Genomic DNA, 55,753 nt, shown 5'->3' on the forward strand with positions numbered 1-55,753 from the left:
GACGGCGCGCTCACGACGTCGGCGTCATTGTGCAGGAGATGGCGTTCCATCTCGTCGAGCAGACGTTGCTCCTGTTCGGAGAGTGGCATCTCATCCCCCTCGGGTATCGTGCCCTCCAGTCTACGCGCGAGCGGCGTCCGGGGCTAGCAGTTCAGGCGTCTCATCCTTTACGTATGCTGGGAGTCGTGTCGTCCCCCTCCCCCTCCGTCCCTGACGCCGTGGCCGCGCGACTGGACCTCTTCCTCGACCGCATGCGAACGGAGTCGGCGGAGTACGGCGACGACGCCGTCGCCTTCCTCGACGCGGCGTCCGATACCCTCTCCGGAGGCAAGAGGCTGCGCGCCCGCTTCTGCCACGCAGGGTGGCGCGCCGTCTCCCGCTTCCGCGACCGCCTCGCCGCCGAGGACGACGCCCTGTGGGACCTCTGCGCGGCGCTGGAGATCTTCCAGTCGGCCGCACTCGTGCACGACGACCTGATCGACAACTCCGATACACGCCGAGGTCGCCCCGCCGCTCACCGAGCTCTCGAGGCGTCCCACCGCTCCGCCGGCTGGTGGGGAGACGCCGCCGCCTTCGGCCGAGCCGGCTCCGTGCTGCTCGGCGATCTCCTCGTCGCGTGGAGCGATGACCTCCTGGAGTCTGCGCTCGATGGGCACAGGGAGGCACGGACCGTGCGCGCCGAGTACGCGCGCATGCGGCGCGACGTCACGATCGGACAGTTCCTCGACATCGCCGAGGAGTCGGCGTGGAGCGTCAGCGACGACCGCGAGCATGCGGAACGGGCGCTCCGCGTGGCCTCGCTGAAGTCCGCGCGGTACAGCATCGAGCAGCCCCTCATCCTGGGTGCGAGCCTCGCCGGCGCGGATGCGGAGCAGACCTCGGCGCTGCGGCGCTTCGGGCACCCGCTCGGCCTCGCCTTCCAGTTGCGTGACGACGTGCTCGGCGTCTTCGGCGATGCCGCCGTCACCGGCAAGCCCGCGGGCGATGACCTGCGCGAGGGCAAGCGCACCGTGCTCATCGCCCTCACCAGGGAGAATCTGGACACCCCTGCGCGGCGGCTGCTCGATGAGATGCTCGGCGATCCCGATCTGACCGCAGCGCAGGTGTCGTTCCTGCAGGAGACGATCGCCGGGACCGGGGCCCTCGAACGGGTCGAGACGATGATCGCGGACTACGCCAGAGAGGCCGATCGCGCGCTTTCCGGAGCCCGGCTCGACGACGCCGCTGTCGGGGAGCTCCGCGACCTCGGCAGAGCAGCGACCGTGCGCTCCTCCTGAACGGAGCTCTCAGGCGAGGGTGCGCGCGAGCCGACGGACTTCGCTCTTGTGTCCGGCGAGCAGGGAGGCGATCGGGGAACGCCCGAGGGTCTCCTCCTCGGCGAGCAGCCAGTCGATCAGCTCGTCGTCGGAGAAGCCGGCATCCTGCAGGACGATGATCGTCCCGCGCAGAGAGCTCAGCGGCTGCCCGTCCACGACGAACACCGACGGCACCGCGAAGACGCCGCTGCGCCGCGAGCCGACGAGGTAGTGCTCGTCGATCAGACGACGCACGCGCCCGAGCGGCTCGCCGAGAACCTCGACGAGGTCGGGCATGGTCAGCCATTCGAGGGCGGAATCACGGGTTGCAGCGACGTTCTCAGACACGTTGCCACTATCTCACCTCGGCAGCCGGAGCGCATGTTCAGCACTTCCGTCACATTCGTCACACCCGTCACTTCTGTTGACATCTCTATACATCCGTGTCAGCGTGAAGTGCTCGAAAAGGGGGCTGACGTGATCTTCCAGACAGCCGTGGCCGGCGCTCTCGCCGCCACTCTGACGGCGACGCCCGCCGCCGCGCCCGCACCGCCGGTCGCGCCGCACGAGCGGCATCGTATCGCTCCGGTGCGCGTCGCGCCGACGCAGAACATCCCGCCCTCGCACATCGTGCAGCCGGGCGACACGGTCGCCGGCATCGCCGGTCGCTACGGACTCCGAACGACCGACGTCCTCGGCTGGAACGGCCTCACCTGGAGATCGGTCATCTATCCGGGGCAGAGCCTGCAGCTGCGCGCCGCCGCCGGGGCTCCCGCGCCGGCACCCACGCCGACTCCCGCGGCGACGAAGAGCCACACGGTCGTGGCAGGCGACACCGTCTTCGGCATCGCCCGGAAATACGCCACCTCGGTCAGCGCGATCCTCGCCGCCAACGCCCTTCCCGCCGGCGCCATCATCTACCCCGGGCAGAAGCTCGAGGTGTCCGGAACTGCTGCGCCCGCAGCCGCGCCCGCGGCGGCGCCGGCACCGGCACCGCACCCGCAGCCGAGCGGCGCGACACACACCGTGACTGCGGGCGAGACGCTGTTCTCGATCGCCCAGCGGTACGGGACCACCACGCAATCCCTCTTCGCCTGGAACGGCCTCGGCGCGTCGTCGATCATCTACCCGGGTCAGCGCCTCGCCGTGCAGGCACCTGCTCCGAAGCCCGCCGCCGCACCCACCGGACAGCGCAGTGCCACCCTGACAGCCGAGCAGGCGGCCAACGCCGCGCTCATCATCCGCGTGGGCCGCGAGCTCGGAGTCTCCGACCGCGGGATCGCCATCGCCCTCGCCACCGGGATGGTGGAGTCGGATCTCCGCAACCTCGACTGGGGGGATCGCGACTCGCTCGGGATCTTCCAGCAGCGCCCGAGCACCGGCTGGGGCACCCCGGCACAGATCATGGACGCGGAGCGGAGCACCCGCGTCTTCTACGGGGGCGCCGGCGACCCGAACGGGCATCTGACCCGCGGGCTGCTCGACATTCCCGGCTGGGAGTCGCTGGCCTTCACCGATGCGGCACAGGCCGTGCAGATCTCCGCCTACCCGGATCGCTACGGGCAGTGGGAGGCCCAGGCATACGCATGGCTCGCCCAACACGGGTGACGCCTGCGGAAATCCGGATGCCTCGAGGGGTGAGGCGTTCCCGGGGCTTTCAGCCAATCGTCCATAGACTTCTGTCGTGACGACCAATCATCAGGCCGACCCCCTCATCGGGCGGCTTGTCGACGGTCGGTACCGGGTGCGTGCCCGGATCGCCCGCGGCGGCATGGCCACGGTGTACGTCGCCACCGACCTCCGCCTGGAACGCCGCATCGCCTTGAAGGTCATGCACGCCCACCTCAGCGACGACTCCGCGTTCCAGAGCCGGTTCATCCAGGAGGCCCGCGCCGCGGCTCGCCTTGCCGACCCGCACGTGGTCAACGTCTTCGATCAGGGCCAGGACGGCGAGCTCGCCTACCTCGTCATGGAGTATCTGCCCGGCATCACCCTGCGGGAGCTGCTCCGCGAGCAGAAGCGCCTCACCGTCGCTCAGACGATCACCATCATGGACGCCGTTCTCGCCGGGCTCTCCGCCGCGCATCGGGCGGGCATCGTCCATCGCGACGTGAAGCCCGAGAACGTCCTGCTCGCGGAGGACGGCCGCATCAAGATCGGCGACTTCGGACTCGCCAGAGCGACGACCGCGAACACTGCGACCGGGCAGCAGCTGCTCGGGACGATCGCGTACCTCGCGCCCGAGCTCGTCACCCGCGGCACCGCCGACGCCCGCAGCGACATCTATGCGCTCGGCATCATGCTCTACGAGATGCTCGTCGGCGAGCAGCCCTACAAGGGCGAGCAGCCGATGCAGATCGCGTTCCAGCACGCCACGGAGTCGGTTCCCCGACCCAGCGTCCGCAATCCCGCGGTGCCGGAGCAGCTCGACGAGCTCGTGCTGTGGGCGACCGAGAAGTCTCCGGACGAGCGTCCGGACGATGCCCAGCAGATGCTCGAGCGCCTGCGCGAGATCGAGCGCGAGATCGGGGTCGCCCCCGCCGTGACCCGGACCACCGGCGCTTCCCGCGACCAGGCGGATTCCGGAGACCTCACCAAGGTCATGCCGGGCACCATGGTCCTCCCCGAGCCGGCGACGCCCACCTCCCCGGGGATCGACAACGCCACGATCCTCCGCCGGCGAGCCGCCAAGCGCCGCGCCCGAGGTACCTTCCTCCTCTCCCTCGTGCTGCTGCTCGCCGTCCTCGCCGGCGGCGTCGGATGGTGGTTCGGCTCCGGTCCCGGATCGCTGATCGCGGTGCCCGACGTGGCGGGCCAGACCTACGACGAGGCCGCCGCAGACCTCACCGAAGCCGGCTTCGAACCCGCCCAGCGCGACGAGTTCTCCGTGGATGTCGAGAAGGGGATCGTCATCGAGACGGACCCCGGCACGGGCACCCGGGTCGACAAGGGCACCACGGTCGCCGTGGTCGTATCGGCCGGCCCGGCCTCGCACGACCTCGCCCCCGTCGCCGGGGAGCCGGCCGACGATGTGCGGGCCGCATTGCAGGCGGCGAATCTGGAGATCACCGACGACGAGGAGTACTTCACCGACACCGCGGACGGGGCGGTCATCAATGTCCGCATCACCCCGCGGGACGGCGGAGATGCCTTCGCCTGCGACCAGGGCTGCACGGTCCACGAGAAGGACACGGCGACCATCCAGGTGTCGCGCGGCCCGGTCCCGGATGTCACGGACATGACGGTCAAGCAGGCCACCGAGACGCTCACCGGCAAGGGACTGAAGGTGGCGGAGGAGAACATCTACCGCCCGAGCGACTCCATCGGCAAGGACCGCGTCATCGGCTACGCGGACCGCGCCGAGGAAGGATCGTGGCGCCCGGGCGAGACGATCCAGTTGATCGTCTCCCAGGGGCCGCCGCTGTTCGACGTGCCCGATGTCTCCGGGATGACGCGCGACGAGGCAACCGGCGCGTTGCGCGACGCCGGTTTCACCTGGAGCTACACGAGCAGCACCGGTCTGCCCGACTCCGTGTGGGATCTCCTCGCGAACGAGAACACCCGCGTGGAGTCGTACAGCCCATCCGAACCGCAGCGGAAGGGCGCGAGCATCACGCTCACCATGAGCTTCGCCGGCTGACGCCGACACGACGAAGGGGCCGGAACATCATTCCGGCCCCTTCGTGCATCCGCACGTGTTTCCCTGTCAGCGCTTCTCGAGCTCCTCGGCCACGAGGAAGGCCAGCTCCAGGGACTGCATGTGGTTCAGGCGCGGGTCGCACAGGCTCTCGTAGCGAGTCGCGAGGGCCGCCTCGTCGATCTGCTCCGACCCGCCCAGGCACTCGGTGACGTCGTCGCCGGTCAGCTCGACGTGGATGCCACCGGGGAACGTACCCACGGCACGATGGGCCTCGAAGAAGCCGCGGACCTCGTCGACGACGTCGTCGAAACGACGCGTCTTGTACCCGGTGGGCGTCGTGATGCCGTTGCCGTGCATGGGGTCGGTGACCCACAGCGGCTGCGCACCGGACTCGCGGACCGCCTCCAGCAGAGGGGGCAGCGCGTCGCGGATGCGGCCGGCACCCATGCGCGTGATGAACGTCAGGCGGCCGGGCTCGCGCTCCGGGTCGAGCTTGTCGATGAGCGCCAGTGCCGTCTCCGGCGTCGTGGTGGGGCCCAGCTTCACGCCGATCGGGTTCCGGATCTTCGAGAAGTAGTCGACGTGCGCACCGTCGAGCTCGCGCGTGCGCTCCCCGATCCACAGGAAGTGGGCCGAGGTGTTGTACGGCGTGTCCGTCCGGGAGTCGATCCGCGTCATCGGGCGCTCGTAGTCCATGAGCAGACCCTCGTGGCCGGTGAAGAACTCGACCCGCTTCAGCTCGTCGAAGTCCGCGCCGGCGGCCTCCATGAACTTGATCGCACGATCGATCTCGGCGGCCATGCGCTCGTAGCGCTGGTTGGCGGGGTTCTGGGCGAAGCCCTTGTTCCAGGAGTGCACCTCCCGGAGGTCGGCGAATCCACCCTGCGTGAAGGCCCGGATGAGATTCAGCGTCGAGGCCGCGGTGTGGTAGCCCTGCAGCAGACGACCGGGGTCGGCCTGACGCGAGCCCTCCGTGAAGTCGTAGCCGTTGACGATGTCGCCGCGGTACGCCGGGAGCGTGACGTCGCCACGCGTCTCCGTGTCGCTCGAGCGCGGCTTGGCGAACTGCCCGGCCATGCGCCCCATCTTGACGACCGGCATGGAGGCGCCGTATGTGAGCACCACGGCCATCTGCAGCACCGTCTTGATGCGGTTGCGGATCTGCTCGGCCGTCGCGCCTGCGAACGTCTCGGCGCAGTCGCCGCCCTGCAGCAGGAAGGCCTGTCCGGAGGCTGCCCGGGCGAGACGCTCGCGGAGGTTGTCGACCTCACCCGCGAAGACCAGCGGCGGAAGGCTCGAGATCTGCCGGGAGACGTCGGCGACGCGGTCGGCGTCTGGCCACTGCGGCTGCTGCTTGATGGGAAGCGAGCGCCAGGCATCAAGGGCTTCGATGTGGTGCGGGAGCATGCGTCCAGCCTAGTGGGCGGCGACACCGCCGAGACGCGCCCCGGAGCCTATGTGACGCGCGCCGGGAGGCGGTCCTTGACGGTCGATGCGTAGACGTCCTCGTACTGCTGCTGACCGAGTCGCTGTAGCGCCACCATGATCTCGTCCGTGACGGAGCGGAGGATGTAGCGGTCGTTCTCCATGCCGGCGTAGCGGGAGAAGTCGAGCGGCTCGCCGATGACGATCCCGACCCGCATGACGCGCGGGATCCGGCGGCCGATGGGCATGGCCGTGTCGGTGTCGACCATGATGACCGGGATGACGGGGACCTTCGCTTCGAGCGCCATCCGGGCGATGCCGGTGCGGCCGCGGTAGAGCTTGCCGTCGGGGCTTCGGGTGCCCTCCGGATAGATGCCGAGCAGGTCACCCCCACCGAGGACCTGGAGGCCGGTGTTCAGGGAGGCCTCCGAGGCCTTGCCACCGGAGCGATCGATGGGGATCTGGCCCGTCGCCTTCATGAAAAAGCGGGTGGACCATCCCTTCAGGCCCCGTCCGGTGAAGTAGTCACTCTTCGCGAGGAACGACATCGACCGATCGATCACGAGGGGCAGGAAGATCGAGTCCGCGAAGGAGAGATGGTTGCTGGCGAGGATCGCCGCCCCGGTCGCGGGCACGTTCTTCCGCCCCACGATCCAGGGGCGGAACACGGCCTTGACCACGGGGCCGATCACGACGTACTTCATCAGCCAGTAGAACATCGAGGTGAAGTCTAGCGCCGTGATGCACATCACCCCACGTTTCTCATCTCTCGACCCCGGAAGCGACTGAGTTTCACCCTGACCGCGACCGGGTGCCATGCCCTAGACTCGGACCAACGCCCGTGCCCGACCGGTACCGAAGGAGCTGCCGTGGTCCAGTTTGAAGTCCCCGCGATCGTCCCCGCCGATCCCGACGCGAACGTCGCCGACCTGCTTGCGAAGCGCGTCGAGGCGACTCCCGACCGGGCGTTGTTCTCCGTCCCGCAGGGCGACGGATGGCGCGACATCTCCGCCGCCGATTTCGAGACCGCCGTGATCGCGCTCGCGAAGGGCTTCGCCGCCGCCGGCATCCAGCCCGGCGAGAAGGTGGGCTTCCTCGCCCGCACGACGTACGAGTGGAGCCTCGTCGACTTCGCACTGTTCTACGCCGGCGCCGTGATGGTGCCGATCTACGAGACGAGCTCCCCGTCGCAGATCCAGTGGATCCTCGAGGACTCGGGCGCGATCGCGCTCCTCGTCGAGTCGCCGGAGCACTTCGCCCGCGTCGACGAGGTGCGCGGCGACCTGCCGCTGCTCCGGGAGGTCTGGCAGCTGCATCTGGGCGCCATCGACACGCTCACCGCGCAGGGGGCCTCGGTCTCCGACGACGAGATCCAGCGTCGCCGGAACCTCGCCGTCGGCTCGGACATCGCGACCCTCATCTACACCTCGGGCTCCACGGGACGACCCAAGGGCTGCGTGCTCACGCACAGCAACTTCGTCGAGCTGTCCCGCAACTCCGCGAAGGCCCTCGACGAGGTGGTGCAGACCCCTGGCTCCTCCACCCTGCTCTTCATCACGACGGCGCACGTCTTCGCGCGCTTCATCTCCATCCTCAACGTGCACGCCGGGGTGCGCACCGGCCACCAGCCCGACACGCGTCAACTGCTGCCGGCCCTCGGCTCGTTCAAGCCCACCTTCCTCCTCGCGGTCCCCCGCGTGTTCGAGAAGGTCTACAACTCCGCCGAGCAGAAGGCCGAGGCGGGTGGCAAGGGCAAGATCTTCCGCGCCGCGGCCGACGTCGCGATCGAGCACTCCCGGCTGCTGGAGGAGGGCAAGAAGATTCCGTTCGGCACGAAGCTGAAGTTCGCGCTCTTCAACAAGCTCGTCTACTCCAAGCTCCGTGAGGCCATGGGCGGCAACGTCGTCTACGCGGTGTCGGGCTCCGCTCCCCTGGGCGCGCGCCTCGGCCACTTCTTCCACAGCCTCGGCGTGGTGATCCTCGAGGGCTACGGTCTGACCGAGACGACGGCGCCCGCGACGGTGAACCTCGCATCGAAGTCGAAGATCGGCACGGTCGGGCCCGCCCTTCCCGGCGTCGGGGTGCGTCTCGCCGACGACGGCGAGATCGAGGTGCGCGGCATCAACGTGTTCAAGGAGTACTGGAACAACCCCGAGGCCACCGCCGAGGCGTTCAGCGAGGGCGGCTGGTTCCACACCGGTGACATCGGCAGCTTCGACGCCGACGGATTCCTCACGATCACCGGGCGCAAGAAGGAGATCATCGTCACGGCGGGCGGCAAGAACGTCGCTCCGGCCGCCCTCGAGGACCCGATCCGCGCGAACCCGATCGTCGGGCAGGTCGTCGTCGTCGGCGACCAGCGTCCGTTCATCTCGGCCCTCGTCACCCTCGACCCTGAGATGCTGCCGACCTGGCTCGCGAACAACGGCCTCGACGAGAAGATGACGCTGGCAGAGGCCTCGACCAACGCGCAGGTCCGCGCCGAGGTGCAGCGCGCCGTGGACGCGGCGAACGAGCGGGTGTCGCGCGCGGAGTCCATCCGCAAGTTCACGATCCTGGACTCGGAGTGGACGGAGGCCTCGGGCCACCTCACCCCGAAGCTGTCGATCAAGCGGAACATCATCATGAACGACTTCGCCGACGAGATCTCCGCGATCTACGACGAGCCCGTCGCCACCACCAACGTCGCGATCGGCGGCTGACACCCTCGTCGACCCACCCCCTTCTGACCGAACCGGCCCCTTGCGCTCGCGCGCAAGGGGCCGGTTCGTACGTAAGGGGGTGGGTCGGGGCTAGAACCAGGAGCTCTCGCGCACCTCGCGCATCGCGATCTTCCGCGTCTCGGGGTCGAGCCGGGAGAGGAAGAGCTTGCCGTCGAGGTGGTCGGTCTCGTGCTGGAGCGCCTGCGCGAGCAAGCCCTCCCCCTCGAGCACCACCGGCTGCCCGTCGAGGTCGATCCCCTCGACCCGGGCCCAGGGGTGGCGCTGCGCGTCGTGCCAGAGTCCGGGCACCGAGAGGCACCCCTCCCCTGTCGGCTCGGGCTCGCCACGCACCTCCGTGAGCACGGGGTTGAGGACGTACCCGATCTCGCCGTCGACGTTGTAGCTGAAGGCGCGGAGCGCGACGCCAATCTGCGGGGCCGCCACACCGGCGCGACCGGGGAGCTCGACGGTCTCCAGAAGGTCGGCGACCAGGGCGCGCACGCCGTCGTCGATCTCCTCGATGGGCGCGCACACCGTCCGCAGGACCGGGTCGCCGAAGATGCGGATCTCTCGGACCGTCATCAGGCGGCCTTCGCCCGGAGACCCTCGACGAGGTGCGCCGCGAGTTCCCGCGCCGCCTTCCGCGTCTCGGGAAGGAGGTTCGCGAAGACGATCGTCCCGCCCGCGGCGATCTGCGGGTCGTACGGCACGCGCACGACACTGCGGGCCCGCGACGCGAAGTGCGCCTGGAGCTCTCCGAGACGCACGAGCGGCGTGCCGGGCGTGGACTGGTTGAGCACCACGATCGCATCCCGCGCCTGCTGCGCGTACCCGTTGGTCTCCAGCCACGTGAGCGTCTCGGAGGCCAGTCGCGCCTCGTCGACGCTGAGACCGGAGACGATGACGATCTGGTCGGCGAGGTCGAGGGTGGCCGACATCACGGAATGGACGATTCCGGTGCCGGTGTCCGTGAGGACGAGCGAGTAGTAGTGCGCGGCGACGTCGGCCACATCGCGGTAGTCGCTGTCGCTGAAGGCCTCGGCGACGCGGGGATCGGCGTCGGACGCGAGCACGTCGAGGCGCGTCGCATCCCGAGCGACGATGGCGGAGACGTCGTGGTAGCCCCGCACGTCGTCGCGGATGCGCACGAGGTCGCGCACGGACTTGCCGTGCGGCGCGCGCTGGACCCGGTCGGCGAGCGTGCCGCGGTCGGGGTTCGCGTCCACGGCGATGACGCGGTCCTCACGCGCGTCCGCAAGGGCCATGCCCAGGAGCGCCGTGACCGTGGTCTTGCCCACGCCGCCCTTGCGGGAGAGCACCGGCACGAATCGGGCACCGCCGGCGAGCGGGGCCGCGATGCGCGCAGTCAGCTCCTTGCGTTCGCGGGCGCGACGACCGTCGCCGATGTTCAGCCGGCGACCGGACAGCGTGTAGAGCAGGTGGCTCCACCCGCCTTCGGGTTCCGGCTTGGCCACGCGGTGCGGGTCGAGGAGGCGATCGGTGGTAAGGAGGTCCGCGGACTCGCGAGCGGACTCCCCCAGCTCCCCCAGACGCTTCGCGGTGAGCTTCACATCCGTCCGGGGCGCCGGACGTGCGGGCTCGGAGGCGGCGGGCTTGTCGTCGGATGCGGGCATCGTGGTCTCCTTCTGCACGGGCACCTGCGGGGCACGCGCCGGTTTCGCGGCCGGGACCTCCGCACGGTCGGCATCAGCCTTCGCGAGGAAGAGGGCGGCCGCCTTCTCCTCGGCGCCCCGATCCGGTGCGGCAACCGCCGTCCGCGCGGGCTCCTCCACCACGACCGCATCGATCACGTCGTCGATGCGCGGCGGATCCAGGACGGGCGTCGGCGTGGCGGGGAGCGTGAGGTCGTCGACGACGAGGTCGATGCCGACCTCTCCCTCCACCACACCGTCGTCGGCGAGGTCCTCGTCCTCTTCCGCCGGCAGGGTCACCCGCACCTGCGCGGTCCCGCCGAGGATGCCGATGCCGGCGGTGTCGACGGACGCAGCGTCGTCGAGCACCCCCAGCGGACTGTCCTCGGGATCGGCGTTGTTCTTCGCGGTCACGTGTCACTCCAACCTGTGCGGGCCTCGGGATGCGCCCAGGGTGCGCGGCCTCGCCCGGACAAGATTAGTGCGCCGGTCGGATCACGACCAAAAGATCACCCGCGTCCACCTGCTGCGTCTCGGCGATGGCATGCCGCTCGACGACGCCGTCCACGGGGGCGGTGATGGCGGCCTCCATCTTCATCGCCTCGATCGACGCGACCGGCTCACCGGCCCGCACCGTCGCCCCCACCTCGGCCTTGAGGGTGACCACTCCGGAGAACGGCGCCGCCACCTGGCCGGGGACGGACGTGTCCGCCTTCTCCACCTCGTGTGCATCCACGGAGATGGAGCGATCCCGCACGAACACGGGCCGGAGTTGACCGTTCAGGGTCGTCATCACGGTCCGCATCCCCTTGTCGTCCGCTTCGCCGATGGCTTCGAGACCCACGTAGAGCTGCACCCCGCGGTCGATCTCGATGAGGTGCTCCTGGCCGGGGACCAGCCCGTAGAGGTAGTCGCTCGTGTCGAGCACGGACAGATCGCCGTACTGCTCCCGTCGCTCCGTGAACTCCGCCGTGGGGGCGGGGAAGAGCAGCGTGTTCAGGCGAGAACGGCGCTGGGCGCTCGTCCCCGCCAGCTCCGCCTCGTCATGCTCCGTCAACGCCGTGAGCCCCGTACGCACGGAACGCCCGGCGAGCACCTTGGAGCGGAAGGGCTCGGGCCAGCCACCGGGGAGGTCGCCGAGCTCTCCTGCCATGAACCCGACCACGGAGTCCGGCACGTCGTACTTCTCGGGGTTCGCCTCGAAGTCTGCGGGATCGGCCTTCACCGCGGCGAGGTGCAGAGCGAGGTCGCCCACGACCTTCGACGACGGGGTGACCTTCGGCACGCGTCCGAGGATGCGGTCCGCGGCGGCGTACATGTCCTCGATGAGCTCGAAGTCGTCCGCGAGGCCGAGAGCCTTCGCCTGCTGCCGGAGGTTCGACAGCTGTCCGCCGGGGATCTCGTGGTGGTACACGCGCCCCGTGGGCCCCGGCAGCCCGGACTCGAACGGCGCGTACTGGCGACGCACCGCCTCCCAGTAGGGCTCCAGATCCGAGACGGCCGCGAGCGAGATGCCACTGTCCCGCTCCGTGTGGGCGAGGGCGGCGACGAGAGACGACAACGACGGCTGACTGGTCGTGCCGGACAGCGGGGCCGACGCGGCGTCCACCGCATCGACGCCGGCGGCGCTGGCCGCGAGCAGGGTGGCGAGCTGTCCGCCCGGGGTGTCGTGGGTGTGCAGATGCACGGGCAGGTCGAAGCGCTTCCGGAGCGCCGTGACGAGCTTCGCGGCCGCGGCGGGGCGGAGCAGGCCCGCCATGTCTTTGATCGCGAGGACGTGCGCGCCGGCGGCGACGATCTGATCCGCGAGCCCGAGGTAGTAGTCGAGGGTGTAGAGCTGCTCCGCCGGATCCAGCAGATCGCCGGTGTAGCAGAGCGCGACCTCCGCCACCGCGGTCCCCGTGGCGCGGACCGCCTCGATCGCCGGGCGCATCTGCTCCACGTCGTTGAGCGCGTCGAAGATGCGGAAGATGTCGACTCCGCTCGCCGCCGCCTCCGCGACGAAGGCCTCGGTCACGGCCGTCGGGTACGGCGTGTAGCCGACCGTGTTCCGCCCGCGGAGGAGCATCTGGATGGCGACGTTCGGGAGGGCCGCCCGCAGCTTATCCAGTCGCTCCCACGGGTCCTCTCCCAGGAAGCGGAGCGCGACGTCGTACGTGGCGCCGCCCCAGGCTTCGACAGAGAGCAGCTCCGGCGTGAGCCGGGCGAGGTACGGAGCGGCGGCGACGAGGTCCTTCGTGCGGACCCGGGTCGCGAGCAGCGACTGGTGCGCGTCGCGGAAGGTCGTGTCGGTGATCGCGAGGGCGCTCTGCGCGCGGAGGTCGCGCGCGAACTCCTCGGGACCGACCTCGAGCAGCCGCTGCCGGGATCCGGGCACCGGTTCGGCCGCCAGATCGATGAGCGGCAGCTTGGTCGCGGGGTCGATGACGCCGGGGTGCGCGCCGTGCGGCTTGTTCACCGTCACGTCGACGAGCCAGTTGAGGATCTTCGTCCCGCGGTCCTTCGACTCGCGTCCGCGGAGCAGCTCCGGGCGCTCGTCGATGAAGGACGTGCTGACATCGCCCCGGATGAACGCCTCGTCGTCGAGCAGCGCCTGGAGGAAGGGGATGTTCGTGGAGACGCCGCGGATGCGGAACTCGGCGAGGGCACGGCGCGCGCGGGCGACAGCGGCCGGGAAGTCGCGGCCGCGGCACGTGAGCTTCGCCAGCATCGAGTCGAAGTGCGGGCTGATCTGGGCACCCTGGTGCACGGTGCCACCATCGAGACGAATCCCCGCGCCGCCGGGCGAGCGGTAGGTCGTGATCTTCCCGGTGTCGGGCCGGAAACCCTGCGTCGGGTCCTCCGTGGTGATGCGGCATTGCAGTGCGGCGCCGCGCAGGTGCAGGTTCTCCTGCTGCAGTCCGAGCTCGGCGAGGGTCTGCCCCGCGGCGATGCGCATCTGGCTCTGCACGAGGTCGACGTCGGTCACCTCCTCGGTGACCGTGTGCTCGACCTGGATGCGCGGGTTCATCTCGATGAACACGACCTCGCCGGCGCGCTCCCCCGCCGTCTCGAGCAGGAACTCGACGGTCCCCGCGTTCTCGTAGCCGATGGAGCGGGCGAAAGCCACGGCGTAGCCGTGCAGGGCCTGGCGCACGTCGTCATCGAGGTTGGGGGCGGGAGCGATCTCGACGACCTTCTGATGCCGCCGCTGCACGGAGCAGTCCCGCTCGAACAGGTGCACCGTCTCGCCGGTCTTGTCCGCGAGGATCTGCACCTCGATGTGCCGCGGCCGCACGACGGCCTGCTCGAGGAACATCCGGGGGTCGCCGAAGGCGCTGCCGGCCTCCCGCATGGCCTCGGCGAGGGCCGGTCCGAGATCGCCGAGCGTCTCGACGCGCCGCATGCCGCGGCCTCCGCCTCCGGCGACCGCCTTGGCGAAGAGGGGGAACCCGATCTCCTCCGCCTGGGCCACGAGCGCATCGACGTCGTCCGAGGCTTCGGTGGATCGGAGCACGGGGACGCCCGCTTCGACGGCGTGACGCTTCGCCTCGACCTTGTTGCCGGCCATCTCGAGGACCTTCGCCGGCGGCCCGATGAAGACGATGCCGTTCGCCGCGGCCTTCTCCGCCAGCTCCGGATTCTCCGAGAGGAAGCCGTAGCCGGGGTAGATGGCGTCGGCGCCGGCCTCGGTGGCCACGCGGATGATCTCGTCGACGTCGAGATAAGCGCGGACGGGGTGGCCGCGCTCGCCGATCTCGTACGCCTCGTCGGCTTTGAGCCGGTGGACAGAGCCGCGGTCCTCGTGCGGGAAGACGGCGACGGTGCGCGCCCCCACCTCGACCGCTGCCCGGAATGCCCGGATCGCGATCTCGCCACGATTCGCCACAAGGATCTTCTGGAACATGCACACCTCTGAGAGCTCGATGCACGGCCGAGGCACGCACATGGGGCGGGGCTGAGTGTTCCCCCAGCCTAGGGGAAGGTAACGTGGTCTCCGTGCACGTACTCAGCGTCAGCTCTCTCAAGGGGGGCGTCGGCAAGACGACCGTGACACTCGGGCTGGCCTCCGCGGCTTTCGCCCGAGGTGTCCGGACGCTCGTCGTCGACCTCGACCCGCAGTCCGACGTCTCCACCGGGATGGACATCCAGGTCGCGGGACGACTCAACATCGCCGATGTGCTGGCGAACCCGAAGGAGAAGACCGTCCGTCAGGCGATCACCTCCAGCGGCTGGGCCAAGGTCCACCCCGGCACGATCGACGTGCTGATCGGCAGTCCGTCCGCCATCAACTTCGACGGCCCGCACCCGAGCGTCCGCGATGTGTGGAAGCTCGAGGAGGCGCTCGCAGCGGTCGAGGCGGACTACGACCTCGTGCTCATCGACTGCGCGCCCTCGCTGAACGCCCTCACCCGCACCGCGTGGGCGGCGAGCGACCGCGTCATGGTCGTCACCGAGCCCGGCCTCTTCTCCGTGGCGGCAGCAGACCGTGCCCTGCGTGCGATCGAGGAGATCCGCCGCGGCCTCTCCCCGCGCCTCCAGCCGCTGGGCATCGTGGTCAACCGCGTGCGCCCGCAGTCGATCGAGCACCAGTTCCGCATCAAGGAGCTGCGGGACATGTTCGGCCCTCTCGTCCTCTCCCCGCAGCTGCCGGAGCGCACCTCCCTCCAGCAGGCGCAGGGCGCCGCGAAGCCGCTGCACATCTGGCCCGGCGACTCGGCGCAGGAACTCGCTGCAGACTTCGACCAGCTCCTCGACCGCATCATCCGCACGGGTCGGATCCCCGTCCCGGAGACCGGACCGCAGAGCTGAGACCCCGGAACGACGAAACGGCCATCCTCTCCGAGGGTGGCCGTTCTTCGTGGAGCGGGAGCCGTCAGGCGGAGCGCTTGGCGCGACGGGCGGAGAGCTCGTCGACGGGGTCGGGAGCAGAGGCGTCGAAGGCGACGAGCGTCGACTCCACCTCGCGCAGGACCTTGCCGACCGCGATACCGAAGACACCCTGACCGCGGCTGACCAGGTCGATCACCTCGTCGTTCGACGTGCAGAGGTAGACCGAAGCCCCGTCGCTCATGAGGGTCGTCCCCGCGAGGTCGCGGATACCGGCGCGGCGGAGCTCGTCCACCGCGGTGCGGATCTGCTGCAGGGAGATCCCGGTGTCGAGCAGGCTCTTCACGAGCTTCAGGACGAGGATGTCGCGGAAGCCGTAGAGGCGCTGCGAACCGGAGCCGTTCGCGCCGCGCACCGTGGGCTCGACGAGCTCGGTGCGGGCCCAGTAGTCGAGCTGGCGGTACGTGATGCCGGCCGCACGGGCCGCCACGGCACCGCGGTAGCCGACCTCGTCGTCCATCGCGGGCAGACCGTCGGTGAAGAGGAGTTCGGTCACGAACCGCGGGTCGCCTGCGAGCTCATCCGCATTCATCTGAAATCCTCCCTGGAACGGTTATCTCCACGGTAGAGCAGGGTCCCGGCACCGGCAACGACATCCGTGCGACGCCGAAGGTGTGTCGCAATCAGTTCGTTACGAAAGGATCCGCGTGAGTGCGTCCTTCACGAACAAGGTCCGGACGTCGTCGATCCGTGTGGCCAGTTCCGGCGCGAGTTCGTTGGCGCGCGCCCGCGAGGCGGCATCGGTCCGGCGCAGCAGCGTGGAGAGCGCCGACTCGATGAGCGACACCTCGCGCTCCGCGCCCTGTCGCAGAGAGCGGAGATGACGCGGCTCGATGCCGTGCCGGTCGAGGGCGACGAGCCCGCGGAGCAGCGCGACGGTGGAATCCGAGTAGGTCTCCTGCGCGGTGATGACCCCGGTGCTGATGGCGTCGTTGAGCAGCTGCGGGCCCGCGCCGGCTGCGGCCAGCAGCTCGTCACGGCGATAACGACGCGGGGCCGGGGCGATCGAGGGCGGCGGCGTGAGCGCCGCCGTCTCCCCCGAGGCCTCCGCCTCGTCGAGCTGCTCACGGATGACGCTGAGCGGAAGGTAGTGATCCCGCTGCAGCGTCAGTCCCAGACGGAGCCGTTCGATATCGGCGGAGGAGAACTTCCGGTAGCCGGACTCGGTGCGGGAGGGCCGGACGATGCCCTGCACCTCGAGGAACCGCAGCTTGCTGGAGGTCAGGTCGGGGAACTCCGGAGTGAGACGTGCGAGCACCTGACCGATACTCAGCAGGCCCGCGGACGCCGAGCGTTCGCGGGCGGGAGTTGCCGCCATCAGGCGTTCGCCGCGCGGTCGAGCGGGGACGCGAAGAAGTTCAGACGGAACTTGCCCACGCGCAGCTCGGAGCCGTCCGCCAGGGGGCTGCGGTCCACGCGCTCCCCGTTCACATAGGTGCCGTTGAGGGAGCGCTGATCGATGATCTCGAACGTCGTCCCGGTCCGGGTGATCTCCGCGTGACGGCGGGACACCGTGACGTCGTCGAAGAAGATGTCGGCCTCCGGGTGACGGCCGACGGTGGTCACGTCGGTGTCGAGGAGATACCGCGCGCCGGCGAGCGCTCCGGAACGGACGAGCAGCAGAGCCGAGCCCGAGGGCAGCGCCGCGATGGCCGACTGCTCGACATCGGTCAACTCCACGCCGAACGGGACGAACGACAGATCGGAATCGTGTCCGAACGTCTGCGTCACATCGTGTCTCGGCTCGCCGGAGCGATGGATGGCGGCTTCACCGGCCGGTCGGCTGTCGCTGTCTGTCACTGTGCCCTCCTGGTCGTCCAGACTATCCGATCCGGAGGGGTGCGCGGGAGGCCGCTTTCGCACTCAGCGGTCCCATACCGGGGATTCATAGGCTGGACTCGTGAAGACCACAGCTCTGCGCCGCCCGGCGGCCCCGATCGCCCTCGCAGCCACCCTCCTCGCCGCGTTCCTCGTCCTCTTCTCCCCGCTGTCGGCTTCGGCCCACGACGCCCTCGTGTCGTCGTCGCCCGCGGCGGACAGCAGTGTGGAGACCCTGCCCGCGGAGCTCACCCTGACGTTCAGCGCCAAGCTCATCGACGGGGAGGGTGCGACGGAGCTCACCGTCACCGATCCTGCCGGCGAGTCCGTGATCGACGGCGCCCCCACGGTCGACGGGGCGATCGTGACCCAGCCCCTGACCGGCTCGGGGCCCGCCGGCGAGTACCGCGTCGTCTGGAAGGTCGTCTCGAGCGACGGCCACCCGACGTCCGGCGAGTTCTCCTTCACCGTCACCGCCGGCGACGAGGGCGCCGCGACGGGCGAGCCCACCACCGCTCCCCCGACCGCAGCACCGACGACGGAGCAGACCGCTACGCCCGAGGCGACCGCGACGACGGCACCGGACGCGGGAAACGACGCCGGAGCCCCTTCGACATGGATCTGGGTGCTGGTGATCCTCGGCGTGCTCGCCGCGCTGAGCGTGGTCGTCTGGCTCATCGTGCGCCGTCCTCGGGGACCGGCTCCCACCGATTCCGACGCCCCCTCGGAGCGATAGGCTTAAGGCATGCCACATTACGACGTCGTCATCCTTGGTGCAGGTCCTGGCGGATACGTCGCTGCGGTTCGCAGCGCACAGCTCGGCCTGTCCACCGCGATCATCGAGGAGAAGTACTGGGGTGGTGTCTGCCTCAACGTCGGCTGCATCCCTTCCAAGGCGCTCCTGAAGAACGCGGAGATCGCGCACACCCTGAACCACAAGGCCGACTTCTTCGGGATCTCCGGAGAGTTCACGATCGACTACGGCAAGGCGTTCGACCGCAGCCGCGTCGTCGCGGACGGCCGGGTCAAGGGCATCCACTTCCTCATGAAGAAGAACAAGGTGACCGAGTACGACGGCCGCGGCACCTTCACCGGCCCGAAGGCCATCTCGGTCGCGAAGGCGGACGGCTCCACCGAGGAGGTCACGTTCGACAACGCGATCATCGCGACGGGATCGAAGGTGCGCCTGCTCCCCGGTGTGCAGCTCAGCGACAACGTCGTGACCTACGAGGAGCAGATCCTCTCCCGTGAGCTGCCGAAGTCCATCGTGATCGTCGGTGCCGGCGCCATCGGCATGGAGTTCGCCTATGTGATGACGAACTACGGCGTGAAGGTCACGATCATCGAGTTCCTCGACCGCGCCCTCCCCAACGAGGACGCCGACGTGTCGAAGGAGATCACGAAGCAGTACAAGAACTACGGCGTCGACATCCTCACCTCCACCAAGGTCGAGTCGGTCGTCGACAACGGTTCCTCCGTCACCGTCTCCTACACCGGCAAGGACGGCCAGCAGGCGTCGATCGAGGCCGACAAGGTCCTCATGTCGGTCGGGTTCGCCCCGAACGTCGAGGGTTTCGGACTCGACAAGACCGGTGTGAAGCTCACGGAGCGCGGCGCGATCGACATCGACGACCACATGCGCACGAACGTCGAGGGCATCTACGCCATCGGCGACGTCACCGCCAAGCTGCAGCTCGCGCACGTCGCCGAGGCGCAGGGTGTCGTCGCGGCCGAGACCATCGGCGGCGCCGAGACCATGACGCTGGGCGACTACCGCATGATGCCGCGCGCGACGTTCTGCTCCCCGCAGGTCGCCTCGTTCGGGCTCACCGAGCAGCAGGCCAAGGACGAGGGGCGCGAGATCAAGGTCGCGACCTTCCCGTTCATGGCCAACGGCAAGGCGCACGGCCTCGGCGAGCCGGTCGGCTTCGTCAAGCTCATCGCCGACGCCGAGCACCTCGAGCTCATCGGCGCGCACATGATCGGCCCCGACGTGTCGGAGCTGCTGCCCGAGCTGACCCTCGCGCAGAAGTGGGACCTCACGGCTCTCGAGCTGGCCCGCAACGTGCACACGCACCCGACGCTGTCGGAGGCGCTGCAGGAGGGCTTCCACGGCCTGGCCGGCCACATGATCAACTTCTGATCCGACGCCTCGAGAAGGCCCGGTCCGCGCATCGCGGACCGGGCCTTCTCGCGTCACAGGCCGCGCATCGTGATGAGGCCGGTCGTCCACCCGCGCAGCGCCGCGGAGCCGAGCACGCCGACCAGCCCCTCCCGGACGGCGACGACCGGCGCGATCGCCGGAGCCCCCATCGCCATGAAGAACGCGGAACGGCGATGCGCCCTCTGCGTTGTCCGCCGGACATCTCGGGCGAAGCCGTCCAGGACGGGGACGGCGCCCCGGTCGGTCCGGCGCAACGCGTCCCGCAGCCGGAGCGCATCCGCCCAACCGAGGTTCATGCCCTGACCGCCGATCGGGCTCACCTCGTGCGCGGCGTCCCCGAGCAGGACGATCCGTCCGCGATGCAGCCGCCGTGCCGCGTGCTGAGCGGCGCGGAACGACGACACGGGCGCGGCGGGGTCCACGTCGAGGGCGTGCCCCGTCCGCTGCGCGACGAGGCCTGCCAGCTCAGCGGCCGATGTCACCGTCCTGCCACGGTCTTCGCGCACCACCCAGCGGTGCCGCCCGCCCGGCAAGGGGAAGGACTCGACGAGGCCGTCCGGCTCGAAGTACAGCACGGCGCGATCGTCGGCCTGCGGGGCATCAACGTCGAGCATCGCGTAATCCGCGCTCCCCGACCGTGGGTCCCAGCCGGCACCGAACGCCGTCCGGAAAGGACTCCGCACGCCGTCGGCGACGACCACGATCGACGCCGTCTCCTCGCCGCGTCCCCTCTCGCCGTCGATCCCGACCCGCACGAACGGACCCTCGTCACGGAGAGACCGGACGGTGCGACCGGACTGGAGCGCTTCGGGTCGCAGCGTCCGGAGACGGCCTCGCAGCAGCTCCTCGGTGCGTGGCTGCGCGAGCGTGAGGATCGGACGTTCGGAGGTGAAGGTCAGGGCGGCGAGCCGTCGGCCGCGACTGCGGACCTCCCCGCCGGACAGCAGGAGCGCCTCGGAGCGCACCTCGGAGCCCACCCCGGCCGCATCGAGGGCATCGAGCCCCGGACGGTGGATCCCGATCGCGCGCGTCTGCGTGCCCGGTTCCGTGCGACGCTCGCACACGCGCACCCGGCGGCCGTCCTGCGCCACGAGGCAGGCCAGGAGCAGCCCGACCGGGCCGCCCCCGACCACGAGGACGTCATGGTCGACCATCTGCGCCCTCCCAGCGCAGCTCGAGCCGTGCGGGTAGGTGCGACCGCACCTCCCAGTCCGACGGGGCCGCGGCCGCGAGCTCCTGCGGGGTGTACGAGCGGCGGATGCTCAGGAGACCGTCGACCCGGATGAAGGACCCGGCGAGGAGGTTCCGCGCGAACGGCCAGGTCCCTGCCGCGAACGCCCCATAGGCCAGACGGCTGCGGGCGATGTCGTGGTGGGTGACGAGTCCGCGATCGCCCACCAGGGCACGGGAGTCGTCGAGCACCGCGTGCAGCGCTGCGGCGTCGAGGTGATGGAGGACGTGGTTGGAGAGCACGACGTCATAGGTGTCGCCCGCCGCCACGAGGTCGCCGGAGAACGCGTGGCGATAGCGGATCCCCGCGCCGTCGTCGTGTGCTGAGGCCCAGCGGATCGCGCGCTCGTCGGCGTCCAGGGCGGTGATGTCGGCACGGAGGCCGTCGCGCCGCAGTCTCCGGAAGAGGTCGCGACACAGGTCTCCCCCGCCGGCGCCGATGTCGAGGATGCGCAGCGGACGCCCGGCCGCCGCCCGCGGACGGATGTCGCGTCGGTACAGCCGCCCGGGGCGCGAGACGACCGCGTTGACGGCGCTGAAGCGTCGGTACGTGCGACCGAGTGCCTCGTCGTCGGCGGCGGGGTCGTCCATGAGCTCGACGAGGTCGGCGGCGCGCGCCGACAGATCCACGCTCACGGTGCGGGAGCGACCACGGTCAGCAACGCGCTCTCGGCGGTGAGGCCCGGCCCGAAGGCCATCGCTGCCACGCGGTCGCCGGGCTCCGCACCCTCCTGTTCGAGGATGCGTTTCAGCACGAACAGCACCGTCGCGCTCGACATGTTCCCGAACTCCCGGAGAGTCTCGCGCGCAGGCCGCAGCTGGGCGTCGCTCAGCGCCATCCGCTCCTGCACGCGGTCGAGGATGCTCCGTCCGCCGGGGTGGATCGCCCAGTGGCGCACCCTCTCGCCCACCCGTCCCGCCGCGAAGGCCTCCGCCAGCCCCTCCTCCCGCCCGTAGAGCGGCGCGAGCGCCCCGATGATCGACTCGCCGATGATCTGCGGGACGGCGGTCGACAGGATCATCTCGAAACCGGAGTCGCCGATCGTCCAGGCCATGTCGTCCACGCCCTCCGGCACGATCGCGGTGTGGAAGCCGTCGAGCCGGAGCGCGGGGACGGCCGTGGGCAGGTCCCGTGCCGTCACGATCCCCGCGGCCGCCCCGTCGGCGAACAGGGAGGAGGCCACGATGGTGTCCGGATCCTCGGAGGAGCGCAGGTGCAGCGTGCACAGTTCGACGCTGACGACGAGGACGACCGCGTTCTCATCGGCCGCGCAGAACTGTGCGGCGGCGCGCAGAGCCGGCATCGAGGCGTAGCATCCCATGAAGCCCAGATGGTAGCGCTGCACGGAGTCGGACAGGCCGAGCCCGCGCACGATCTCGTACTCGGGTCCCGGGGCGTGGAAGCCCGTACAGGAGACCGTGATGACGTGCGTCACGTCCGCCGGGTCCAGGTCGGGATCCGCCTCGAGGGCGCGGCGCGCTGCCTCGACGAAGAGACGGGACGCCTCACGCGTGTAGACGTCATTGCGCGCCTTCGTGCCCGGCGCCAGCAGCCTTCCCGAACCGCGGTCGTAGAACAGCGGCTCGTCCGGAGCGGCGTCGTCGGCGAGCTCCGCGATCACGGTGTGCCGCGTGTCGATGCCGGAGACGTTGAACGACGTCGCCACGATGCGCTGCGCCAGCCGTCCCAGGCCGGGCTGCGCGGCGAAGACGTCGCGCACCTGCTCCTGCACGAGGACGGTCTCGGGGACGATCGTCTGCAGCGATCGGAGCACGGGCGGTCGACTCATGTCGTCACTCAATCACCCCGGAAGCCCACCCGGAAAGGGGTTGCATCCGGAGGGCCGCCGACCTAGAGCCCGAGGGCGCGGGCGAGCTTCGAATCGGAGCCGGCCTCTCGTCCGCCGGCGGCGCGCACGGCGGTCTCGATCACCGCGAAGAACGCCGCCCGACCGGCGTCGTCGGACGGAGCCGCCGGGCCGAGTTCGACCTCCCACTCCCGCCACGCCCGACGTGTTCCGCTGCGCAGGTCGGTCGCGCGCACATGGTCGTCGACGAACTCCGCCACGACGCCGCCCGGTCCGGTGAGCAGGTAGGCCGTCCGGTCGTTCTCGATGCGTGCGAGCGGCTCCAGCGGCGCGGTCGTCCAGGTGGTGATCGCCTCACGCACCGCCGTCGGGATCTCCTCGCCACCGAGGGGCCAGCCCTGCTCGACCCGGCCGTCGCCCTGCCGCGGACCCTTGATGTGCCATCCCTCGTCCGGTCCCCCGGAGCGACGGCGCACCGCGACGCCGGCGCGGGCCAGCGTTCCGTCCGCGGTGTCCAGGTAGCGGGCGTCGAGAGCGCGGTGCTCGCCGGGCGAGACGGCATCGACGCCGGGGATCGCCGTCCAGTCGGGCAGGGGCGTCCCCTCGTCGACGTCGTACTTGCGCTCGACCTCGACGGTGCGAGAGGGCTCAGTCATCCTCGAGCGTGAGGTCCTCGAGGGCTTCCTCGAACCAGTAGTCGATCTCGGTGGGGCCGTCGCCCTCGCCCGTGTTCTGCGCCTCGCCGCGGCGGTTGTAGACCACCTGCGTCTCGCTGTAGGGGACGATCAGCTTGTCGTCCGCGTCGTCGTCGAGGGGGATGATCTGCCCGTCCAGCGGGCCGCCGTGAAGTCGTGCGAGTGCCATGTGCCCAGGGTAGCGCCGCCCTCCCTCATTCGGGGCGACCTGCCCGGTCAGCCGCCGAGGACGCCGAGGACCGCCCCCGCGATCATCCACGGGCCGAAGGCGATGCGGGTCCTCCGGTCGGCCCGTCCCGCGGCGAGGAGCACGAGCGCGTAGACCGCTCCGAGCACGAAGGCGGACGAGGCCCCGAGGAGGAACGCGCCCCAGCCGTGCCAGGCGAGGACGAGCCCGATCACGAGGGCGAGCTTCACATCGCCTCCACCCATGCCCGCCCGGCTGAGCAGCCGCAGGGCCGCGTAGAAGCCGCCGAGCACGAGGGCCCCGAGCAGGCCCCGGCCCAGCGCGGCCGCGTCGGCGGTGACGACGGCGTCGGCGGCCGCCGCCAGGAGCAGCAGGAACAGGGTCGGCAGCACGATGCGGTTCGGGAGTCGGTGCGTGCGGGCATCGATCACGGTCAGCAGGATGCCGATCGCGAGGAGGCCGCCGTGCACGAGACCGACGAGGGCGAGACGGATGTCCATCCCGGCAGGTTAGGGAGATCCGGGAGGGCGCGGAGAGCCCTGTGGACAACCCGCGAGGCGATGTCGGATGTACGAACTAGCGTCAGTCGCGCCACTTGCTTTATTCGTACATATCTTCGAGGATGGACACATGGGGATCGGGCTCGATGCGATGACCGCGCTCTCTCCGACCAGCGACACCCGCGCCGGAGAGGTCCTGCGCCTGCGCCGCGAGATCAGCCGGATGCAGCGGCGGCGCAGCGAGCATACGCTCCTCCCCCTCGATCCCGCCTTCGCCGCACTGCTGCCGGAGGAGGGGCTGCAGACGGGCACCTCGTACACCGTCTCCCCTTCGCCCGCCCTCGTGCTCGCGCTGCTCAGCGCCTCCTCCGACCGCGGGCACTGGTGCGCGGTGATCGGCATGCCCACCCTGGGTGTCGAGGCCGCTGCCGCCTACGGCATCGATCTGAGCCGCCTGATCCTCGTCCCCGACCCGGGGGACCGCTGGCTCGCCGTCGCATCCGCGCTGGCCGAGGTGGTGCCCCTGATCGTCGTACAGCCCACGACGAGGGCACGGGACGCCGATGTGTCCCGACTCAGCGCCCGTCTGCGCGACCGCGGGTCCACGCTGCTCGTGGCGGAGGAACCGGGCGCGGGGCGCTGGGCGCAGAGCGAGGGGACCATCCGGCTCCACGACCCGGACTGGCAGGGGCTCGGCGAGGGGTGGGGACTGCTCTCGGACTGCACGGTGACGGTCACGGCGCGGACCAGGCACAGCCCCCGCGCCTCGAGCGTGCGCGTGCGACTGCCCGGCGGACACGGAGCCGTGGAGACCGTGGCCGCAGAGCTGACCGCCCTGCCGCCGCTCGCCCCCTCTGCGACGGACAGCGCTGAGGCCAGGTCGTCCGACCTCCTCTTCTGGGCGGAGGCAGGATGAACGCCCCTCTCCGTGTCCTCGTCCTCTGGTTCCCCGACTGGCCGCTGCGAGCAGTGCTGGGCGGAGGGCTGCATCCGCCCACGGCCCTGGTGCAGGCCAACACGGTCGTCGCCTGCACCGCATCGGCTCGCGCGCACGGCGTCCGCATCGGGCAGCGTCGCCGCGTCGCCCAGGGACTCCTCTCCTCGCTGCAGGTCCTCCCCCACGACGCCGAGAAGGACGAGCGCGCCTTCGTCCCGGTGCTGCAGCTCATCGAGAAGCACGCCCCGGGCGTCACGCTGCTGCGCCCCGGCCTCGCGATCCTGCGCGCCCGCGGGATCGCCCGCTATCACGGCGGAGAGGCCGAGGCGGCGACAGCCCTGTCCGCGATCCTGGCCGCTGCCGGCTTCCCCGAAGTGCGTGTCGGCGTCGCCGACGGACCCTTCACCGCCGAGATCGCGGCCCGAGGAACGGCGTCCTGCACGGTCGTGCCCCCGGGCGGCTCCCGCGAGTTCCTGGCCCCCTATCCCGTGCAGGTGCTCCGTGACGAGCAGATCAGCGATCTCCTCCTCCGCCTCGGCGTGCGCACTCTCGGCGAGTTCACCGCACTCGCCCCTCTCGACGTCCGCGACCGCTTCGGCGAACACGGCGCCCGCCTGCAGGCCCTCGCCGCCGGAGCCGACTCCCGACCACTGGCTCCCCGCCCGCCCGACCCCGAACTGGCCAGGACCATCGAGTTCGAGTCCCCTCTCGGAGGTACCGACCAGATGGCCTTCGCCGTGCGGCAGACCGCCGATGCCGTGATGCTCGCACTGGCGGACGCGTCGCTCGTGTGCACCGAGGTGCGGATCGACCTGACCGACGACGACGGCGCCGTCCACTCCCGCACCTGGCTGCACCCGACGAGCTTCGACGCCGCCGACCTCGTGGACCGCGTGCGCTGGCAGTTGGAGGCGCTGGCCGCCCTGACCGCGAGCGAGCCCGTCGACGAGGCGAGGGCATTCGGGGGCATCGTGGCCGCCCGCCTCCTCCCCGTCGCGGTGGACGATGCGGCCCATCACCAACCGGGGCTCTTCGGCTCGGGCACCGATGAGCGACTGCATCACGCGGTCTCACGGGTGCAGACCATGCTGGGGCATCAGGGCGTGGTCACCGCCGCCCTCTCCGGAGGGCGCTGGCTCGCCGATCGTCAGGTGCTCACGCCGTGGGGCGAGCGCCCGGTCCCGCCTCGTGATCCGCGGTCCCCCTGGCCGGGAAGTCTTCCCGACCCTCTTCCCTCCGAGGTGTTCCGCCCACCGCGCCCCATCGGCGTCGTCGCCGCGGACGGGAGCACGATCGACGTCGACGATCGTGGCACCCTCACGCATGACCCCGCCCGCATCGACGGGGCGACCGTGCAGGCCTGGGCCGGCCCGTGGCCCGTGCACGAACGGCGCTGGAGCACGGGCGGCGGCAAGCGAGGCCACCGACTCCAGATCATCGACGACCGCGACCGCGCCTGGCTCGTCTTCCTGGCCGGCGAGCGCTGGTGGGCTGAGGGGAGGTACCGCTGATGGGCTGGCACAATCCGCCGTTGACCTGGGATCAGCTCGAACGCACCCTCAGCGGAGAGCCCACCCCCGCAGCGACCTCCGCGCCGCCGGGGCTCCGACCGGACCCCGGGCCGGTGAGTCGTCCACGGAAGCGCGTCCCCCCGTCCCTCCCGGAGCGTCCGGAGGAAGCGGTGCCCTATGCCGAGCTGCACGCGCACTCGTCCTACTCCTTCCTCGACGGGGCCTCCTCCCCCGAAGACCTCCTCGCGGAGGCCGAGCGTCTCGGTCTGAGCGCGCTCGCCCTCACCGATCACGACGGGTTCTACGGCGCCGCACGCTTCGCCGAGCTCGCCGAGCTCATGGAGCTGCGGCTGCAGACCGTCTACGGCGCCGAGCTCTCCCTCGATCTGCCCTCCGCTCCGCAGGGGGCCGCCGACCCGCCGGGCACGCATCTGCTCGTGCTCGCCCGGGGCCTCGAGGGATACCACCGTCTGTCGGGGGCGATCACCGCGGCCCAGCTCCGCGGCGGGGAGAAGGGTCGCCCGGTCTACGACCTCGACGAACTGGCGGCGACCGCCGACGGGCACTGGACGATCCTCACCGGCTGCCGCAAGGGGGCGGTACGACAGGGGCTGGAGGCCGGAGACGCCGCCGCGCCGCTGCGCCATCTCGTCGACCTCTTCGGACGCGACAACATCGCCGTCGAGCTCTTCGACCACGGCGATCCGCTGGACACCCGGCGCAACGACGCCCTCGCCGATCTCGCCCGCCGGATGCGGCTCCCCGTCGTGGCGACCAACAACGTGCACTATGCCCGCCCGGACCAGGCCCCTCTCGCCGAGGCGGTGGCCGCGGTCCGCGCGGTCCGGAGCATGGACGAGCTCGACGGCTGGCTGCCGGCCCACGGCGGCGCTCACCTGCGCAGCGGGGCGGAGATGACGGCGCGCTTCCGGCGGTACCCCGGTGCGATCTCGCACGGCCTGGAGCTGGCCGCGGCCTCGGCCTTCCCGCTCCGGATGGCCCGGCCCGCCCTCCCCCGTCAGGACGTCCCGCCGGGGCACACCCCGATGAGCTGGCTGCGTCACCTGGTCTGGGAGGCGGTCCCGTCGAAGTACCCGCGGCTGGACGAGGACGGCCGTCGGCGCATCGCCCGCGAGCTCGACGTGATCGAGGAGAAGGACTTCCCCGGATACTTCCTCATCGTGCACGGCATCGTGGCGGAAGCCCGGCGACGCGGCATCCTCTGCCAGGGCCGGGGTTCCGCGGCGGCGAGCGCGGTCTGCTACCTGCTGGGCATCACCGCGGTCGACCCGATCCTCTACCGTCTCCCCTTCGAGCGCTTCCTCGCCACCACCCGCACGGAGGAGCCGGACATCGACGTGGACTTCGACTCACGGCGACGGGAGGAGATCATCCAGTGGGTCTATCGGGAGTACGGCAGGGAGCGGGCGGCCCAGGTGGCGAACGTCATCCAATACCGGCCGAAGAACGCGGTCCGCGACATGGCCAGAGCCCTGGGGCACTCTCCGGGACAGCAGGACTCCTGGTCGCGGCAGGTGGACGGCTGGGGATCGGGGCTCGAACCTGTGGAGGGCCACGACATCCCCGATACTGTGCTCGACTACGCGGCTGAGCTGCTGAAGGCTCCACGGCATCTGGGGATCCACTCGGGCGGCATGGTGCTCACAGCCCGGCCGGTCGGTGAGGTGGTGCCGGTCGAGCACGCCCGCATGGAGGACCGCACCGTCATCCAGTGGGACAAGGACGACGCCGCCTTCATGGGACTGGTGAAGTTCGATCTGCTCGGTCTGGGCATGCTCGCGGCGCTGCAGCACTGCTTCGACCTGGTCCGGGAGGCGACGGGCGAGGAGTGGACGCTGGAGACCCTGCCGAAGGAGGAGGCCGGCGTCTACGACATGCTGTGCCGGGCCGACTCGATCGGCGTCTTCCAGGTGGAGTCCCGCGCGCAGATCGGGCTGCTCCCCCGGCTGCAGCCGCGACGCTTCTACGACCTCGCCATCCAGATCGCCCTCATCCGCCCCGGACCCATCCAGGGCGGCGCCGTGCACCCGTTCGTCCGTCGGAAGATGGCGAAGGACAAGGTGGACGAGGCGAACCGGGAACGGGAGGCAAGGGGCGAGCCCCCGGAGGAGTTCCCCATCCCCTACCCGCACAGCGACCTCGAGGACATCCTCGCGCGGACACTCGGCATCCCCATCTTCCAGGAGCAGCTCATCCAGATGGCCACGGCCGTCGGCGACTGCACGGCCGACGAGGCCGATCTGCTGCGCCGGGCGATGGGATCGAAACGGGGTCTGGAGAAGATCGAGAAGGTCAGGGACAAGCTGTACGCCGGGATGGCCCGCCGCGGGCTGGTCGACGAGGCCGCCGACCGGATCTACGCGCAGATCCAGGCGTTCTCGAACTTCGGCTTCGCCGAGTCCCATTCCCTGTCCTTCGCGCTGCTCGTCTACGCGAGCTCGTGGTTGAAGCTGCACTATCCGGCCGCGTTCCTCGCGGGCCTGCTGCGGTCGCAGCCGATGGGCTTCTACTCCCCTGCGACCCTCACGGCGGATGCCCGTCGGCACGGTGTCGAGGTCCGTCGCCCGGATCTCCATCTCTCCTCCGCCACCGAGACCCTCGAACCCCTCACGCCGGACGCCGCAGGGACGACCGGGAGAGACGACTGCCTGGCCGCCCCGCAGCCGCCCGTGCACCGCTTCGACCGGAACGCACCGGACGAGTCCGCGGCGCACCGGCGGGACGGACGGTTCGCGGTGCGCCTGGGACTCAGCGGCATCCGCGGGATCGGGGTGCCGATGGCGGAGCGCATCGTCGCCGAGCGGGAGGCGCACGGTCCCTACCGCGATCTGCACGACCTCGTGCGCCGGACCGACGCGACGGCCGCTCAGTTGGAGGCCCTCGCCACCGCCGGAGCCTTCGCGTGCCTCGGATTGGAGCGCCGGGAGGCCATCTGGCTCGCCGGAGCCGCCGCGGAAGACCGCGCCCGGTTCCTCCCGGGGACCACGGTGGCGGTGCAGCCGCCGCTGTTCGCCGACCAGACCAGCTACGAGCGACTCTCGGCCGACCTCTGGGCGACCGGTATCTCGACCGACGACCACCCGATGACGCACTTCCGCGACGACCTCCGGGCTCGCGGCGTCCTGACGGCCGCGGACCTGCAGCGGCACGAGACCGGACGACGCGTCGAGGTGGCCGGTCTCGTCACCCATCGACAACGACCCGCCACGGCCGCCGGCGTCACCTTCGTCAACCTCGAGGACGAGAGCGGGTTGGTGAACGTGATCTGCTCGACGGGGGTCTGGGGTCGGTTCGGTCGAATCGCCCGGGAGTCCCCGGCGCTCATCATCCGCGGCATCCTCGAGCGCTCACCGGAGGGGGTCGTCAATGTGCTCGCCGACGCCTTCGAAGACCTCCGCACGGGGGTCATGCACCGCTCGCGGGACTTCCGATGAGTCCAGTGCCCGAGGTGCCCGGTGCCCGAGGCGCCCGGCTTCCGGCGATCACCAGAAGCGTTCGGGCTCCTCCTGCGCGGGACGGTCCGATCCACCCCAGCGATCTGCCTCGGCCTTGGCCGCGTTGACCGCCGCGTCCGCGCCGCGCAGAGCGATGCCCGCGCCGCTGGCCGACGGCCCGATGGGGTCGATGAGCAGCGACGTCCGCGGAGCGACGCCCACGGCCACCGTGCAGTCGAGGACCCGGCCGATCCAGTGCGTCACCTCGGCTCGCGGCTCCTCGGCGCGGCGGTAGCGGATGCCGGTGTCCAGATCGAGCAGCGAGAGGACGACGGGCTCCTCCGTCTGCGGGTCCACGAGTTCGGAGACCTCGACCCGGTGCCCGACCGGGAGTGCGACCTGACCAGCGAAGACGAGCATCCTGTCCATGCCCCCACCCTACGGAACGGCCCGTATCGGCGACAGAGCCGGGAGCCGCGCAGAATTTTCGAAGAAATCTTTGTCCCCCAAATGGCGGACAAGGGGATTAAGGGATATTCTGCTCTTCGTAGCGGGGGCTACCGGCTGAATCTCTGGGGGATCAGCCGTAGAGACAGCGAGACTTCGCCGCCTCCCCAACCGTCCGGGTAGGACGGTGAGCCCTCTCGGCAGCACCGGGTTGGGGCGGTCCCGTCGAGAGGGCATACCCCGCGGCTAGCCGCCGTCTCGCCGAGCGTCAACCCCGGCGAGGGCGCGCACCGCTCAGGCTACGGTCGTTCGCCATGACGCCTCTCCCCTGTCTCGAACGCCACCCCGGCGCACCTGCCGCCGGAGGCCGTCAGTCGTCGGTGGGCTCGTCGAGGCCGTCCTCATCCAGCGGCACCTCGATGCGCTGTTCCGCGGCGTCCGCGGGGTCCGCCTCGATGGGATGCGGCTCCGGCGCCGAGGGGGTCGGCACTTCCGGGTCCTCGGGAACCTCCTCCGCAAGGCGCTCCTGCTCCTGCAGGTCGGCCTCGGGCTTCACATCGTCGATCGGATGGTCATTGAGAGACATGGCTCCTCCTCGTTCGGTGTGGGTGCCTCCAGCCTGCCGAGGCCGCACGACAGCGGCAAGGGGCTTGACCCGACGGAGGCGGCCGTGACGAGGAAGAGCGGGCAGGGCCGGGCACGCATCGGCGTCTCCGGGTGGCGGTACGCCCGGTGGCGCGGGGACTTCTACCCGCGCGGCCTGCCGCAGCGCCGAGAGCTCGAGCACATCGGATCGCAGTTCCCCACCGTCGAGCTCAACGGCTCGTTCTACTCGCTGCAGCGGCCCGAGAGCTACCGCCGGTGGGCGGCGAGCGTTCCCGACGACTTCGTGTTCGCCGTCAAGGGCTCACGCTACGTCAGCCACATGCTGCGGCTGCGCAACGTCGAACAGGCGCTGGCCAACTTCTTCGCCTCGGGCGTCCTCGCCCTCGGTCCACGCCTCGGCCCGATCCTCTGGCAGCTCCCCGCGCGGCAGCATTTCGACGCCGAGCTCGTGGAGGCGTTCCTCGACACCCTCCCGCAGACGACAGCGGAGGCACTCTCCCTCGCCCGACGGCACGACGAGCGGCTGCAGGACCGGGCGTGGCTGGAGATCGATGCCGACCGCCCGCTCCGGTACGCCCTCGAACCGCGTTCCGATTCCTTCGCCGACCCCTCGAGCCTTCGCCTCCTGCAGGAGCACGGAACCTCTCTCGTCATCGCCGACACCGCCGGGACCTGGCCGCGGTTCGACGCCCTCACCGCGGACTTCGTCTACATCCGTCTCCACGGCGCGCAGATGCTCTACCACAGCGCCTATACCGAGGAGGAACTGCGGGAGTGGGCGAGGCTCATCCGCGGCTGGGCCGACGGGACCGGCGCCGACGACGGGAAGCCGCGCGACGTCTTCGTGTACTTCGACAACGACGCCCGCGGGCACGCACCCCACGACGCCCTGGCGTTGAGCGCCCTCGTGGCGGACACGCCCTCCTGACGCGGCGAGCGCGGCGGCTACCGGTCGCCGACGTGACCCGGAGCGGTGAGCGACAGCACCCGCTCGACGAACGCCGCGTACTCCTCCATGTAGTGCGCGAGGAACTTCTCAGTGTCGGCGTCGTGCACCTGCCCGTCGGCGCCGAACACCTCGGGCCGGAACGTGATGTATGCCTCCGGGGCGTTCAGCTGCGGCGCATTGAGGAAGCTCAGCACGCTCCGCATCGACGACTGCATCACCGCGGTGCCGATCGCTCCGGTCGAGGCGCCGATGATGCCGGTGGGCTTGCGTGCGAACGAGTTGTGCCCCCAGGGTCGCGAGCCCCAGTCGATGGCGTTCTTCAACGCCCCGGGGATCGAGCGGTTGTACTCCGGCGAGACGAGCAGCAGACCGTCCGCCCCCTCGATCGCACTCTTGAACGCGGTGACCGCAGCGACCGGTTCGAGCTCGTCGTCGCGGTTGTAGAGCGGGAGATCCCGGATGGGGATCTCCACGAGCTCCAGGTCAGGCGGCGCAAGGCGCACGAGCGCCGTGGCGAGGACGCGGTTGATCGAGTCCGATGCGAGGCTGCCGATGAGGTAGCCGATCCGATGGGTCATGGTGAGGTCCCCTCGTCTCCGTGCATCTCCAGGATATCGCCGGGGTGGGGGCTTGCCACAAGGGCCCCCTCACGGGGCAGAATCGACGGCTCGCGTGCCCCCGCATGCCCTCGCGAAGGAGACCTCCGGTGCTCGACCCCTTTGTCCTGTCCGCCGACCAGGCGGCGAAGTCCGCGGATGACCTCATCGCTGCCGACCGCGCCCACCTCCGACGCCTCAGCGTCGCCCTCCGCCGGGAACGCGACGCCCTGACCGCTCGTCTCGCCCTCGTGCGCCGGCAGGCCGCGGAGGCCGGCGTCACGGCGGTCGATCGCGACCTGGAGATCCGCCGCCTCAGCGCGACGCTGCGCCTGCGGGAGCGCTTCGGCATCGACATGTGTCTGGGGCGGATGACCCCCGCGGCAGGACCACCGGTATACATCGGTCGCGCCGGGGTGTCCGACGCGGACGGCACCCGCCTGCTGGTCGACTGGCGGGCTCCGGCCGCGGAACCGTACTTCGCGGCGACCTGGGAAGACCCCCGGGGCCTCCTCTCCCGGCGACGGTACCGGTGGAAAGGTGGCAGGATCACGGATTACTGGGACGAGGCCCTGGCGCCCGAGGGTCTCGACGGCGCTGCCTCCCTCGACGACCAGTCCGCGTTCCTCGCGAGCCTCGATGCGTATCGCACCGGGCGGATGCGCGACGTGCTGGCGACCATCCAGGCGGATCAGGACGCCATCGTGCGCGCCCCTTCCCCCGGCGCTCTCGTCGTGGACGGCGGTCCCGGTACCGGCAAGACGGTGGTCGCGCTGCATCGGGCGGCGCACCTCCTGTACGCCGAGCCGCGGCTGACGAACGGAGCCGGGGGCATGCTCCTCGTGGGGCCGAACCCGCAGTACCTCGGCTACGTGGAGGACGTGCTGCCGAGCCTCGGGGAGGACACGGTGAGGTTGTGCACCCTGCGCGACCTCACTCCCGAGGGCGCGGACGCCATCCCGGAGGCGGATCCCCGGGTGGCTGAGATCAAGCAGCGCCTCGACTCGGAGCAGGTGATCGCCGCGGCGATCTCGGCGCTGACCCGGCCGCCGACGCACGCTCTCCGCCTCGAGACACCGTGGGCCGATCTCTGGGTGAGCCGAGAGGACTGGGCCGATCTGTTCGCCGCCGCGGATCCCGCGTCCCCGCTCAACGAGGCTCGCGACGAGGTGTGGGAGGAGGTGCTGGAGATGCTCGTCGACCAGGTCCGCGACCCGGAGATCCCGGAATCCTCGATCCGCCGGTGGCTGCGGCAGGACGACGAGCTCACGGGGACGTTCCGGCGGGCGTGGCCGCTCCTGTCCCCGGCCGCGGTGGTCACCGCTCTCTGGGCATCGCCGACGCTGCTCGCGCAGTGCGTCCCGGACCTCCCGTCCGAGGAGGTCGCCCTGCTGCACCGGGTCGAGGGGGCGCCGTGGACAAATGCCGATCTTCCGCTGCTCGACGCCGCACACCGCCGGATCGGCGACCCCGACCTCGTGCGCGAGCAGCACCGCCGACAGGTCACGGCCGCCGCGGCGGAGGAACAGATGTCCGCGGTCGTCGACCGCCTCGTCGAGAGCGACGACAGCGAGATGAAGGTGATGTCCATCCTGCGGGGTGAGGATGCGCGGAACGTCCTCGCCGGAGCGGACGTGCCTCCCCCGCTCCCGGCGGACGAGCTCGCGGGCCCCTTCGGGCACATCGTCGTCGACGAGGCGCAGGAGCTCACCGATGCGCAGTGGCGCATGCTGATCGCGCGGTGCCCCTCTCGCAGCTTCACCGTCGTCGGCGACAGGGCCCAGGCACGGAGAGCGTTCCCGGAGTCCTGGGCGGATCGCCTCGAACGCCTCGGCCTACGGAACGTGCGGGTCGCCTCGCTCCGGGTCAACTACCGCACTCCGGCCGAAGTGATGGCGCTGGCCGCACCGACCATCCGCCAAGCGCTGCCCGACGCCAATGTCCCGACGTCCGTGCGGGAGAGCAGCATCCCGGTCCGGCACGGCGCGGTGGCCGAGCGCGACGAGGTGCTGGAGGCGTGGCTCGCGGCGAACCCGGAGGGAGTCGCCGCGGTCGTCGGCGACCCCACCTTCGCGCCGAGTCGTCGGGTCCGGGTACTGACGCCGGAGGAGACCAAAGGACTGGAGTTCGACCTCGTGGTCCTCGTGCGCCCGGAGGCATTCGGCTCCGGGCGCACGGGGGCGGTCGACCGCTATGTGGCGATGACCCGCACGACGCGCGAACTCTTCATCTTGCGCTGAGCAGTCGTGGAGCTTCAGACGTCGTCCGGGTCGCCGCCGTCGGTGATGGTGCCGGTCGGCTCGCTCTCCTCGATCTCATGGCGGGCACCGTGCTCGGAAGCCAGTGCTTCCCCCTCCTCGATCGCCTCGTCACGGCTGGTGTAGCTGCGGGAGAGTTCCGGCGCGCCCTCCACCTCGTTGACCCAATGGCCGTTCTTCGACCGGGTGACGATCGTCGTGATGGCCATCAGACGTCCCCCGGCCCCAGGTCGCCCTGGCCTTCTTCGCCGAGATCGGCGAGAACCGGATCCTCCCCCTGGCTCTCGGGCTGCGGGGTGGAACCGGGCAGGTCCTCCGCCGGCACCTCGTCGTCGGGATCGGGGATCTCGTCGGGATCACGGCCGGTGGCGGTCGATGCCTCCAGATCCTCCGGTGCCGCACCGTCGTCGAGGGCTTCCGTGCGCTCCCATTCCGTCTGCGCGGGATCGTTGCCGGGGTCGGCCTCGGTGGTCGCGTCGCCGTCGCGCAGCGGCTGGCCGCCGACGTCGTCGGGTGTCGATTCCATGTCTCCTCCTTCGATCGGGCTGCCCCCAGTCTCCCGGCCGGAACCGGACTCGCCGAGGGGCTTGAGGAGACCTCGCCGAGCAGCTAGGTTCCGAAGCTTCGTGGGACCCGGCGTCAGTTGCGCCCGGCCATCACGCCGCCATCGGCATCCCAGACTGCCCCGGTCACCCAGCCCGCGCGGTCGGACAGCAGGAACGCGGCGACCTCGGCGATGTCCTCGGGGGTTCCCACGCGGCCGAGCGGGTGGAAGGCGTCGAAGCTCGACACGACCCCGTCGACCTCGTCCTTCGGGATGAACCCCTCGTAGATGGGTGTGCGTACGACCGCGGGAGCGATGGCGTTCACGCGGATGCCGTGCGACGCGAGCTCCATCCCCAGGTGCTGCGTGAGCGAGTGCAGACCGGCCTTGGCCATCGAGTACGCCGAGGACGGCGTCGCTGCCACGGCCTGGTGCGCCCACATCGAGCCGAGGTTGACGACGGCTCCGCCGCGGCCCGTCGCCACCATGCCGGAGACCACCGTCTGGGTGACGAAGAAGGTCGCCCGGTTGAGGTCGAGATACGCGTCGTAGTCGGCCTCGGTGTGCTCGAGGAACGGCTTCGGTGCGAACACGCCCGCCGCGTTGACGAGGAGGTCGGCACCGGCGTGCTCGGCGGCGAGCCGGGCCCGGAGTGCTTCCACGCTCGCGAGGTCCGTCAGATCGGCCTGCAGGGTGGTCGCCTCGATGCCCTGGTCGACGAGGGAGACGCGCGCCGCCTCCAGCTTCTCCTCGCGTCGACCGACCACGACGACCGCGGCCCCCTCGCGTCCGATCCGCTCGGCGATGGCGAGACCCATCCCGCTCGTGCCCCCGATCACGATCGCGGTGCGTCCGGTGAATTCCTTGTCGAGCTCGGCCATGGTGCGGCTCCTCTCCGTCCTGGACGGCGGGTGCCGTCGCTCCTCCACGCTACGAAGCGGGAGCCGTGTGGAGTAGACGAGGGAACGTGATCGAGTGATAACGCCTGTTTATGAGTCGACGGCAGCCGGGTCCAGGGAGAGCGCGGCGGTGAGGTCGGCCAGATCGTGGGCGAGCGGGGAGGAAGGGTCCCAGACCGCCTCGTAGAAGATCTCCACGTCCATGCCCCGTTCACGCAGCGGGCGGTGCGGCGCGTCCGGGGAGGCGAGCTTCGAGCGCGGGATGACCGCCGTGCCCAGGCCCAGCTTCGCCCATTCCTCGAGCACTCGATATGTCGCCGCCTCGCCGTCGTAGGCACTCAGCGGCACGTCATTCACGGCGAAGAGGTCGGTGGTGAAGGTCGTCAGCCCGCACGTGTCCGGCATCAGGATCAGGGGTGTGTCGGTGAGGTCGCTGAGCTCGACCGCGCCGCCCTGTGACGGCTCCTCGTCCACGACGACCACCGGCTCCGCATCGACGATGCGGTGCCGGAAGCGGGGCATCGGCGCGACGGAGGGGATGAGGATGAGGTCCAGCTCCCCGGCGGAGAGCTCGCGCCGCAGGTCGGCGACGTTCGCCTCGCGGAGGACGAGCTGCCGCGGCGCCGGCGGGGCGGGAAGCGCGCACACGGCCGTGTAGGCGCGCGCGACGATGGCCGGATTCATGAGCGGCGAGACGCCGACCCGCACCCGAGCGTCAGCCGACCGGTTCCAGCGCGCGGCTTCGGCGGCGACCTGGTCCACGGCAAGGAGCGCGCGGTCGATGACCGGGAGGAGATGTGCGCCGAACGCCGTCGGGACGACTCCACGGGGCGAGCGCTCGAACAGGCGCTCCCCCAGGCGGTCCTCCAACTTGGAGATCCCGGTGGAGAGGGCCGGCTGCGTCACGCCGTAGGCACGCGCGGCGGCACCGAAGGAGTGCGTCTCCGAGACGGCCTGTGCATAGCGGAGGGCTTCGAGGCTCACGCGGTCGCTCATAGCCCGACGTTATCACCGGACGACGGCTGATCGGGCCGTTCGCGTCGGTCGCCGTCGGTCAGGCGTAGCCGAGATCGGGAGCACCCACCCAGAAGAGGCCGTCCCTCGCACCGGCCGGGAGCAGGCCTTCTATCCATTCCGCGACGACCACGAGGACGGCCTCCTCCAGGCGATCCCGCGTCCATCCGCGCGGGCGCGAGGGCACCGCGGGCTCCCAGCCGTCCGCGCTCCACTCCACCCCGAACAGGTGGCGCTGGTCGTCGAACCGCCGGTCCAGGTCGAAGGCATCGGCTCCGTCGAACCGCGCCCAGACGTCGAAGGGGCCCTCGCCGTCCTGGTCGACGAAGACGTCGATGAGGATCGCTTCCACACCGCTCTCCGCTTCGACGGCGGCCCGATGCAGGTCCCCCAGCGCGGCGGCGACGCGCTCGCTCTCCCCGTCGAGCACGGTGCGCAGGGCGCGAGCGTAGGACCCGGTGCCGTCCCCCTCCTCTGCTGCCTCCGGAGCGCTCATGGGAGGTGTCAAGCCTCCGAGTCGATGAGCTCGAGGAGCTTCCGCAGCTCGTCCCTGATCTCCGTGTGGTCATACTGCCCGGCGCGGCTCTCCCCCGAGATCACGCCGGAACGACGCACCTTCCGGAAGTCGCCGAACGGAAAGCTGTACGCCTTCTTCGTCTCGAGGTTCTCGCTCTTGTCGATGCCGAGGTGCCAGTGGGCGAACTCCGTCCACCCGTGCTCGTCGATGAAGCGGTTCTCTTCTTCGGCGCTGGGCGCCGCCTCGGACCAGTCGTCGCGTTCGTCCCGCACGACCTTGCCGTCGCGGACGAGGGAACGCGCGAGCTTCAGCGCCGGTCGGTTCAGTTCGATAGCCATGACTCCGACGTTAGGACGCGAGGCTGTGGCGTCGCACCCCCTTGACCAGACAGCCGCGCTCACAGTCCGACAGCCGTTGCAATGCCCTCCGATGCCCAGACCTCGGGGTTGTGGGTTGCGCCGTGGCTCCAGAGGTTCTGCTTCACGACGTACTCGACCACGTTCCCGGCGGGAGGAAGCTTCTGCGATGCGCGAGCAGCCGTGAGAACGATGTCGAAAGGGAGACGGACGTCAACGACGCGACGGACGGCACTCAGCATCCGTCTGTGGTGCGCATGCACGGGCGCACTCAAGAACACGACTTCATCGATCGTGGAACCTGCGTTGACGGCCCGGGCGATGATCTCGCCGCCGTAGCTGTGCCCGAACACCGTGCCGAGTCCGTCGGCGCCACCGACAGCTTGCACCCAACGAACGAACCTGTTTCCGCCGATGGCCCGCTGGTTCGTGCTGTAAGCCCCCGACCATGAGAACTCCTGACCGCCGGCATAGAGAGCGGGCCGAATCCCTGAAGCGATGTACCGGTGGAAGTCGCCGCCGGGATACCACCATGCGCCCTTCCACCCCCATGTACCGTGCACCATCGTGGAAACGAGGGTGGTCTCTCCGGCAGGTGCGGCCGGTGCAGCAGACGGTGGCGAGGGCGCCGCACCCCCAGGCAGGTTCAGGTACGAGGCGAAGGCCAGCTCGCGCACGATAGGGTCAGCCGACCGCTCAGCGATTTCTACCCGCACTTGTGCAAGGAAGCGCACCGCCGCCGACAAGCTGGCGGGATCCGCATCCTTGCCCACCTCGCCAAGCCAGTATGAACAGTAGCGTTGCCAGGCTTCGCCATCCCACGGGACGGTCGCGGCCGCCTCGCCGTCCTCGTCCGGGAAAGGCACGAACTCCAGCAGGGGGTCGGTGAACCGGAGCGAATCGATGTGGCGAGTCAAGAACCGATACGGCCATCCTCGCCAGCCGGCCGCCGGTGATGGTGCTTCCGGCGGAGGGACAGACGTAAGCACAGCCGACGCTGCCGTGACGGACTCCCGTTCCAGGGCGCTCCCGAGACCGGCCGCGAGGAACGCGAGGCGGGCATCGAGCCTTGCCTCCGTGTTGAGTGCGTTGAAGGCGGTGTATCGAAGTTCCGTGAGTTCCATGCCCGGGCGGTAGCTCTCGAAGAAGAACTCCGCCTCCTGGCCGGCACGCTCTCCTGCCACGGAGTCACGCGTGCGCATGAGCTCCGGGTTGAGGCCGAACTGCACCAAGTGCTCGGTCGCAACCACTCCGTCGCTTGCCTGGCTGTCTTCCCGCACCGGCCCCAGAGGTGCCATGAGCGCGAAGCGTGAGGCATTCGTGCCCTCATACTCCGTCGTCGGCGCGATCGTCTCCGGACCCTGATGAACCGTAAAGGCCGCGAGTTCTTCGTCCACGACACTCCTATGCTCCGTACAGCCGACTTTCCCCGACGGTAGCAGCGGAGGCCACCCGCACCCAGGCCGAGCCGACAAGGCCTGTCATCAATGCTGCCCGTTCTTCCGAGAACCGTGGACTCCTGCTCATCTTCCGGACATGCAGAAGGCCCGGAGACTCTCGCGGGTTTCCGGGCCTTATCTGGTCGGGCTGACAGGATTTTAACCTGCGACCCCTTGACCTGGAGTCAACTACGACCGCGACATCCCCATCCACGTCCATGCCGCGAGCAAACCGCAACGCCTCCTCTTGGCAGCAGAACCACCCGGCGACGCGCGGCGCATCGTCAGCAGGCTCTCGACCCTCACTGTCTCCTAGCGGACGATGCCCGTTCGCAACGTCCTGAGGAACTACAGCTAGCGCCGGCGTAGAACGGACCCCCAAGCTGTACTGACCGGGGCGTTGGTCAATCGTGAGAAGGGCCGCTCGTTGCCGCAGGCGGCGTGCGGCCGCTGCTGGTTGTACTGGTGCAGCCAAGCGACGTGCGCGTCGCGGCGCTCAGTTTCGGACGGGTAGCAGCGGGCATAGGCCCAGCCGTCGGCCATGGTCCGGTGAAAGCGCTCCACCTTGCCGTTGGTTTGCGGACGGTAGGGACGCGTGAACCTCGGTCGGATCGACAGCGCCTCGCATGTGTCCCGCCACAGGAGCGATCGGTATGCGCTGCCGTTCTCCGACAGCACCCGCTCGATCGTGACGCCACGCCCAGCGAACCAGTCGCCGGCGCGGCGCTGCCACCGCCGCGGCGGTGGCAGCGGTATCGTCATCATGGACTTCCGTGTACGCCACGCGGGAGTGGTCGTCGATGACGGTGTGGACGTAGGCGTAGCCAAGCTTCGGGCTGCCGAATCGACTACGTGGTTTGTCGGGGGTGCTGGCCCTGTTCCGCCAACCTTGCTTGCGGCCGACGTAGCGCCAGCGTCCGTCGTCGGGGATGTTCCCGACCTTCTTCACGTCAACGTGCACCAACGAGCCCGGGTGCGCGTGCTCGTAGCCGCGGCCCAGCTCACCCGTTGCCCGGTCGAGGTGCTACAGCCGGCTCAGCCGCGTGGTGGTGAGGATACGGTGCACCGTCGACGGCGCGATGCCCAGTCGGGTGGCGAGTTGAACGGGTCCTTCCCGCAATCGAGTTCGCAGGCTCACGCAGCGCGTCGTCACCTGCTTGCCCGTCCTGTGCGGCGACGTCCTGGGGCGTGATGATCGGTGGTGCATGGACTCGGCGGCGAGCTAGCGGTCGACCCATCGCTTCACGGTCGGCCAGGAGACTTGGAACCGGGCGGCGACCTCGCTGATCGGCCATCCGTCCTGGACGACGAGAAGGGCCACCTTGAGCCTGTGGCGGGGGGTCAATGCAGCGTTTGGGTGCGACATGGGAGTGGCCCTCCTGGACCAGGGCCGCCCAAGAGGGCCGAGTTTCGAATGCGACACGACCGAATGATCGTGTGGGGACAGGTCCTCAGAGGTCGAGCAACGGCACGAGGGCGCGAGCAAACTCCGCCGGTTTCGCGCTTGCGCCCACGTGATTGCCAGGCATTTCGATCAGAGGCTGACGCAGCAGATCAGCCAGGGCGCAGGCCGCGCGACGGGCCATCTGGTGATGGCTCAGCGAGCCGGCGCACACCGTCAGCCTGGCTCGACGCAGGCCCTCGATGTCGGGCTCGTAAAAGACGCTGGGCCCTGCCATCTGGCCAAGGAAGTAGCGGTTCTTGTCGAGTTCTTCGGCCGGCAGCTCCGGCAACGCGATATGCGTGGGAGGCACCTCATCCGGACCTGTGCGGTGGGCGGCGCCGCTGAGGTCGAAGAACTCTTGCACGGCTCGCTGGGGATCAGTTGTCGCGACAGCGAACGCTGACGAGGCGCGGTCGGCGAGGGAGTCATCGTCCAGGAGCGTGATCAGGGGCGGCTCGTGCAGCACGGCGGACCCGACGAGGTCGGGATGCTGCTTGGCCAGTTCGAGCAGAGTCACAGCCCCGCCGCTGGTGCCGACGAACGTAGCAGGCGCACCAGTGAACGTGTCGACCAGTGCGGCAAGGTCTTCAGCGAGGACCTCGGGCGTGGGTGCGGCCATTCCGCGCGTCATGCGACTGGCCCCGATGCCGCGGGGATCATGGGTGACCACGGTGAACTGCCCCGCGAGCTCGTCCGCGAGAGCGGCGAATCCCCCTCGCCCTGCCGGCGCGCCGACGAGGAAAAGTAGCGGCCCCTCGCCCCGGACGCTATAGGCGATCGTCGTATCGGATCGCTTGAGAACTTCCGGCAAGTTGGTGGTCTGATCGGTGTAGTCCTCAATCTTCCGGGCGATCACCTCGAGAGCACGGTCCAGCGCCTCACGGCGATCCTCGACGCGACGGCGATGCGCCGTGAGCAACTCCAGCCGCAACCGCGACGGGTCGGCGACCTCGACATCAGCGCCGGTGAATTGCGCGATGTCCGCCAGCGGCATCCCTGTCTCACGCAAGTGAACCAGCATGCGGATCAAGTCAACATCGGCCGCGACATACTGACGACGCCCAGCAGTGTCACGCCGAGGGGCAGGCAAAACCCCCTGTCGCTCGAAGTACCGCAACGTGTCGGGATCGAGACCGGTCCGCGCGGCCACCTCCCCAATACCAAACTTTTCTTCTTGCTCACTCATGGTGCAAGCCTCGAACCTGGACCCCGGTTCAGGTCAAGCGAGGACCCTCGGGAGCGCGGCCTGAGTCCGAACTCAACCAACGTCTCCGGTCAGTACACCTAGCGCCCGACTGGATGGACCCCCTGTTGGATGCCGCTGAGGGCGTTCCGCCCAGGCTTGTAGGCGTCGTCGAGGCGGTTCGACGCCCGTTGAGACAGTCCTCCTCCGTCGTTGGCATCCTGGCTCCTTTAAGTTGCCGTCGTTCTCTTTATGCACTCACGGGTCTGGAAGGAGGATCGTGGCGAGGTTGACGCGTTGCTGACCGTCCTCCCGTTCCGTCAGGTAAGGGGTCAGTAGGTCGGCGAGGCTGGCCTGGATCGTTGCGAGATCCTCCCTGTTCACGTACAAGGGCGTTCGGGCGAATCCGACCAGCTCGCGGGCTTCGGGGGAATCCGCATCGAGGAAGCGATCGAAGTCACCCGTGACGTCTCCCAGGAAGGTCAGGAAGGCAGCGCTCAGCTGCGCGCTGCTCATCGCAGAAAGCTCGGCGTGGTCAATGGCGGCCATCCGGTCGCCCAGCGCCAAGGTTCGCTCGATCGCGCCACGAGATCTGCGCTCATCGACCACGGCGACAACCTTGGCATCGAGGAGGGCAGCCACATGTCGGTAGAGCGTGGCCTGCGGGATATCCGGGAGCGCCTCGCGCAACTGCGCCGTCGTGCGGTTGCGACCACCCAGCTGCTGGATGATCCGTAATCGCACCGGGTGCAGCACGACCTCTGCCAGAGCAGTATTGTCCGGCACCTTGACTCCTCACTGTTATCACGCTGATAATGTTCTCAGTACGATTCTATTCTAGCGATCGAGGAGAGCACGATGACGAACATCACATGCGACCGAACGGGAGTGCACGTGCAGTTTCCCGGCTGGGAGGCGACGATGACGGGCTTATCGAAGCTGTCGATTCCGAGGTCGGCAATCCGTGGGGTAGCGACCGAGCAGGGATGGATTTCCGAGATCCTCGGGATGAAGTCCGGTCTCGTCATCTCTGGCTACCGCAAACTGGGCACGTTCAGGCACCCTTCGGGACTGCGGCGCCTGGTCTCGATGAAGCGCGGGCTCCCGCTGCTGCGGATCGCGGTCGACCGGGCGGCGGTCGGGTTCGACGAGATTCTCCTGAGCACCGATGCTGCAGAGTCGATCGCGGCAGACCTCCGATCGGACGTGCACTCTTGAACGCTGCGATCGAGGTAGAGGCGCTCTCAAAACGTTTCGGGGCAGTCGTTGCGCTCGAAGACGTGAGCTTGAAAGTCGAGTACGGGCGCGTCGTCGGGTTCCTCGGGCCCAATGGGGCAGGGAAATCGACGTTAATGCGCGCACTACTCGGCCTGGTCCGCTCAGACAGTGGTGAGGCGCACATCGCCGGATTGCCCTACGTCCACCTGCCTGCGCCCGCGAAGACGGTGGGCGCGGTCCTGGACATTGCCTCGGCGCATCCACGCGTGACGGCACGCGCTCACCTTCACACGTACGCGGCACTCGGAGGAATGGACCGGTCGCGGGTCGAGACCGTGTTATCCCTAGTGGGGGCACAGTCGTACGCCGATCGTCGGATCGGCACCTTCTCCACCGGGATGCGCCAGCGCCTCGCGCTGGCTACCGCGATGCTCGGCGGCCCGGACATCCTCGTGCTCGATGAGCCGTCGAACGGTCTGGACCCGAGCGGAATCGCCTGGCTCCGCACATTCCTGCGCGAGTTCGCCGATGCTGGCGGCGCTGTACTGCTCTCGAGCCATGTGCTTCATGAGATCGAGCACACGATCGACGACGTCATCCTCATCGACCAGGGCCGCACCGTCTGGGCGGGCGCACTCGAACGACTCCTGGCGCAAGATGCTCCCCTCGAAGAAGCCTTCCTGCGCCTCACGCAAAAAGGACCCCTCTCATGAACGTCGTCTACGGCGAAGTCCTGCGACTGCGCGCGACCGGAGTAGCACTGTGGTCGGCACTGGTTGCGCTAGCGTGCGGTGGCGGATTGACGCTTCTCCTTGCGCTCACCGGACCGCAGAACGCCCAGCCTCCTATGCCGGATATCGATACCCCCGAAGGCGTGGGTTTCGTGCTCGGCATCGGAACCGTGCTTCTGTTCGTCCCCGCGCTGATCGGGACAATCGCGATCGCAAGTGAGTATCGACACCGCACGATCGGCACGACGCTCCTCGTCGTTCCTCGACGGGATCGAGTACTCACGGCCAAGCTCGCCGTATACACGATGCTGGGCATCGTCTATGGAATGATCACATCCCTGTCGGCCCTGCTCGCCCTGATCGTCGCAACATGGACGCGAGGTATACCGCTGGGCGTCGATGTGGCGGACCTGACACCGGCACTCATACAGCTCAGCCTCGCCGCTGCCGCCTACATGCTGCTCGGAGTGGGGGTCGGCGCGTTGGCCCGTTCACCCTTCGTCGCGATCGGCGTCGTGCTCGGCTACTTCCTGTTCGTCGAGTACGTCCTGATGATGGTTCCCGGCGTCAATGTGATCTACCCGTTCCTGCCGGGCGGCGCAACGGCATCGCTGACGAGTTTTGACTTCCTCACCGGCGCGATCGCGAGCCAGACAGCACTGACGCCTGCGACGATGGTCTCACCCATGCTCGGCGCTGCGATCCTCCTGGCATACGCGGTCATCGCGGCGATTCTCGCCGTCTTCGCTCCCCTTCGGCGAGACCTGAGATGACCGGAGCCGGGGTCTCGCCGAACGGGAGCCGCTATGGCTGCGCATACGCGCTCGCGTAATCCTCACTGGGTGCCACAGGCTGGATGATGTCGAGCAGGACACCGTCGGGGGCGGCAACGATGAAGTGCCGCTGGCCGAAGTCCTCATCGCGAAGCGGCAACACTACGTTCACCCCTGTTCTGCCGGCCAGCTGCTTGTGGACGGCATCGACGTCGGTGACTTCGAGGTTGACGATCACCCCTCGGGGAAGCTCACGGTATTCGGCCGGCACCGTGGAGTGATCGTGAGCCAAGACTGCCAGCTCGAACTCGCCTAAGCGCAAGCTGACATACCAGTCGGATTCAAAAGTCGTCTCGAAACCCATGAAGTCGCGGTAGAAGGACGCCGCGGCGTCGACATCGCGAGACATGAGCACGGGATAGAGGCTGCTGACGGACATTGCACTCCTTTACGTACGATATGAATGTAACGAAGCCAGCATACATACACGCTGTACGTAAAGGAAGAGGACCATGCCCCGCGCCTCCGCGGCCGACGCCGCCCAGACAGCCCAACGCATCCTCGATTCGGCGAAGGAGCTCTTCTCAGCACGAGGCTTCGGTGAAGTCTCCGTCGACGACGTCGCCCGGGACGCCGGGGTCACGCGAGGAGCGGTCTACCACCACTACCGGAACAAGGTCGCACTGTTCGCCGAGGTCGTCGCCCGCCTCCAAGCCGACGTCGCACGAGCCGTCGTCACGGCAGCGGAGAATGCAGACCCGCAGCCTCTCGAACAGCTCAGGGCCGGGTCGCACGCGTTCCTCGATGCGATCACGAACGGGGCCGCCATGCGCATCCTGCTCATCGATGCACCTGCGGTGAGCGGCTGGCAGGAGTGGCGCCGACTCGACGCGGAGAATTCGGCGACTCATCTGCGAGAGGCACTACGCGAGGCAGGAGTTGCAGAAGAGATCCTCGATGCATCGACCGCGCAGCTCTCCGGCGCGATGAACGAGGCGGCCCTCTGGACGGCCCAACACGATGACACCGACCTGGCTCGCCGGCAGTCCCATCGGGTTCTCGACAGACTACTCACGGCCTATGTGTCGTAGACCCGACTCTGGGGCATGCGCGAGTTTCTCAGAGATTCGTGCGATGTCGCGGAGATCACGCGCGTCGAGCCGATCAGCGAAGCGGCGACGCACGGATTCCAAGTGCATGGCAGTCGCTCCGCGAAGGGTGTCGAGACCGAGGGGGGCGAGTACGAGCAGACAGCCGCGACCATCTGCCGGGTCGGGGTCACGGCGAATCATCTCCCGCGCTTCCATCCTGCCGGCGTGACGTGAGAGCCTGCTCCGTGACCACCCCATCTTCTGCGCCTGCGCGTGCAGCGTGCTCGTCATCTCCGGCGCTTCGACCAGGGTGCTGAGCACTTCATAGTCGGGCTCCGAGAGACCCGACGCTGCAAGGTCGTGCACCACACCGGCCTGCACTGCGATCGTCATGCGACGGAACGCGCGCCAGGCGACTTCCTCATCCTCGCTCAGCCAAGGCGCCGCCGACCCCATCCTTTTCGTTGACATGTAATCATTCTACGATCTACTGTCGATTACATGTCAACAAAATCACCTAGAGTCGTGGTCCTCACCTGCAGCACCAGGCCCGGAGCGATAGGCCCGGCGATCGCAGACTGGCTCCTGCGAACCCTCTCCTCCCCCGCTGACGCACTCGACGTCGAGCTTCAGCATGTGTCGTTGCGCGATCTCGATCTCCCGTTCTTCGACGAGGAGGAACACCCTGCTCTCGGCGCCTATCGAAACCCGCACACCAAAGCGTGGAGCAAGATCGTCGACGAGGCAGATGGCTTCATCGCGGTCACGCCTGAATACAACTACGGCATGCCCGCAACGCTCAAGAACGCCCTCGACTACCTGAGCCGTGAATGGGCATGGAAGCCCATGGGGTTCGTGAGCTACGGCAACACGTCGGCAGGCACCCGGTCCGTGCAGCACGCGAAGCAGGTGATAACGACGCTTCGTCTCGTCCCGCTCGGCTCGACCGTCGCCCTGCGCCTAAAAGACACGATCGATTCGACTGGGGTGCGTCCGAGTGCGCAGCTGACCGCGTCGGTGACCGTCTTGCTGGAGGAACTGGTCAGACTAGCTCACGCGCTCAAGCCCATGCGCGAGGCTGCACGACCCGGTATCGAAGTCGGGCCGTTGCCCGGTAGCTACACACGCCGGTTGACTCCCGACGATGCCCCGCATGTACTGGTGCTGCAGCGATGCTGCTGGGTCGACGAGGCGTTGACTAACGAAACACTAGGCCTCGCTCCGTTCACCGAGACCCTCGAAGATGTGCAGGCCTGGCTCACCGACTGGGAGAGCGTCGGTCTCTGGCTCCACGGCCGTCTCATCGGAATGGTTCGCGCTCGACGCACATCGCGAACAGGGCACATCGGCAGACTCGCCGTCGTTCCAGACCTCTACAGACGTGGACTCGGGCGTTGGCTCCTCCAGCAGGCGACGGATGCTCTCGCCAGCTCCTGCGACCGGATAGAGCTCAGTACCGGCTCGCACAGCGTGAAGAACATCCGTCTGTACACAAGCGAAGGATTCGTCCAGCAAACCGAGGATCGCGGAGGAACCGTCGAACTTGTCAAGCGTTTTTGAAGGGAGTTCCGGCGGACTGACACTCGGTTCCCTGATCACCGGTCAGAACGCTAGCAGCCATCCCGCGTCGCCCGATTGAGGAGTCGGCAGGCTTTCGAGGAGAGCTCTTGCCGCGGGAGTGGGGTTGAAGCTGCTCCAGGCGAGGTACTCGACACGCGGGGGGCCAGCGGCGACCGGGATCGTTCGAAGACCGCTGCCGCCGGCTGGGATGACGGCAAGGAGCCCGAGGACCGGCTGCTGGTCGGCCCGAAGGGCGGCGCACTCACGACCGCGACCGTGCGGGACGCGACGAACTGGGACCAGATCGTCAGCGATCTTGGTTTGCCCGATCTCACCCGGCACGGCCTCCGCCACAGCGGCGCGACCTGGATGGCAGACGCCGGCATCCCGCTGCACGTCCTCCAGGACATCCTCGGGCACGCCTCGGTGGAGACCGCCCGCGGATACCTGCATCCCGACGACCGCCACCTCGCCTCCGCTGCGGAGCAGGCCAACGCCTTCCTTGCCCGATCCGCCAAGGCCAGCAGACCGAGCCGGCGCGAGGCCTCGAGGTCACTGTGACGGGTAGCGAGGAGCCACGATCGGAGGCTCTGGTCCCCTTTTGGTCCCCTTATCCACAGGTTGGAGCCTGCGAACGCCCGAAACAGCCGTCCGTCGCCCGAGGAGACGCAGCGGCTCGTCGGCGAGGGGGACCAACAAAAACTCGTCCGAAGACATGACAAAGCCCTGATGAAAATGGCTTCTCATCAGGGCCTTATCTGGTCGGGCTGACAGGATTTGAACCTGCGACCCCTTGACCCCCAGTCAAGTGCGCTACCAAGCTGCGCCACAGCCCGTTGTTCTGCACTCTCGCGCAGGCAACTCCCCTATCTTAGCGGCACCGGAGGCCCTCTCGCGAACCGAGGCGTTGCGGGGTGTCGGAAGCTGCTTGTACCGTCGCCTGCATGTCGACGATCACGACCGCGCTGGCGACGACCGCCCGCTGGGATGACGTGCAGCACGCGCTCACCGGCGGCGGTGACGGGGCGAGCTGCCAGTGCATCTGGCCGGTACTGCCGAACAAGGACTGGAATCAGACCACCACGCCTCAGCGCACGGCGCTGTTCCGCGCCGAGATCGACGAGGGTCCCCCTCCGGGACTGGTCGCGTACGTCGACGGCGGGGCCGCGGGCTGGATCCGCATCGGACCACGCACCCGTCAGGCCCGGATCCCCCGCACCCGCATGATCGCCGCCTCGAGCACCGAGCCGTTCGACGACGAGTCCGTGTGGGCCGTCACCTGCTTCGTCGTCCGCAAAGAGCATCGGGGCACCGGACTCAACGCCGAGCTGCTCGACGCCGCGATCGCCTTCGCGCGGGAGTCGGGCGCCCGCCTCATCGAGGGGTATCCCGTCGACACCCGCGGCGAGAAGCAGCGCGCGAACGATCTGTACCACGGCACGATCGGGACGTTCCTCCGCGCGGGTTTCACGGAGAAGGCGGTGATGAAGCCGGGGCGCGTGCTCGTCGCCCTGGAAATCGCACCGAACGGGAGCGATAGCGTGAAGGCATGAGCGCCGCGAACTCCTCTCTCGATGATCCCGACCTCGGACCGCTCCATCGGGCGGCCTCCGAACTCGACGACGGCTCCGTCCTCACCCACGACTGGTTCGTCGGCAGCGTCGAGGTCGACGGCAGCACCTACGAGCTGATGGTCGAGGGCGCGTCGCCGGACGAGGTCGCGCCGCTGCTCCCCCGGCTGCGTACGGTCGTCGCCGCTCTCCCGGGCCTCCGCCGCGTCGCCTCGGATGCCGTGGTCACGACCTTCAGCACCGGCGCCCCAGACCCCAGCGAGCTCGACGAGGCGGCGGACGACCTGGACCTCGAGACCATCGAGGCCTCCGGCGACGGCACCGTCGTCCTCCACTTCACGGACTCCTGCGGCGAGCACTTCCCGGAGGGCTACTGGCCCGCCGTGCACCTCGATGCCGAGGGCGCCGTGGCCACGGTCACCGTCGAGTCCTGAGGCGGGCCGGTCCGATCGACCGCCTTCGGCGCGATATGCCCCTCCGGTCATACGATGGAGGGATGCAGCGCCGCACCCTTCCTCCCGCGATCGTGTGGGCGTTCGTCCCCTACGCCGTGGTCTCCGGCCTGCACGTCGTGCTTCTGGCGCTCGACCACGACCTCGCGGGTCCGACGAAGCTGCTGCTGATGCCGCTGCTCGCGGTGCCGGTCCTTGTGGCGGCGCGACGGATCCACCCACCCGTGACGGTGTCCCTCCTCCTCGTCGCCCTGCTCTTCTCCTGGCTGGGTGACGGCGCGCGCGCGCTGTTCCCCGCGGCACCCGAGCTTCCGCTCATGCTGGGCTTCTTCGGTCTCGCGCACATCGCCTACATCGTCCTCTTCGCCCGCCACCTGGCGCGTCGCCGGCTGCCGTGGTGGACGGCGATCTACGCCGCCTGGTGGCTCGCGATGATCCTCGTCCTCGGCCCGCATACGGGCCCGCTCCTCATCGGCGTCGCCCTGTATGGCCTGCTCCTCGCGGGCACCGCCGCGTTCGCCGCACGATGCCATCCGCTCGTCGCGACGGGCGGGGCGTTCTTCCTGGCGAGCGACACGATCCTCGCTTTCCGGCTCTTCCTTCCGGATGCCCTTCCGGCCTGGAGCAGCCCCGCCGTGATGCTCACCTATACGCTCGGCCAGGGCCTGATCGTCGCAGGCGCCCTCGTCTCCCTGCAGCGGAGGGCCGCCTGATGGTCGACAGCGCGCGGGTGGACAGCTGGCTCTGGGCGGTGCGCGTCTACAAGACCCGGTCCGCGGCGACCACCGCATGCCGCGCGGGGCATGTGCGCGTCAACGGCGACAAGGCAAAGGCCGCGCAGGCGGTCCGCGTGGGCGATGAGCTCCGCATCCGCATCGCGGGCTTCGATCGGATCCTGATCGTGCGCCAGATCCTCGTCAAGCGTGTGGGCGCGCCGCTGGCCGCCCTCGCCTACGAGGACCGGACGCCGGAACGGGAGCCGCAGGCAGCCCTCGGCGTCCGAGACCGCGGCGCCGGACGACCGACGAAGCGAGAGCGTCGGGACATCGACCGCCTCCGCGGACGAGGCGATATACAACACGACTGAACCCTTCCCGGATTCGAACATATGTTCTAAAATCGAGGTATGACGAACCAGCCGACCGCACCCCTCGATCTGGAGGAGCGGCAGCGCGTGCGAGACGCCTGGACGGAGACCCGTCGACGCATCGCAGCACTGGAGGCAGAGGCTGCGGAGCTCCTGGTCGCGCAGATCGCTTTCCATGATGAAGACGTGGCCGCGGCTCCGCACCACCGAGATGCCATCCACCGCTCGATGGTCGCCGAGTTCGCCACGGCGGCGCATCTTTCCACCGGCACCATGGAGTTCGCGTTCGCCGACGCTCTCGCCCTGAGTACCGCGCTCCCCCGCGTGCGAGAGGCCTTCCACACGGGGTCTCTGAGCTCCGCGCACGTGCGGGAGATCGCGCGGGCGAGCGCCGTCGTGGCCGAGGCCATCCGCAACCGCGTCGTCGCGCCCGAGACGATGGCGCTGTTCGAGACGGCGGTGCTCGTCGTCGCCGAAGCCGAGACCGCGGCGCGCACGCGGGTGCATGCCCGCCGCGTCGCCTCCGCCCTCGTCGGCGAGACGATCACGGAACGACACCGCCGCGCCGCGGACGAGCGCTGCGTCACGGTGCGATCGGTCGACGACGGCCTCGCTGTCCTGACGGCCATACTCCCGGAATGGGCGGCGGTGGCGATCGCCGACCGGCTGAGCCAGCTCACCCGCACCGTCATCCGGGCCCGTGATGCGGCTCTCGCGCGTGATTCGGGGACTGCGGACGCTGCGGGGTCGGACGAGAGGTCGGACGAGGCGACGCTTCGCCCGACCCTGGCGCATGACGACCTACTGACTGCTCACGGCGTCGCGACAGATCGCCCGTGCGGCGAGACTCGGTCGGACTCAACGATCTCCAGCGCCGATGGCGACACCTACGCTCTCGACCCCGAGGCGGAGGTGGCCCCTTCCGACACCCGCACCTGGAGCCAGGTGCAGGCCGACCTTCTGACCGATCTGCTCCTCACCGCCGATCCGAGCGCCGTCGAGGGCGAGGGCCTCGCCTGCGTGCGCGGGCGCCTGCAGGTGACCGTGGCGGCGACGACCCTCGCCGGACTCGACGACCGTCCGGCTGAACTGGACGGACACGGCGCTCTGCACCCGGACATCGCGCGGGCTCTCGCCGGTCGCGACGGGGGATGGACGCGGTTGTTCCTCGATCCGCACGGGCAGGTCATCGAGACGGACGCCTACAGCCCGACCGAGAGCATGCGCCGGCTGCTCCGGGCCCGCGATCAGCACTGCCGGTTCCCGGGGTGCCGCCAGCCGGTACACCGCTGCGACCTCGACCACACCTGGGATCACGCGAAGGGCGGCCCGACCCGCGTCGACAACCTCGCGCACCTCTGCCGCGGACACCATGTGCTGAAGCACCCCGATATCCCGGAGCCTCAGCGCTGGACGGTACGTCAGCATCCCGGCGGTGTTCTCGAATGGCGAAGTCCACTCGGCGCGGTCCACACCGATCACGCCCCACGTCGGGTCGCCTTCGTCTGAAGCGCGCCGCCATCACGACGACGGGTCATTCGAGCACCTGGATCCGCGGAGCGAAGCACCCGCGTCTTGCTCTAGGCGTCGAGAAGACGGAGGAGCCAGCCGCTCGAGCGCACCTGCGCCCCGGCGGCCTCGACGCGGGACTGCAGCTCGCGGTCACTGGTCACCGCGAGAACCGGCGACGTGCTCGCGATCCGGCGTTCGACCTCGGCCACGATCGCGTCGTCACCGGCGCCCTCCGCGCGCACGACGTCCAGGGCCAGGCTCGCGACGCCGGCTTCCGCGGCCGCGGCGTCCGCGCGTGATGCCCCCGCAGCGGCTTCCGCGATGTCCCGGGCGCGACCTTCCACGACGAGCGAGACCTCCGGGAACCAGGCGTCCCCGGCGAGCCCGAGGTCGTCAGCGGGCACCGACAGCCCGGTCAGACGATCGCGCAGTCGTGCCGCTGCTCCGGCGCGGTCCTTCCACCAGCCGTCCGGGACCGAGCCCACGACGTTGGCGGCGTCCACCACGACCACCGGATGCGCCGAGAGCTGCGCCCGCAGCAGCGGCCACGCCGCACCGAAGCCGGGGTGCAGCGGCAGCGCGTCCACGTCCTCGACGGGCACCCACGACAGCGCGACGCTCTCCGGGTCGCTGATCACGGGATCGAACGGCGTCCGCACATCGGCGACGACGGTGGTGTACGACCAGATGCCGAGGTCGAGCACGCTCGTGAAGCGCGGCCGCACCGCGCCATCCGGCACCCCCGCCTCCTCCTGCGCCTCCCGCACGGCACCGACGATGGCCGCTTCGCCCTCGTGCAGCGCGCCGCCGGGCAGGCCCCAGGTGCCGCCGAAGTGGCTCCACGCCACGCGATGCTGCAGCAGGATGCCGCGCTCCGGGTCGACGGCGAGGAGACCGGCGGCACCGAAGCGCCCCCAGTACCGCTCACCGGTGTCCGCGACCACCCAGGCATCGCCCGGATCGCGAGGCCCCTCGGGGCGACGCGGTTCACCGGCGGCGGGAGGTACGACAGTCACCCCCTCAGCTTTTCACAGCATCGGGGTTCCGGCGCCACCGCCGCGACATGCGCGGCAACGAGTCAGCGCTGGCGCTTCTCCCGCACGCGCATGTTGATGACGATCGGCGTGCCCTCGAACGGGTAGAGCTCGCGCAGGCGGCGCTGGATGAACCGGCGGTAGCCCGGGTCGAGGAAACCGGTCGTGAACAGCACGAACGTCGGCGGACGGGTGGAGGCCTGCGTCCCGAACAGGATGCGCGGCTGCTTCCCGCCGCGCACCGGGTGCGGGTGCTCGGCGACGAGCTCGGCGAGGAACGCGTTGAACTTGCCGGTCGGGATCCGGCGGTCCCAGTTCTCCAGCGCCATCTCCAGCGCCGGGACGAGCTTGTCGAGGTGACGGCCCGTCTTCGCCGAGATGTTGACCCGCGGGGCCCAGGCCACGTGGGCGAGGTCCTGCTCGATCTCGCGCTCCAGGTAGCGGCGGCGGTCGGCGTTCTCCAGGTCGTCGTCGTTGAGGCGATCCCACTTGTTGAACGCCAGGACGAGCGCGCGACCCGACTCGAGCACGAGGTCGATGATGCGCACGTCCTGCTCGCTGATCGACTCCGACACGTCGAGGACGACGATCGCGACCTCCGCCTTCTCCAGCGCGGCCGAGGTGCGCAGCGACGCGTAGAAGTCGGCGCCCTGCGCCATGTGCACGCGGCGACGGATACCGGCCGTGTCGACGAGGCGCCACATCTTGCCGCCCAGCTCCACGACCTCGTCCACGGGGTCGCGAGTGGTGCCGGCGAGGTCGTTGACGACGACGCGCTCCTCCCCCGCGGCCTTGTTCAGCAGCGAGGACTTGCCGACGTTCGGGCGTCCGAGGATCGCGACGCGGCGCGGACCGCCGATCTCCTGCTTCGCCACCGCGGAGATCTCCGGCAGCTTCTTCAGCACGCCGTCGAGGAGGTCGGCGACACCACGTCCGTGGATCGCGGAGACCGGGTGCGGCTCGCCGAGACCCAGGTTCCACAGGGCGGCCGCCTCCGGCTCCTGACGCGCGTCGTCAATCTTGTTGGCGACGAGGAAGACCGGCTTGCCGCTCTTGCGCAGCAGCTTCACGACGTGCTCGTCGGTCGAGGTGGCGCCCACCATGGCGTCCACCACGAACAGCACGACGTCGGACAGGTCGATCGCGACCTCGGCCTGCGCCGCGACCGAACGGTCGATGCCGCGGGCGTCGGGCTCCCAGCCGCCGGTGTCGACGACCGTGAAGCGGCGGTCGTTCCACTCGGCCTTGTACGTGACGCGGTCGCGGGTGACACCGGGGGTGTCCTCCACGACGGCCTCACGACGGCCCAGGATCCGGTTCACGAGCGCGGACTTGCCCACGTTCGGCCGCCCGACGATCGCCACCACGGGCAGCGCAGGAAGGAACTCGATGCCGTCCTCACCCAGCGCCACGCCGGCGAGGAGCGCCGCGTCCTCGTCGTCGAGCTCGTAGTCGGCGAGCCCGGCGCGCAGGGTCTCCGCGCGCTGTTCGGCCAGCTGCTCGTCGATCTGCTCGAGCTTCTCGGCGAGCTGGTCGGGACCGCCTTCGTATTCGTCGTCAGCCACGGTCTGCTCCTCGGAGTCGTTCGATCACCGAGAGGACGGCGTCGATGGTCTGGGGGAAATCGAGTGCGGTCGAATCGACGACCTCCACGCCTTCCGCGGCGTTGAGGAAGTCGACGACGGCACTGTCGGAGGCGTCGCGCTTGTGCAGCGCGTCCGCGACGGCAGCGGCGTTCTCGCCGGCGAGCTCGCCCGCACGGCGTGCGGCCCGCACCTCCGGCGCCGCGGTCAGCAGGATGCGCACGGGCGCATCCGGTGCCACGACGGTCGTGATGTCGCGTCCTTCCACGACGACGGCCGGGTACGGCGCCTCGGCGACCAGCGCCCGGAAGAGCTCGTTGACCTGGGTGCGCACCTCCGGCACGCGGGCCACGCCGCTCACGGCACCGGACACCCGCGGTTCGCGGATCGCCTCCGTCACGTCGACGTCGCCGACGCGCACCGTGCGGTCGTCGGGGTCGAGCCCGAGACGGACGGGGAAGTCGGCGGCCGCGGCGCGCACGGCCTCGGCGTCGTCCGTGTCCGCACCACGATCGAGCACATGCCAGGCGAGGGCCCGGTAGGCCGACCCGGTGTCGAGGTAGCCGAAGCCCTCGCGACGCGCGATCGCCTTGGAGACGCTCGACTTGCCGGACCCGGCGGGCCCGTCGATGGCGATGAACTTCGTGGCGGAGATGGTGGAGGTGTCAGTCATTGGTGTTCCCTGCGATGCGCCAGCCGCGTTCCTGGAGCCCGGTGATCGCGCCGTGCAGCGCCGCGGGGTCGACACTGATCTCGGCGAGGCCGAACTGCGCGCCCGGGGAGTGCTCCAGGCGCAGGTCCTCGACGTTGACGCCCAGCTCGCCGAGCTCGCCGAACAGGCGCCCCAGCTGACCGGCGGTGTCGTCGACCATGACGACCAGTGTCTCGAAGCGTCGGTTCTGTCCGTGCTTGCCGGGGAGGCGCTCGACGCCGTCGTTGCCCTGGCGGATGGTCTCCGCGAGCACGCGTCGGGCACCGGGGGCCGCGGGAGCGCGCAGCGC

General features: G+C 69.6%; 57 protein-coding genes, 1 tRNA gene and 1 pseudogene (2 of these 59 running past the window's edge). 23 read left to right on the top strand and 36 right to left on the bottom strand.

What is annotated here, in order from left to right:
• Positions 1-89, bottom strand: the 5' portion of a protein-coding gene (locus tag DW296_RS15985) for a DUF3040 domain-containing protein (protein WP_136053020.1). 286 nt of this gene lie to the left of the window's left edge; the window shows 89 of its 375 coding nt (coding positions 1-89); it begins with the start codon at positions 87-89; its stop codon lies beyond the left edge, outside the window.
• Positions 90-173: 84 nt separating this feature from the next.
• On the opposite strand from DW296_RS15985, the gene DW296_RS15990 reads away from it, so the two are divergent.
• Positions 174-1,277, top strand: coding sequence for a polyprenyl synthetase family protein (locus DW296_RS15990; protein WP_136053021.1), 1,104 nt, complete (start codon positions 174-176; stop codon positions 1,275-1,277).
• A gap of 9 nt (positions 1,278-1,286) precedes the next feature.
• Here the strand turns inward: DW296_RS15990 and DW296_RS15995 are convergent, their stop codons facing one another.
• A complete protein-coding gene (locus DW296_RS15995) occupies positions 1,287-1,643 on the bottom strand; it encodes an Rv2175c family DNA-binding protein (protein WP_342588962.1) in 357 nt (118 codons plus the stop codon).
• A 129-nt stretch (positions 1,644-1,772) separates the two neighbouring features.
• Between DW296_RS15995 and DW296_RS16000 the strand changes: the two genes are divergently transcribed.
• Positions 1,773-2,903 (top strand): LysM peptidoglycan-binding domain-containing protein, encoded by a 1,131-nt coding sequence (locus DW296_RS16000; RefSeq protein ID WP_240743109.1) that lies wholly within the window; start codon positions 1,773-1,775, stop codon positions 2,901-2,903.
• 76 nt (positions 2,904-2,979) lie between these two features.
• A complete protein-coding gene (pknB, locus tag DW296_RS16005; RefSeq protein WP_136053023.1) occupies positions 2,980-4,935 on the top strand; it encodes a Stk1 family PASTA domain-containing Ser/Thr kinase in 1,956 nt (651 codons plus the stop codon).
• 66 nt (positions 4,936-5,001) lie between these two features.
• Here pknB and DW296_RS16010 read toward each other — a convergent pair whose 3' ends face one another.
• Complete coding sequence (locus DW296_RS16010) at positions 5,002-6,342, bottom strand: class II 3-deoxy-7-phosphoheptulonate synthase (protein WP_136053024.1); 1,341 nt, start codon at positions 6,340-6,342, stop codon at positions 5,002-5,004.
• Between the two features lie 47 nt (positions 6,343-6,389).
• The gene (locus tag DW296_RS16015) at positions 6,390-7,079 is read right to left on the bottom strand and encodes a lysophospholipid acyltransferase family protein (protein ID WP_136053076.1); all 690 of its coding nucleotides are present in this window, start codon (positions 7,077-7,079) and stop codon (positions 6,390-6,392) included.
• A gap of 150 nt (positions 7,080-7,229) precedes the next feature.
• On the opposite strand from DW296_RS16015, the gene DW296_RS16020 reads away from it, so the two are divergent.
• Positions 7,230-9,062: an AMP-dependent synthetase/ligase gene (locus DW296_RS16020; RefSeq protein ID WP_136053025.1), complete on the top strand. Its 1,833-nt coding sequence runs from the start codon at positions 7,230-7,232 to the stop codon at positions 9,060-9,062.
• A 90-nt stretch (positions 9,063-9,152) separates the two neighbouring features.
• Here DW296_RS16020 and def read toward each other — a convergent pair whose 3' ends face one another.
• The 3 genes from def to DW296_RS16035 all read right to left on the bottom strand — a co-directional run bounded on the left by def (position 9,153) and on the right by DW296_RS16035 (position 14,600).
• A complete protein-coding gene (gene def, locus DW296_RS16025; RefSeq protein ID WP_136053026.1) occupies positions 9,153-9,644 on the bottom strand; it encodes a peptide deformylase in 492 nt (163 codons plus the stop codon).
• The gene (locus DW296_RS16030; RefSeq protein ID WP_136053027.1) at positions 9,644-11,128 is read right to left on the bottom strand and encodes a MinD/ParA family ATP-binding protein; all 1,485 of its coding nucleotides are present in this window, start codon (positions 11,126-11,128) and stop codon (positions 9,644-9,646) included. Before DW296_RS16030 ends, def begins: the two co-directional genes overlap by 1 nt.
• A gap of 64 nt (positions 11,129-11,192) precedes the next feature.
• Positions 11,193-14,600, bottom strand: coding sequence for a pyruvate carboxylase (locus tag DW296_RS16035; protein WP_136053028.1), 3,408 nt, complete (start codon positions 14,598-14,600; stop codon positions 11,193-11,195).
• Between the two features lie 92 nt (positions 14,601-14,692).
• Here DW296_RS16035 and DW296_RS16040 point away from each other — a divergent pair, with 92 nt between their 5' ends.
• Entirely contained in the window at positions 14,693-15,505 is an 813-nt protein-coding gene (locus tag DW296_RS16040) for a ParA family protein (protein WP_060921164.1), read from the top strand.
• A gap of 64 nt (positions 15,506-15,569) precedes the next feature.
• Here the strand turns inward: DW296_RS16040 and DW296_RS16045 are convergent, their stop codons facing one another.
• The 3 genes from DW296_RS16045 to DW296_RS16055 all read right to left on the bottom strand — a co-directional run bounded on the left by DW296_RS16045 (position 15,570) and on the right by DW296_RS16055 (position 17,383).
• Positions 15,570-16,115: a MerR family transcriptional regulator gene (locus DW296_RS16045; RefSeq protein WP_060921155.1), complete on the bottom strand. Its 546-nt coding sequence runs from the start codon at positions 16,113-16,115 to the stop codon at positions 15,570-15,572.
• A 99-nt stretch (positions 16,116-16,214) separates the two neighbouring features.
• Complete coding sequence (gene ftsR, locus DW296_RS16050; RefSeq protein WP_136053029.1) at positions 16,215-16,901, bottom strand: transcriptional regulator FtsR; 687 nt, start codon at positions 16,899-16,901, stop codon at positions 16,215-16,217.
• A complete protein-coding gene (locus tag DW296_RS16055; RefSeq protein ID WP_060921153.1) occupies positions 16,901-17,383 on the bottom strand; it encodes an FHA domain-containing protein in 483 nt (160 codons plus the stop codon). Before DW296_RS16055 ends, ftsR begins: the two co-directional genes overlap by 1 nt.
• 100 nt (positions 17,384-17,483) lie before the next feature.
• Between DW296_RS16055 and DW296_RS16060 the strand changes: the two genes are divergently transcribed.
• Together DW296_RS16060 and lpdA are read left to right on the top strand one after the other, a co-directional pair.
• Entirely contained in the window at positions 17,484-18,137 is a 654-nt protein-coding gene (locus tag DW296_RS16060) for a copper resistance CopC family protein (protein ID WP_136053030.1), read from the top strand.
• Between the two features lie 9 nt (positions 18,138-18,146).
• Complete coding sequence (gene lpdA / locus DW296_RS16065) at positions 18,147-19,544, top strand: dihydrolipoyl dehydrogenase (protein ID WP_060921151.1); 1,398 nt, start codon at positions 18,147-18,149, stop codon at positions 19,542-19,544.
• 53 nt (positions 19,545-19,597) lie between these two features.
• On the opposite strand, the gene DW296_RS16070 is transcribed toward lpdA, so the two are convergent.
• The 6 genes from DW296_RS16070 to DW296_RS16095 all read right to left on the bottom strand — a co-directional run bounded on the left by DW296_RS16070 (position 19,598) and on the right by DW296_RS16095 (position 23,985).
• The gene (locus DW296_RS16070; RefSeq protein ID WP_136053031.1) at positions 19,598-20,719 is read right to left on the bottom strand and encodes an FAD-dependent oxidoreductase; all 1,122 of its coding nucleotides are present in this window, start codon (positions 20,717-20,719) and stop codon (positions 19,598-19,600) included.
• Positions 20,706-21,431: a methyltransferase domain-containing protein gene (locus DW296_RS16075; protein ID WP_136053032.1), complete on the bottom strand. Its 726-nt coding sequence runs from the start codon at positions 21,429-21,431 to the stop codon at positions 20,706-20,708. The genes DW296_RS16070 and DW296_RS16075 overlap by 14 nt, the downstream gene beginning before the upstream one ends.
• Entirely contained in the window at positions 21,428-22,585 is a 1,158-nt protein-coding gene (locus tag DW296_RS16080; RefSeq protein WP_240743110.1) for a type III polyketide synthase, read from the bottom strand. Before DW296_RS16080 ends, DW296_RS16075 begins: the two co-directional genes overlap by 4 nt.
• A 62-nt stretch (positions 22,586-22,647) precedes the next feature.
• A complete protein-coding gene (locus tag DW296_RS16085; protein ID WP_136053033.1) occupies positions 22,648-23,259 on the bottom strand; it encodes a CYTH domain-containing protein in 612 nt (203 codons plus the stop codon).
• Positions 23,252-23,467: a response regulator gene (locus DW296_RS16090; RefSeq protein WP_136053034.1), complete on the bottom strand. Its 216-nt coding sequence runs from the start codon at positions 23,465-23,467 to the stop codon at positions 23,252-23,254. The genes DW296_RS16085 and DW296_RS16090 overlap by 8 nt, the downstream gene beginning before the upstream one ends.
• 47 nt (positions 23,468-23,514) lie before the next feature.
• Positions 23,515-23,985: a prepilin peptidase gene (locus DW296_RS16095; protein WP_136053035.1), complete on the bottom strand. Its 471-nt coding sequence runs from the start codon at positions 23,983-23,985 to the stop codon at positions 23,515-23,517.
• 130 nt (positions 23,986-24,115) lie between these two features.
• Here DW296_RS16095 and DW296_RS16100 point away from each other — a divergent pair, with 130 nt between their 5' ends.
• Genes DW296_RS16100 through DW296_RS16110 form a run of 3 tightly spaced genes read left to right on the top strand, consistent with a single transcriptional unit; the run spans position 24,116 to position 29,888 of the window.
• A complete protein-coding gene (locus DW296_RS16100) occupies positions 24,116-24,901 on the top strand; it encodes a hypothetical protein (RefSeq protein ID WP_136053036.1) in 786 nt (261 codons plus the stop codon).
• A complete protein-coding gene (locus DW296_RS16105) occupies positions 24,898-26,433 on the top strand; it encodes a DNA polymerase Y family protein (protein WP_136053037.1) in 1,536 nt (511 codons plus the stop codon). The genes DW296_RS16100 and DW296_RS16105 overlap by 4 nt, the downstream gene beginning before the upstream one ends.
• Complete coding sequence (locus DW296_RS16110; RefSeq protein WP_136053038.1) at positions 26,433-29,888, top strand: error-prone DNA polymerase; 3,456 nt, start codon at positions 26,433-26,435, stop codon at positions 29,886-29,888. Before DW296_RS16105 ends, DW296_RS16110 begins: the two co-directional genes overlap by 1 nt.
• Positions 29,889-29,936: 48 nt before the next feature.
• Here the strand turns inward: DW296_RS16110 and DW296_RS16115 are convergent, their stop codons facing one another.
• Positions 29,937-30,317 carry a hypothetical protein gene (locus DW296_RS16115; protein ID WP_136053039.1) on the bottom strand — a complete coding sequence of 127 codons (381 nt, stop codon included), beginning with the start codon at positions 30,315-30,317 and terminating at the stop codon, positions 29,937-29,939.
• Positions 30,318-30,705: 388 nt separating this feature from the next.
• Complete coding sequence (locus DW296_RS16120; protein WP_136053040.1) at positions 30,706-30,921, bottom strand: hypothetical protein; 216 nt, start codon at positions 30,919-30,921, stop codon at positions 30,706-30,708.
• An 84-nt stretch (positions 30,922-31,005) separates the two neighbouring features.
• Here DW296_RS16120 and DW296_RS16125 point away from each other — a divergent pair, with 84 nt between their 5' ends.
• Positions 31,006-31,869, top strand: a complete 864-nt coding sequence (locus tag DW296_RS16125; protein WP_240743111.1) for a DUF72 domain-containing protein — start codon at positions 31,006-31,008, stop codon at positions 31,867-31,869.
• A 17-nt stretch (positions 31,870-31,886) separates the two neighbouring features.
• Here the strand turns inward: DW296_RS16125 and DW296_RS16130 are convergent, their stop codons facing one another.
• Complete coding sequence (locus DW296_RS16130) at positions 31,887-32,468, bottom strand: NADPH-dependent FMN reductase (protein ID WP_029989877.1); 582 nt, start codon at positions 32,466-32,468, stop codon at positions 31,887-31,889.
• 104 nt (positions 32,469-32,572) lie between these two features.
• On the opposite strand from DW296_RS16130, the gene helR reads away from it, so the two are divergent.
• A complete protein-coding gene (gene helR / locus DW296_RS16135) occupies positions 32,573-34,726 on the top strand; it encodes an RNA polymerase recycling motor ATPase HelR (protein WP_136053042.1) in 2,154 nt (717 codons plus the stop codon).
• A gap of 14 nt (positions 34,727-34,740) precedes the next feature.
• Here helR and DW296_RS16140 read toward each other — a convergent pair whose 3' ends face one another.
• The 10 genes and pseudogenes from DW296_RS16140 to DW296_RS16185 form a co-directional block, all read right to left on the bottom strand.
• The gene (locus DW296_RS16140; protein WP_136053043.1) at positions 34,741-34,953 is read right to left on the bottom strand and encodes a DUF2188 domain-containing protein; all 213 of its coding nucleotides are present in this window, start codon (positions 34,951-34,953) and stop codon (positions 34,741-34,743) included.
• A complete protein-coding gene (locus DW296_RS16145; protein WP_136053044.1) occupies positions 34,953-35,270 on the bottom strand; it encodes a sugar ABC transporter ATPase in 318 nt (105 codons plus the stop codon). The genes DW296_RS16140 and DW296_RS16145 overlap by 1 nt, the downstream gene beginning before the upstream one ends.
• A gap of 113 nt (positions 35,271-35,383) precedes the next feature.
• Positions 35,384-36,169: an SDR family NAD(P)-dependent oxidoreductase gene (locus tag DW296_RS16150; protein WP_136053045.1), complete on the bottom strand. Its 786-nt coding sequence runs from the start codon at positions 36,167-36,169 to the stop codon at positions 35,384-35,386.
• Between the two features lie 108 nt (positions 36,170-36,277).
• On the bottom strand, positions 36,278-37,183 hold the full coding sequence (locus tag DW296_RS16155; protein ID WP_136053046.1) for a LysR family transcriptional regulator: 906 nt from the start codon (positions 37,181-37,183) through the stop codon (positions 36,278-36,280).
• A gap of 58 nt (positions 37,184-37,241) precedes the next feature.
• Positions 37,242-37,697 (bottom strand): DUF6389 family protein, encoded by a 456-nt coding sequence (locus DW296_RS16160; RefSeq protein ID WP_205808038.1) that lies wholly within the window; start codon positions 37,695-37,697, stop codon positions 37,242-37,244.
• A gap of 8 nt (positions 37,698-37,705) precedes the next feature.
• A complete protein-coding gene (locus tag DW296_RS16165; RefSeq protein WP_062764551.1) occupies positions 37,706-38,056 on the bottom strand; it encodes a hypothetical protein in 351 nt (116 codons plus the stop codon).
• 59 nt (positions 38,057-38,115) lie between these two features.
• On the bottom strand, positions 38,116-39,471 hold the full coding sequence (locus DW296_RS16170) for an alpha/beta hydrolase (protein WP_136053047.1): 1,356 nt from the start codon (positions 39,469-39,471) through the stop codon (positions 38,116-38,118).
• A 396-nt stretch (positions 39,472-39,867) separates the two neighbouring features.
• Positions 39,868-40,879, bottom strand: a pseudogene (locus DW296_RS16175) (IS481 family transposase).
• A gap of 85 nt (positions 40,880-40,964) precedes the next feature.
• Complete coding sequence (locus DW296_RS16180; RefSeq protein WP_136053048.1) at positions 40,965-42,143, bottom strand: alpha/beta fold hydrolase; 1,179 nt, start codon at positions 42,141-42,143, stop codon at positions 40,965-40,967.
• A gap of 255 nt (positions 42,144-42,398) precedes the next feature.
• Positions 42,399-42,926 carry a helix-turn-helix domain-containing protein gene (locus DW296_RS16185; RefSeq protein WP_136053049.1) on the bottom strand — a complete coding sequence of 176 codons (528 nt, stop codon included), beginning with the start codon at positions 42,924-42,926 and terminating at the stop codon, positions 42,399-42,401.
• Between the two features lie 72 nt (positions 42,927-42,998).
• Between DW296_RS16185 and DW296_RS16190 the strand changes: the two genes are divergently transcribed.
• From DW296_RS16190 to DW296_RS16200, 3 genes are read left to right on the top strand one after another with little or no spacing between them, the layout of a single operon-like run.
• The gene (locus DW296_RS16190; RefSeq protein WP_136053050.1) at positions 42,999-43,358 is read left to right on the top strand and encodes a hypothetical protein; all 360 of its coding nucleotides are present in this window, start codon (positions 42,999-43,001) and stop codon (positions 43,356-43,358) included.
• Positions 43,355-44,071: an ABC transporter ATP-binding protein gene (locus DW296_RS16195; RefSeq protein WP_136053051.1), complete on the top strand. Its 717-nt coding sequence runs from the start codon at positions 43,355-43,357 to the stop codon at positions 44,069-44,071. Before DW296_RS16190 ends, DW296_RS16195 begins: the two co-directional genes overlap by 4 nt.
• Complete coding sequence (locus DW296_RS16200) at positions 44,068-44,862, top strand: ABC transporter permease (protein WP_136053052.1); 795 nt, start codon at positions 44,068-44,070, stop codon at positions 44,860-44,862. Before DW296_RS16195 ends, DW296_RS16200 begins: the two co-directional genes overlap by 4 nt.
• 31 nt (positions 44,863-44,893) lie before the next feature.
• Here DW296_RS16200 and DW296_RS16205 read toward each other — a convergent pair whose 3' ends face one another.
• Positions 44,894-45,301 (bottom strand): VOC family protein, encoded by a 408-nt coding sequence (locus tag DW296_RS16205; RefSeq protein WP_136053053.1) that lies wholly within the window; start codon positions 45,299-45,301, stop codon positions 44,894-44,896.
• A gap of 73 nt (positions 45,302-45,374) precedes the next feature.
• Here DW296_RS16205 and DW296_RS16210 point away from each other — a divergent pair, with 73 nt between their 5' ends.
• Positions 45,375-45,953, top strand: coding sequence for a TetR/AcrR family transcriptional regulator (locus DW296_RS16210; RefSeq protein WP_136053054.1), 579 nt, complete (start codon positions 45,375-45,377; stop codon positions 45,951-45,953).
• Here DW296_RS16210 and DW296_RS16215 read toward each other — a convergent pair.
• On the bottom strand, positions 45,930-46,424 hold the full coding sequence (locus tag DW296_RS16215) for a MarR family winged helix-turn-helix transcriptional regulator (protein WP_136053055.1): 495 nt from the start codon (positions 46,422-46,424) through the stop codon (positions 45,930-45,932). The two genes, DW296_RS16210 and DW296_RS16215, sit on opposite strands and share 24 nt — an antisense overlap.
• A 30-nt stretch (positions 46,425-46,454) precedes the next feature.
• On the opposite strand from DW296_RS16215, the gene DW296_RS16220 reads away from it, so the two are divergent.
• Together DW296_RS16220 and DW296_RS16755 are read left to right on the top strand one after the other, a co-directional pair.
• A complete protein-coding gene (locus DW296_RS16220) occupies positions 46,455-47,513 on the top strand; it encodes a bifunctional NAD(P)H-dependent oxidoreductase/GNAT family N-acetyltransferase (RefSeq protein WP_136053056.1) in 1,059 nt (352 codons plus the stop codon).
• A gap of 75 nt (positions 47,514-47,588) precedes the next feature.
• Positions 47,589-48,074, top strand: a complete 486-nt coding sequence (locus tag DW296_RS16755; protein ID WP_446724152.1) for a tyrosine-type recombinase/integrase — start codon at positions 47,589-47,591, stop codon at positions 48,072-48,074.
• Positions 48,075-48,272: 198 nt separating this feature from the next.
• Here the strand turns inward: DW296_RS16755 and DW296_RS16230 are convergent.
• Positions 48,273-48,349, bottom strand: a tRNA-Pro gene (locus DW296_RS16230).
• Between the two features lie 108 nt (positions 48,350-48,457).
• Between DW296_RS16230 and DW296_RS16235 the strand changes: the two genes are divergently transcribed.
• From DW296_RS16235 to DW296_RS16255, 5 genes are all read left to right on the top strand, one after another.
• Entirely contained in the window at positions 48,458-49,066 is a 609-nt protein-coding gene (locus DW296_RS16235; protein WP_136053057.1) for a GNAT family N-acetyltransferase, read from the top strand.
• Positions 49,063-49,518, top strand: coding sequence for a hypothetical protein (locus tag DW296_RS16240; protein WP_136053058.1), 456 nt, complete (start codon positions 49,063-49,065; stop codon positions 49,516-49,518). Before DW296_RS16235 ends, DW296_RS16240 begins: the two co-directional genes overlap by 4 nt.
• Before the next feature lie 62 nt (positions 49,519-49,580).
• On the top strand, positions 49,581-50,249 hold the full coding sequence (locus DW296_RS16245) for a lysoplasmalogenase (RefSeq protein ID WP_136053059.1): 669 nt from the start codon (positions 49,581-49,583) through the stop codon (positions 50,247-50,249).
• Positions 50,249-50,623: an RNA-binding S4 domain-containing protein gene (locus DW296_RS16250; RefSeq protein ID WP_025105136.1), complete on the top strand. Its 375-nt coding sequence runs from the start codon at positions 50,249-50,251 to the stop codon at positions 50,621-50,623. Before DW296_RS16245 ends, DW296_RS16250 begins: the two co-directional genes overlap by 1 nt.
• Before the next feature lie 39 nt (positions 50,624-50,662).
• Complete coding sequence (locus DW296_RS16255; protein ID WP_136053060.1) at positions 50,663-52,132, top strand: HNH endonuclease signature motif containing protein; 1,470 nt, start codon at positions 50,663-50,665, stop codon at positions 52,130-52,132.
• A 71-nt stretch (positions 52,133-52,203) separates the two neighbouring features.
• Here the strand turns inward: DW296_RS16255 and DW296_RS16260 are convergent, their stop codons facing one another.
• The 4 genes from DW296_RS16260 to DW296_RS16275 form a co-directional block, all read right to left on the bottom strand.
• Positions 52,204-53,151 carry an NUDIX domain-containing protein gene (locus DW296_RS16260; RefSeq protein ID WP_136053061.1) on the bottom strand — a complete coding sequence of 316 codons (948 nt, stop codon included), beginning with the start codon at positions 53,149-53,151 and terminating at the stop codon, positions 52,204-52,206.
• A gap of 62 nt (positions 53,152-53,213) precedes the next feature.
• Positions 53,214-54,734 carry a ribosome biogenesis GTPase Der gene (gene der / locus DW296_RS16265; protein WP_136053062.1) on the bottom strand — a complete coding sequence of 507 codons (1,521 nt, stop codon included), beginning with the start codon at positions 54,732-54,734 and terminating at the stop codon, positions 53,214-53,216.
• Positions 54,727-55,425: a (d)CMP kinase gene (gene cmk, locus DW296_RS16270; RefSeq protein ID WP_060921101.1), complete on the bottom strand. Its 699-nt coding sequence runs from the start codon at positions 55,423-55,425 to the stop codon at positions 54,727-54,729. Before cmk ends, der begins: the two co-directional genes overlap by 8 nt.
• Positions 55,418-55,753, bottom strand: the 3' end of a protein-coding gene (locus tag DW296_RS16275) for a prephenate dehydrogenase (RefSeq protein ID WP_136053063.1). 801 nt of this gene lie beyond the right edge of the window; the window shows 336 of its 1,137 coding nt (coding positions 802-1,137); its start codon lies off the right edge, out of view; it ends in the stop codon at positions 55,418-55,420. Before DW296_RS16275 ends, cmk begins: the two co-directional genes overlap by 8 nt.

Origin of the sequence: Microbacterium sp. K36, assembly GCF_004794355.1 — a bacterium.
Taxonomy (GTDB): Bacteria; Actinomycetota; Actinomycetes; order Actinomycetales; family Microbacteriaceae; genus Microbacterium; species Microbacterium paraoxydans_D.

Coding starts and splice junctions, on each gene's coding strand:
- DW296_RS15990 (WP_136053021.1), top strand. CDS start 174: ATGCTGGGAGTCGTGTCGTCCCCCTCCCCCTCCGTCCCTGACGCCGTG.
- DW296_RS16010 (WP_136053024.1), bottom strand. CDS start 6,342: ATGCTCCCGCACCACATCGAAGCCCTTGATGCCTGGCGCTCGCTTCCC.
- DW296_RS16015 (WP_136053076.1), bottom strand. CDS start 7,079: ATGTTCTACTGGCTGATGAAGTACGTCGTGATCGGCCCCGTGGTCAAG.
- def (WP_136053026.1), bottom strand. CDS start 9,644: ATGACGGTCCGAGAGATCCGCATCTTCGGCGACCCGGTCCTGCGGACG.
- DW296_RS16035 (WP_136053028.1), bottom strand. CDS start 14,600: ATGTTCCAGAAGATCCTTGTGGCGAATCGTGGCGAGATCGCGATCCGG.
- DW296_RS16045 (WP_060921155.1), bottom strand. CDS start 16,115: ATGAATGCGGATGAGCTCGCAGGCGACCCGCGGTTCGTGACCGAACTC.
- ftsR (WP_136053029.1), bottom strand. CDS start 16,901: ATGGCGGCAACTCCCGCCCGCGAACGCTCGGCGTCCGCGGGCCTGCTG.
- lpdA (WP_060921151.1), top strand. CDS start 18,147: ATGCCACATTACGACGTCGTCATCCTTGGTGCAGGTCCTGGCGGATAC.
- DW296_RS16070 (WP_136053031.1), bottom strand. CDS start 20,719: ATGGTCGACCATGACGTCCTCGTGGTCGGGGGCGGCCCGGTCGGGCTG.
- DW296_RS16080 (WP_240743110.1), bottom strand. CDS start 22,585: ATGAGTCGACCGCCCGTGCTCCGATCGCTGCAGACGATCGTCCCCGAG.
- DW296_RS16085 (WP_136053033.1), bottom strand. CDS start 23,259: ATGACTGAGCCCTCTCGCACCGTCGAGGTCGAGCGCAAGTACGACGTC.
- DW296_RS16090 (WP_136053034.1), bottom strand. CDS start 23,467: ATGGCACTCGCACGACTTCACGGCGGCCCGCTGGACGGGCAGATCATC.
- DW296_RS16095 (WP_136053035.1), bottom strand. CDS start 23,985: ATGGACATCCGTCTCGCCCTCGTCGGTCTCGTGCACGGCGGCCTCCTC.
- DW296_RS16100 (WP_136053036.1), top strand. CDS start 24,116: ATGGGGATCGGGCTCGATGCGATGACCGCGCTCTCTCCGACCAGCGAC.
- DW296_RS16105 (WP_136053037.1), top strand. CDS start 24,898: ATGAACGCCCCTCTCCGTGTCCTCGTCCTCTGGTTCCCCGACTGGCCG.
- DW296_RS16110 (WP_136053038.1), top strand. CDS start 26,433: ATGGGCTGGCACAATCCGCCGTTGACCTGGGATCAGCTCGAACGCACC.
- DW296_RS16115 (WP_136053039.1), bottom strand. CDS start 30,317: ATGGACAGGATGCTCGTCTTCGCTGGTCAGGTCGCACTCCCGGTCGGG.
- DW296_RS16120 (WP_136053040.1), bottom strand. CDS start 30,921: ATGTCTCTCAATGACCATCCGATCGACGATGTGAAGCCCGAGGCCGAC.
- DW296_RS16130 (WP_029989877.1), bottom strand. CDS start 32,468: ATGACCCATCGGATCGGCTACCTCATCGGCAGCCTCGCATCGGACTCG.
- helR (WP_136053042.1), top strand. CDS start 32,573: ATGCCCTCGCGAAGGAGACCTCCGGTGCTCGACCCCTTTGTCCTGTCC.
- DW296_RS16140 (WP_136053043.1), bottom strand. CDS start 34,953: ATGGCCATCACGACGATCGTCACCCGGTCGAAGAACGGCCATTGGGTC.
- DW296_RS16145 (WP_136053044.1), bottom strand. CDS start 35,270: ATGGAATCGACACCCGACGACGTCGGCGGCCAGCCGCTGCGCGACGGC.
- DW296_RS16150 (WP_136053045.1), bottom strand. CDS start 36,169: ATGGCCGAGCTCGACAAGGAATTCACCGGACGCACCGCGATCGTGATC.
- DW296_RS16155 (WP_136053046.1), bottom strand. CDS start 37,183: ATGAGCGACCGCGTGAGCCTCGAAGCCCTCCGCTATGCACAGGCCGTC.
- DW296_RS16160 (WP_205808038.1), bottom strand. CDS start 37,697: ATGAGCGCTCCGGAGGCAGCAGAGGAGGGGGACGGCACCGGGTCCTAC.
- DW296_RS16165 (WP_062764551.1), bottom strand. CDS start 38,056: ATGGCTATCGAACTGAACCGACCGGCGCTGAAGCTCGCGCGTTCCCTC.
- DW296_RS16180 (WP_136053048.1), bottom strand. CDS start 42,143: ATGAGTGAGCAAGAAGAAAAGTTTGGTATTGGGGAGGTGGCCGCGCGG.
- DW296_RS16190 (WP_136053050.1), top strand. CDS start 42,999: ATGACGAACATCACATGCGACCGAACGGGAGTGCACGTGCAGTTTCCC.
- DW296_RS16200 (WP_136053052.1), top strand. CDS start 44,068: ATGAACGTCGTCTACGGCGAAGTCCTGCGACTGCGCGCGACCGGAGTA.
- DW296_RS16205 (WP_136053053.1), bottom strand. CDS start 45,301: ATGTCCGTCAGCAGCCTCTATCCCGTGCTCATGTCTCGCGATGTCGAC.
- DW296_RS16210 (WP_136053054.1), top strand. CDS start 45,375: ATGCCCCGCGCCTCCGCGGCCGACGCCGCCCAGACAGCCCAACGCATC.
- DW296_RS16215 (WP_136053055.1), bottom strand. CDS start 46,424: ATGTCAACGAAAAGGATGGGGTCGGCGGCGCCTTGGCTGAGCGAGGAT.
- DW296_RS16220 (WP_136053056.1), top strand. CDS start 46,455: ATGTCAACAAAATCACCTAGAGTCGTGGTCCTCACCTGCAGCACCAGG.
- DW296_RS16235 (WP_136053057.1), top strand. CDS start 48,458: ATGTCGACGATCACGACCGCGCTGGCGACGACCGCCCGCTGGGATGAC.
- DW296_RS16240 (WP_136053058.1), top strand. CDS start 49,063: ATGAGCGCCGCGAACTCCTCTCTCGATGATCCCGACCTCGGACCGCTC.
- DW296_RS16245 (WP_136053059.1), top strand. CDS start 49,581: ATGCAGCGCCGCACCCTTCCTCCCGCGATCGTGTGGGCGTTCGTCCCC.
- DW296_RS16250 (WP_025105136.1), top strand. CDS start 50,249: ATGGTCGACAGCGCGCGGGTGGACAGCTGGCTCTGGGCGGTGCGCGTC.
- DW296_RS16255 (WP_136053060.1), top strand. CDS start 50,663: ATGACGAACCAGCCGACCGCACCCCTCGATCTGGAGGAGCGGCAGCGC.
- cmk (WP_060921101.1), bottom strand. CDS start 55,425: ATGACTGACACCTCCACCATCTCCGCCACGAAGTTCATCGCCATCGAC.